The sequence below is a fragment of the Roseibium porphyridii genome, from assembly GCF_026191725.2.
Taxonomy (GTDB): domain Bacteria; phylum Pseudomonadota; class Alphaproteobacteria; order Rhizobiales; family Stappiaceae; genus Roseibium; species Roseibium porphyridii.
Genome location: NZ_CP120863.1, coordinates 744,427 through 801,423, shown reverse-complemented (window position 1 = coordinate 801,423; position 56,997 = coordinate 744,427). Strand labels below are relative to the sequence as shown.

Here is a 56,997-nt window from a genome sequence, read left to right as displayed (position 1 = left end):
ACCCAAGGCCCGATCCGCCCTGCAACTGACCGCAGCCGGCCTCGCTCTCATGATTGTGTCTGCCTGCATGGGTGAACGCCTGCAAACGCCACCATTTTACCAGAATCTGGCAAAGACCGACGGACAGGTCGACCCGGCAACGGCGGCGCAGATGATTTCTCAATACCGGATCAACAACGGCCTGCCGGCTGTGACACCGGATGCCCAGCTGACGGGCATTGCGCAAAGCCAGGCCGACGCAATGGCGGCAGCGGGATCAGTCAAGGCGTCGTTGGCTGCGAACCAGCAACTTGCCACGCGCATGAACAGCATTGGAGAGCCCAAAACCGCTGCGGCTGAAAACGTCAGCGCCGGCTACCGGACCTTTGCCGAAGCGTTTTCCGGCTGGCGGGAATCTCCCAATCACAATCAGGTACTCCTGACACGCGACGCAACGCGTCTCGGCATTGCGACCGCGTACTCAGCCAATGCCAAGCACAAGGTTTTCTGGTCCCTGGTCATGGCAGGTCCAAGGCCGGCCCAGTAATGGACCGCCCTACTATCTGACGCTTTCAAAAGACCTTAGTAACGGCGCGGCGGATAGTAAGGCCGGTATGGGCGCACGACGCCTGGAGGCCGACGATAAATCGGATAGTTTCGATTGTACCGAGGCACACCGACGTAAACACCTGCGTTCGGGATCGGCCGACCATAGTAGTTGCCTCCACCGCCATAATTCAGATAGCGCCCGGACACCCAGCCCTTGGTGTTTGCAAATGCTGCATCACACCAGCTGAAATTCGCCGTACACCCGAACACTGTAACCGCACCGCCGTAAGGCACAGTGGTAATGACCGGATAGTTGGTTCCAGGTCCGGCACGCATGTTCAGGTTCGCCGTTGTATAGGCAATCGCCGGTCCGCCGGATTGGGCGGCCGCAGGCCAGGCCATTGCGCACAGCGCCAGGATTGCAAGCGGCAATCGGATCAATGTCATTCTCGTCAGCTCCAACAGGTTCGCCACGGCACCTTATCGCTTTGCACCCTCAAAGTGGCGAAACTGTAGCGGCTAAATGACAGATCCGTAAGCTGCCATCGGCCCGCTTGACGGGGAAATTTCCGCCCGGCGCAGGTCCTAAACGCCCAGGCGCGATCGAGTTTACTTGCATAAAGTGCTCGCTTCGGCTTCATAATCGCCCTTTCCGGACAAGCGGGGAGGGGCTATGTGCGCGTTATCCAGAAAATTCAGATCCATCACATTAAGCGTGGCATTTCTGGCAGCAGCGTCTGCGGCAGGTCACGCATTTGACGGGCATGCAGGGTATTACTATCCCGAACCCCAAACGCGGGAAGTCTATATCTCAGAGATCAAAACAGCCGCCGACGCCAGCAAACGGTCGCGAGCCGCATTCGTGGTCGGTCTCGCAACCCTTCAGGAAAAACAGTCCTGGCACCCGGGCTATCACCTGTTTGCAAAAGGCGGGGACCTTGAGAAGCTGATCATTGTCGCATCCGGCAACGGACAATACGACACGCTGTTTCGCTTGAGAGCGCTGCTTGCTTCACTTACGTCGAAAGCCCGCTCAACGGAACTCTTTGCCCGGTCCGACCAGCCTCATGAATTGAATTTCTTCGATTTCTGCAAACTGATTGGCTTCAGTCAGGTGACCGTCAGCAACGGCAAGGACGTGGCGCATCAAGTCAAGATTCGCTAGCGCAGGACTGGCGTTTCCTGCCCAGAGCTTCGAAAATTCGAGCGTGCCGAGAACCGTTTAGCGCCGCAAGTCGCCCCGCAGCCAGGCGCGGTATTGCGATCTGGTCCCGAAGAATACGTTCCGGTCAACATCACCCTTGATTCCCTGGACACGACCTTCCGCCGTATATTGCCAAAAGTACCAGTCATTGCGTTGATCGTAGATGTTGTTCGGATAGTCGGCCACGGACCTCAACCAGAACTGCTCACCCTTGAGCGCTCCGACCAGACGATCGCGGTGAAAATCGACCGAGGAATAGATAACCGGCCGCTTGCCGTAGTGTCTTTCCATTTCGTCGAGGAAGATTTTCATGTCCCGCACGATCTGTTCACGAGGAGGACGAGTGGTACAGGTTTTGGAATGAGCATTCCATTCCATATCCAGAACGAGTGGAATTGCCTGCGGGTCGACGGGAACGATTTCTTTCACCCAGGAGATCTGCTCTTCGACCGGGCGGCAGAAATAATAGAAATGATAAGCTCCCCGCGGAACGCCTGCCTTGCGTGCCCCGATCCAGTTATCCACGAAGCGTGGGTCGACATGGTCCCCGCCCTCCGTGGCCTTGATCCAGGCAAAGGCCGCTCTTCCGGATTGTTTCACTGCCACCCAATCGATATCACCCTGCCAACGGGAGATGTCGATGCCGTGGACGGCATAGTCTTCAGGCGTTGGATCGGGGAAATCATAAGCTGCACAAGAGCTTAGAAAAATGAACCCAAAGACAGAACAAATGGACTTGATGAGCGCCAGCACAACATCCTCGGCAAAGTTAAGAAAGACTTTCCATCACCGCCCAAAATGCGCGGGATTTCCTAACGGAGTGTAGACGAATTCACGATTTCTGCGCACAAACACGTATCAACTTTCAACCCGAACAGCGATTAAGCGGAGATTGCGGCAGTTCAGAGTCCGAATTGACCCCTTCTCGCTTTTTCCGTGCACAGGCTCATTTGAGTGCCGGTTTTGTCAAAGAGTTGCGCTTCTCAAAGCTTCAACGAGTTAGTTTTGAATTTGATTCCCGCCTTGCCCCCAGTGCGATTGAGAGACAACAGACCCAATGACCAGTTCAGTCAGCCAGAAAATTCGCGCCCGCCTGATCCGATCATACGTCCAGCCGCAGCTTTCACTGGACGAGGAAAGACGCCAATGGGAAGACGCGGTTTGTGACGACGTTATTGCAGAAGGGTGCTCGGAAAAACCGGAGATGATCGCGGGCACCAGATGTCTTTGGCTGATGCCGGACAATCCTCAGCCTGACGACATTCTTCTTTATGCCCATGGTGGAGGACTGGTAACGGGAGCCATCGAAACGCATCGGGTTTTCTGTTCGCAAATCGCTGTTGCACTGAACCGAACCGTCCTGATGGTCGGCTACAGGCGATTGCCCGAACACCACACGTCAGCGCCGCGAGACGACTTTCTGGCCGTCTATTCTCATCTTATCGCCAAAGATGCCAAATCGGACCGGATTGCCTTTGCCGGAGACAGCAGCGGTGCAACCGTGATTCTTTCTGCGTTGCACCGGCTGCATGAGACAGGAACGGCACTGCCATATGCCGCCGTTTCTCTGTCAGGAGCCTTTGACACATCGCTTTCCGGCGAGAGCTTTCAAAGCAGAGCAGACGTAGACCCGGTCTTGTCGCCTGAAAGCCTGATCGACTGGCAAAAACACTTTATCGGCAGGATCGATCTGGCTGACCCGGTAATTTCTCCGCTCTTTGCAGAATTCCACTGTCTGCCGCCGGTTTTGCTTCTCGCCGGTGATCATGAGCTCTGGCTGAGTGATTCCGTTCGTCTGGCAGAGCGGCTCAAGGCGAAAGGCATCAATGCCTCGTTGTCGGTCTACCCGGACATGTGGCACGTCTGGCCAATGTGGCCAGAGCTCCCCGAGACAGTTGAAGCTTTTGTCGAAATTGACCGCTTTCTCACCAGAACGCGTCAGCTTGTGTAGCTGCCGGCTCTCCCCTTCCCCGACGCGAATCTGCGTCCTTCGGAACCTGAATTCGTTTGCACTTGCGCGCCGAATCCTTATGTCTTGACGGACCTCTAATCTTTGGCAGGAAATCCATGAGCGAACGGCTGAAACTCGTCACCTGGAACATCAATTCCGTCCGGCTTCGTATGCCGATCGTGGAACAGCTGATTGAGGAAGTTTCACCCGATGTGATTTGTCTGCAGGAAACCAAATGTCCGGACGCTAATTTTCCGGAAAATGCGTTCCGCAAGGCCGGTTACGAACACATGGCCATAAACGGACAGAAGGGTTACCACGGCGTGGCAACGGTCTCCAAGCGGCCGCTGAGCAACGTCGAGAAGCGCGATTTCTGCAATGTCGGCGACAGCCGCCATGTCGCCGTGGATGTCCCCTTTAATGGCTCTGCCATGCGTGTGCATAATTTTTATGTTCCGGCAGGTGGTGATGAACCGAACCGGGACATCAACCCGAAATTCGGCCACAAACTTGATTTCATGACTGAAATGCAGTCGTGGCTACAGGGCGGCGAGACAGCGCGTCCAGCGGTACTGGTTGGCGATCTGAACGTAGCTCCCTATGAACACGATGTCTGGTCGCACAAGCAGCTTCTGAAAGTTGTCTCCCACACGCCGGTCGAAACCGAACTTTTTGAAAAAGTGCGCGAAACCGGGGGATGGCTCGACGCCATGCGTCAATTCACGCCGCTCGAAGAAAAGCTCTACACGTGGTGGAGCTACCGCGCGAAAGACTGGTCAAAGGCGGACAAGGGGCGCCGGCTTGACCATGTGTGGGTCTCGGAACCGCTTGCCCCGCACATTAAAGGCACATCGGTCCTGCGCGACGCACGCGGCTGGGAGAAGCCGTCGGATCATGCGCCGGTGATCGCCGAATTCACATCGTGACAATCACCTTGCCGCGCACACGGCGCGCCGCGATTTCATCAAGTGCTGCGCCAATGTCCTCAAGCGGATAAGTGCCGTGAATATGCGGCTTCAACTTGCCCTCCTGCACCCAGGCGAGAAGCTGCTGCATGTTTTTTCGATGACCCTTCCGGTCCCGGTCGATTGCCGCTCCCCAAAAAACACCCATCACGTCGCAGCCCTTGAGCATGACGATGTTGAGCGGAATTCTTGGAATGTCCCCGGCTGCGAAGCCGATTACCAGAAAGCGTCCTTCCCATGCTGTTGCCCTGAGGGCCTGCTCTGAAAGGTCTCCGCCAACCGGATCATAGACAACGTCAACGCCCGTTCCTCCAGTCAGATCCTTGAGGCTTTCCTTGAGTGGTTGCTGGGAATAGTCGACGGTCAGATCCGCGCCTAGCGTTCTGGCAAAAGCCAACTTTTCCTCCGAAGACGCACAAGCGATGACTTTCGCCCCCATGACCGACGCAATTTCCACGGCAGCCTGACCAACACCCCCGGATGCACCCAGGACTGCAACGGTTTCGCCAGGCTTGAGATTGGCGCGATCACGATAGGCATGCAACGTTGTGCCATATGTCACGATCAGACCCGCAGCGGTTTCAAATGGAATCTCATCCGGCAAACTGACGAGATCCTCCGCTGGAACCGCTACAAGTTCCCGCGCCGCGCCCCACCGCATGTACCCCATAACGCGGTCACCGGGCGCGAAAGCGGTCACATTCTCGCCAACCTGCTCAACAACTCCAGAGAATTCGGCACTTGGCGAAAACGGCATCTCCGGCTTGTACTGGTACTTTCCCTGTATGATCAGCGTGTCGAAGAAATTCAGCGCGCATGCCTTAACTCTCACAACAACGTCGCCGGGCTCTGCATCTGGCGCGGCGATGTCCTCAACAACAAGACTGGACGGTGGACCAAACGACTTGCAAAGACAGGCTTTCACGACAACCTCAATCATCCGGGTTAGCGGCAGCGTGCGCAAGACGTCCCCTGCCTGACGTTCCGCTACCCTAGCAAGCGTCACGGTCAACAGATATTGGCATTCTGGATAAAGCTTACCTTCAAAGCCGGATGAATTTCCGCTATGAGGCTGCCAATTGAAATCAGCGGACAAACGGATGCGCGGATATTTTGCAGTCGGGGCAGAAGGCCTCTCGAAACGAATGAACCTCGGCACGCTGATGCGTTCCGCCCATGCGTTTGGTGCAAACTTCTTCTTCACAGTCGATGCTGACAAGAAACTTCGCAGCGCGCCTCCGTCTGATACGTCCAAGAGCCCTGGCCATCTGCCGGTATTCAATTGGGACAGCGTCGACACCATGGATCTGCCTCGTGGATGCCAACTGGTCGGGATCGAACTCACCGACGATTCCATCGATCTGCCCAGCTTCGGCCATCCCCTCCAGGCGGCTTATGTCCTTGGACCAGAACGCGGATCGCTGTCGCCGCATATGATCGAACGCTGTGACCATATTGTGAAGATACCGACCAAGTTCTGCATCAACGTTGCCATGGCTGGTGCAATAGTCATGTATGACCGTCATCGCGCGCTCGGCCGCTATGCGGACCGTTCGCTGACCGCCGGTGGCCCAAAGGTGGAGCGGCCCAAACATGTCAGTGGTGGCCCCGTCATGAGAACGGGACGCAAGGTTCCCGGCACCTGACGGATTGTCTGCCAGGACACTCTGATCTGTAGGTGAATCTCGCATCCGGATCGGCAGAGGCGACAACGGGTGGTCATCAGCTGTGAAGTCAGGATTATTGGCCCGACTGTCAGCTTATACGTGCCAACGGAATGTTCTTTCCGGTCAATTCACTTGTCGCCTAAGAGCGGCAGCAGCAGAATCCAGCTTAAACCTGCGTGCAATTTCCTTGTAACCCTCAAGCCCGGTGCTTTCACCGTGAAAAGCAAGGCTTGAATCCAGAGCCTTACCCGATCTGATGTCCTGAAGCGTCATGACATCAGGGCTCAACTCGGAGACGAGCATGATAATCGGGTCGCCATCTTCTTCGTCGAAACGGGCACCAAACTCCATCCGCATATCGACCAGCTGCACGCCAATTCCGAAAAAGACACCGGTCAGAAGATCGTTCAATCTCAGCGCTATATCGTTGATGACATTGATTTCTTCAGGCGCGATCAGATCAAACGCTGTCAGATGGCCTACCGAAACACGGGTGGGTTTCTTGCCGAGCCTGTCAGGACGAACAAAGAACTCCAGCAGCGGTTCGGGAAAACGATAATTGGGCTCCAAACCAAAATCCGATACCAGGTCGCCTGCCGCAAGGTTGCGAACAACAAGATCGAACGGAAGCTGTTCGGTCTCGTAAACCGCCTGTTCCTGTTTACCTGCACGTGACGCGTAGTGAGTATCAATGCCCTGATCTCGCACAAACTCATGCAGGTGAATCGAAATGGTATTTGCCAATGCCGCCTTGCCTGGAATGCTTTTCATTTCCAAGGCTGGATAGGTCAAGGCAATGTCGGAGACTTCAACGACCGGTCCGTCGGCCAAATTCTTGAAGATCCGGATATCCTCGTTAAGAATGTTGTCGTTCGGCAACTTCAGCCTCCAAATTCTTGAAGTATTTCATGCTTATCCGGGCGATCTGGCCTAGTATTCCGAGCTGCTTAGGACCGGGGACGAGCAGAACCCAAGTGTTGTCTTTGAAGCGGCAATCCATGTTCAGTGTCCTGACCCAAAGCACTCGGGAAAAGAAAGCGCCGCAGACCGCGCTTTCCACTCCCCTGATCTGCTGGTCCCAGTCCAGGGCAGCGTTTGAGAAAGTTGTTCGATCAAGGAGGTTGGAAAAATCGGACAAGCCTGATTGGTCCAGGATCAGAAAACTGGGTTCAAATTCAGCAGCGTCTTCCTGAAACACAAGATGCGACAACCCATTGGAAGAAATTACATATATATTCCAGATATTTGGGAAAAATTTAGAGGCTTTCCGGTATTCTCGGACGATGTGAAACTCCCGGCCACGATACAATTTCTCGAGCCACAAATCGCCACTCATTTGATCCCGTCCAAAAAGGACGCCGATGGTTCATGCCCCTGTTCCGCTGCCATATTGATCAGCACTTCCGCCCAGTCGAGATCTGTCTCGTTTTTCACCAAGTACATTGCCAGATTATAACCGGCATCCAGATCTCCGGCTTGGAACGCCTTAAGCAGCCAATAAGCGCAATCCTTTTTGTTCTCCGAAAAACTGTCACGACAATAAATATTACCGAGATTGAAAAACGCAGGAACAAATTCTGCAGCAGCACTTTCACTGTAATATTCTATTGCTTTTTCAGTACTTTGCTCGACTGTCCCACCTTCCTCATAGAACACACCGACATTGTATGATGCAACCGGACTGCCCTTGCGACTAGCGAACTCATAAAGATCAAAGGCAAATTCCAGGTCAGCGGCTGCCTCTGCCTTTTCCGCCAGTTGCAGAACGCCCGGTATGCCTTGTTCTTCAAACAGGCAGTTCATTTGCCGTGTTTCCTCCGTCTCCCTTTCACATGCGCCTGGAAACACCCGGCCATCCGTCCCGGAGGAGATTGCGGTCAGATAGGCAGACCAACCCGAAAGGGCCGCGAAGAAACACAGCACATGCGTGAATTTTCCAGGCCTCAGTCGGATAGTCTCAGCCCTCCATTTACAAATGCGCCTTTGTTGTTCGGTCCGACCCGGCTTCCGCTGCTGATTAAAGAATGAGAACCGGTAGAAAAATTGTATCGATATCCGGCAAATCCGCCGAGCGTGCTTGTCTTCTTCTTCTGACTGTAGTTCCAGCCGATATCCTTCGTGGCGGCAACGAGACCCTTGGAGTCGAGGCCTTGCGAATAAGTGACACGCACTCTGTTCGGTACGAGGCGAACGAGCCTCCCGCCCGTATTGCCCCAGAGTTTTCCGAGTTTGCTGGTCGCGTTTCTTCCCGAAAGGATATTGGCAAGATTGTTGTCGATATTCACCCGCACTTGCGCAGTGCCCGTTGCTGTAATTCGGGTCTCATAGGTGGCTTTATAGACCCCAAGCCTTGTTCCCCATCTGATAACTCTGCTGGGGATCTTTGATGCTGGCAGCGTACCACGATTGATAATCGCTCCCCCGTCAGCACTCAATCGCTTTGCGAAATTCGCCGACCATCGGCTCGTTCTCGTTTTTGTCGCAGATCTCGTGGCTTTTGCCCGATCACCCCGGAACCCACCGCGGCGGGGAGGACCGCTGGAGAGCCTGGTTTTGTTTTCCACAAGACTGGAATAGCGTGATCTTGGGGAACTTGCCTGGATATGCGCCCTGCCTACCGAGGAGCGCCGGTTGGAAGCTGTGGAGGGAGCTTTCGAGCTTCTGACAGCCTGTGCCCGGCTGCCTCGGTAGCCACCCCGCCGGGGTGGCCCTTGAGAAACCTGTGCCTGCCCCCCTGTGAGCTGGCTGTAACGCGACCGAGAGGAGCTTGCCGGAATATGCGCACGACCTTGAGAGGAGCGTGAGGCCGTCGTGTTCGTCCTCGCCATGGATCGGCCTGCCCGCATCTGTTGGGCCTTTAACCCTCGATAGCCGCCCCGCCGAGATGGCCCACGCGAGACGTTTGCCCCGGACTGGGACAATCGGCTCGATTGAGAGCGGGAAGAACTCGCCGGGATATGTGCTCGGCCAACCGAGGCGCTGGATCTGTTCCTCGTCGCTCCAGATCCCGAAGCTCTGACGGCCTGTGCCTGTTCTCCACGATATCCGCCACGTCTCGAAGGTCCGCCAGACATCACCGATGTCGCTCCGGTTTGCCGGCCTGATCGGGACCCAGAAGATGATGCACTGGTTTGAGTCCGCCCACGGGAACCGATCGTCTGGTTTCGGGTCACACCCGAATTTGAGGACCTTGTTGCCGCTGCCTGGGCACCCCGATAACCGCCCCGCTGGCTAGGCCCACGGGAAACCGTCGACGTGTTACGGGAAACCTGACTATACCGTGAGCGCGATGAACTGGCGCTGATATGGGCGCGGCCGCTCGAGCTGGCAGGCCTGCTGCTTGTTGTCGTTGAGCGGGAACTGCTCACGTTAGCCCGCGCGGCTTTGGCTCGGCTGCCTCGAAAACCGCCTCGGCTGGTGGGACCGCCAGAAGTTCTCGTCTGGCTAGTGGATATGCCGGGCGCACCGCTGCTCGTGCGCCGGCTTGAAGCGGTCTGTCTCGAAGATGAACTGGATCTGTTTGTGGAAGAACGGGACGAGCCGCCGCCACCCGATCCGCTACCGCCTCCGCCACCGCCGTAGGCGTTTAGGCCCGAGACCGGGTTTACGAGAGCCTCTTTACCCCCGACAGTCAACTCGGAAGGCCTTCGTCCGAGATTGTCGCAGATCACCGCAATCTCACGGGTCGAAAGAACGCCCTCAGGAACAATGATCTCGTTGTCTGTAACGTGAATAAGGGCTCGGCCTTGACCCGGAAGAAATGACATCCGCGATATCTCCTGAACAAGCCCCCGGAAAAATTACAAGAGGCATTTCGTAAACACAACACCTCAAGTTGCATGTTCTTGCATTTTTTTCTTGTAGACACCGCCAACCCGCACATAGTCCATCTTCTCGTAGAAACGCCCGATACGGTCGGCCTGATCCTGAGTGGAAACCGAAAAACAGATTTCGATGACGGACTTGGTTCGCGCCCAGGTCTCAAAGGCACGCATAAGTTTGATCGCAATCCGGGATTTGCGGTCCTCGGGATATATGTAGAACAACTCTTCGGCGGCCATCAGGTCGCGCGAAAAAATATAGTCGGTAACGTAGCCGAAGAGCGCGCCCTGAAGGCGCCCACGGGATTTGTGGACAAAGATCTTATGCGTTTCGGTCTCAGCCAGATACATTTCTGCAAATTCACGCGCCCGGAGCGGGTCGAAGGTGATTGAACGGTAGGCCGTTTCTGAAGCGATCGCTGCACCAAGGTTTATCAATGCATCAATATCGGAGGGCTCGGCAATCGAGACACCATCTTTGACAAGTTCACTTAACTCAAGCTCGCGGCCGCACCCCACCGTATGGCTGACCAACTTTCCCATACGCTCCTCCAGCAGGGCTTTCTGTTCTTCGTTGAGCTGATCCAGCGGCAAAACAAGGTCTCCCGGTGAAGCGGTGGCAACATACCGGTCCTGGCCATGAACGAGACCATTTTCGCCAAGAAGGTTGGCTTCTCTTGCACTCAGTGCAGCCCGCAAGGCACTCGCGTCATGCGTGGGCGACTGCCCTGTGATCAGATTTTTACGTATCCGCCGCATCAGTTTGGCTCTTTCAAACTCTCATCAAGGGCTTTGTGGAATGGATCGGTGAGATAGGAGAGGATTGATCGCTTGCCGATCTTGATTTCCGCGGTGGATGTGATGCCAGGCAGCAGTTCAAATCCGGAGGGCAGATTTCTCAGTTTGTTGTGGGTGATGGACACCCGCGCCTTGTAGTAGACCTGCGTCTGCCCGCTGGACTGGTCTTGAAGGGCATCCGGACTAATCGAAGTCAGCTCACCTTCCAATGTGCCGTGCCGTTGAAACGGAAAGGGATCCAGCTTGATGCGGACGGGCTGTCCGACATGCACCCATCCGATATCCTGCGGCGTCAAGTCGAGTTCCACATCCAGTCCCTGATCGGTTGGGACGAATGTGAACAGCACTTCAGCGGCTTCGACAACCGACCCAACTGATTTGTTGGTGACCTCCAGGATGATGCCGTCCGAGTCGGCCCTGAACTCATCAAACTCGCCCATCTTCACGATCTTCTGCAGATCGAAACGCAACTGTTCAAGCTCCGTCGTAATTGCCAACAGCCGCTCCTCGATACTGAGCGCGTAAGACGACAGAAAGAGTTCCCGCTCCACCTGCACCACATTTTTCTGGCGCGCATACCGGTCCTGCTCCCGTTCCTTTTCAACTTGTGCGGCTTCCAGGCGCTCAACTTCCGTAGATGCCTCCTGAAATCGGATGCGTGAACCCGCGTTCGATTTCAGGAGTTTTTCAGCGTTGTCGAGCTTGATCTTAGCCAGTTCCTTCTGCGCTCGAAATTGCGAAGCCTGTGCGCGTGCAACTTCGATCTGGGAATCAAGCGTCTGGACCTGAGCGTGAAATTTTTCCAGCGTTGCATCCTTCTCAAACTGACGCCGTTTGAAGAGTTCAAGCTGCAGATTGGAAAGATCGGACTTTTGCTCGGGCCTGAAAGCAAGGCCGGATTGCTCGGCCACGAGGCGCGCGCCTTCCAACTCAAGAAGGCGGATTTTTGCCTGAAGCTGACCCCTGTCGGCCTTGGTGAGCGTGGGATCCAGTGACGCTATCAAATTGCCTTCTTTGACGTAGTCCCCGGCCTTTGCATCCAGGCTCCGGATGACCGACGGTTGGTAGGGCTGCTTGACGACCGTTCTCGACTGACTGACCAGCTTGCCGCGTGCTGTGACGGTCCGGTCTATCTGAGCCCATGCGGCCCAACCGACTGCCGATACCATCAGAAACAGGATCGTGTAGAGGGAAACGCGTGCCAGATACGGCAAGCGCTTCAGCTCCACTTCGACGGAGTCCGGCTGAAAGGGAATCGCATGCCGCTCGACCTTGTCTGAGGTACCATCGGCAAGCTCGGATAGTTCAGTGGTTCTCCGGTAGCCAAACGGATCACGCATGATCTGCTCCAAGAGCATTTTTCACCTGAATGTCCCACATTCTTTGAAACGCCGGGGAAAACCGCGGGCTCCGTTCATCCAGCAACTCCCGGCGTGGCGCGAAGGCTTCGACACGCCCCTTGTCCAGAACCAGAATGCGATCCGCGTCGTGCAGGGTCGACAAACGGTGTGCGATAATCAGCATGGTTCTACCATCGGCTATCTTGCTCAGATTGCTTTGGATGATGGTCTCCGACTCAACATCGAGTGCGGACGTTGCCTCATCAAAAACAAGCAGCTTCGGATTGCGCAACAAGGCCCGCGCGATCGCCAGCCGTTGCCGCTGGCCACCCGACAGATTTGTGGCATTTTCTTCCAAAAACGTGTCGTAGCCCGAAGGAAGGTCTTCAATAAAACCCGCCGCTCCGGCAAGCTGAGCAGCCTTCCTGACGTCTTCCAACTGCGCGTGCGCCACCGTCAGGGCTATGTTTTCCCGAATGGTTCCGCGAAACAGGAAATTCTCCTGAAGCACGATTCCCACCGATCGCCGCAAATGCGCAAGATCGATTTCCCGGAGATCAATCCCATCGAATTTCACTCTGCCGTCGTTAACGGCATAAAGACCTTGCACCAATCGGGCCAGAGTGGATTTTCCCGACCCGCTTTCTCCAACGATGCCAATTGTTTCACCGGCCTCGATTGAAAACGAGACATTCTGAAGCGCGGGCTTGTCCGAACCGTCATAGGTGAATGTGACGTTCTCAAAGGTGATTTGGCCGGAGACATCCGGCGTAAGCGTTTGTGAGGAAGAATTGCCCTCCGTCCTGGTGTTCATGATGTTGCCGAGCATCCTGACGGCCAGACGCGCCTTTTGATACTCATGGATCATCTCGACAATCTTGATCAGGGGTTGGCTGACATTGCTGGACAGCATTTTGAAGGCAATCAGCTTGCCGACGGTCATGTCGCCTTTGAAGACCATATGAGCGCCCACAAACAAAATGACGACGGACATCAGCTGCTCTAGCGTTTGGACGATGCTCTCTGCCGTCGTTCCGATTTTATCGACTTTGAAGTTGGTTCGAACCGATTGCGCCGAGCTGTTGTCCCATATGCGGTTTCGCCGTGGCTCAAGAGCCATGCTTTTGATGGTCGAAATGCCGTGAATACTCTCCACAAGCAGGGACTGCCGCTCTCCTTCCGCCGAGTAGAGGCGCATGAGAGCGGAATAAAACGGACGGATCATTCCTGCGATGACCATGGCGATCAGAAGGGAGAAGCCCACCACGATCAGTCCAAGTTCCCAACTATAGAGAAAAAGAAGCGGAATAAACACAAACAGCGCGGTCGCATCGAGGGCTGTGGTCAGAACGTTTCCGGTCAGAAAATCCCGGATTTCATCCGTTTGTTGCATATGCTTTGTCAAAACGCCGGCAGTCGAACGCTGAAAGAACGAAAGGGGCAACCGGACCAGATGACCGAACGTCCGGGTGGCCGTTCTCATATCGATTTTCGACGTTGCGAATGCGAGAAGGTAGTTGCGCAGAAAGTTGAAAACGCCTTGGAACAGCAGAACAATCACGACAGCGACCGCGAGCACATTCAACGTCTGAAAGCTCTGATGGACAAGCACCTTGTCGACCGTGATCTGGAAAAAGAGCGGGACGGCCAACGCAGTAGCGTGGATCATCAGAGCAATGAGAATGATCTCCGTGAACAGCACTTTCTGTTTAAGAGCCTCTTTGAAGAACCAGCCCAGGCCGAACTCGCTGGCAACGGCCTCATCCGTGGTTCTTCTGAAGAGATATATCGTGCCTTTCCAGCCACGGCTTAAGTCTGTTGCTGCAATCGGTTCATGCTCGAATTGCTTTGTCTCCAGGCATCTTTGCGCTGAAAAAACATAGTCTCTGCCAGTTTCAGGATCTTCCGAGTAACCGGAAATTAGGAGGGTCTCGCCTGATTTGAGAACTAAAATGACCGGATAAGCCTGACCCAGCTTCCCAAATTGGCTCCAAGACAATCGCTTCGAAGAGACCTGCAAACCCAGATCCTGCGCAATTCGCAGAAGGCGCATCTCGGTAAGAGGTTCTTCACCTATGGAGTATTCAAATTCAATCTTGGCGCGATCTGCCGCCAACTCATGATGCTTAGCGATTTCGATAAGGTGATCAAGCGCTTGTGGATCGAGTTCGCCTTCATTCATGAGTGAAAATCTTCCATTGGCTTAAGTCTAAATAGTTGCTCACAGATCACAAATTCTATCAAAAGTTGTGTTTTTGCACGTAAGAATAGAGTGGAGCGATAAATGCAAGTTCAGCACCGTCAGGTGCCGGCGTTCCTTGTTATTCTTTTGTGAATTGACCTGAGCACAGCGACGGGCGTCCCACCGGGATTGCTTTGCTGCTGAGCGCAATCAAAGCGCGTTTGAGTGACCGGACAGGTATTGGTACTTGGAGCGAAAATCGCATTTTTTACAATCCATTGCGCCAAAAAGGCACCTGCGGAACGGGTGCGGACAGTGTCCAGCTAACAACAATATCAGCCGGGAGCCGTTTTTCGATCGCCCGCGATTTCCCAGTTAAGATCCCGATCAAGTTCGGCATCAATGTGGCGATGGCCGGCGCAATAGCCGTCCGGGATCGTCGTCCGATCAACGCATTCCACACCGGCCGCTCCGTCCTCGCCGGCAAGCTCAGTGCAAGCGGCGCGGCCTTCTACAAGAATTTCCTTGCCTTGACAGCCTCGCGACAGTTTTCATTCTATCGCTGTGGGAGGCTGCTGATGACTGGAATACGGAAAGCAATTGCGGGACTGATATTCTTTCTGGCCTTCGCCGGACCCGGTCCGGTCCTGGCTGCGGGCAAAGCCGCGCTCGTGATCGGCAACGGTGCCTATCAGGCGATGCCAGCGCTGCGTAATCCGGCGAACGATGCCAACCTGATTTCAGCAAAATTGGTGGAACTGGGCTTTGATGTGGTCCGGATCATAGACGGAAACCGCCAGGATTTCTGGGATGGGCTGAAGCAATTCGGCCGCAAGGCACAAGGTGCCGATGTGGCCCTGGTGTTTTATGCAGGCCACGGCGTTCAGGTAAACGGTCGTAATTGGCTACTGCCCGTCGACGCGGAAATCGAAGCCTCAACGGATCTGCCGGCACAAGCGCTCAAGGCGAACGATCTTCTGGAGATCATGGAAGCATCCGGTGCGAAGCTAAAACTTGTTTTTCTGGATGCGTGCCGAAACAACCCGCTGCCAAGATCCTTGTCTCGCGGCGCCGCCAATGGCCTTGCCCGGTTGGAGGCGAATGCTGCCGGCATGATGATCGCCTTTGCGACTTCGCCGGGGGATGTCGCATTGGACGGAAGTGGCAACAACAGCCCGTTCACAGAAGCCCTTGCCCGTTTGATCGACACACCGGATTTGGAAGTGCGCCATCTGATGGGGAAGGTGCGCGAAAGCGTTTATGTCTCGACCGGTGAGCGTCAACTCCCCTGGTTGAACGAAGCGTTGATCGGCGAGTTTTATTTCGGAGGACAGTCGTCAGAGGCCGCCGCACCTGCAACCCAATCCGACGCGACAGCGGCCAAAGTGGATAGCGGGTCGGCCGCACAAACGGCTCCTCTCGTGGCAAGCCGGGCCGAACCGACGCACTTGCCGACACCGCCATATCATCGCGATCTCTGCCAGTCGGTAAGAGACCTCGGCGGCACTGTAGAGTTTTGCGCCAGTTCAATTCTCGATCCGCAATTCGGCAACCGCTATGGACCGGGCAATCTGTTCGATCAAAATCCTTCGACAGCCTGGGTGGAAGGTGTCCGAGGCGACGGTGCCGGGCAGAAAATTCTGATAGCCTTCGACCGTCCGCGCCGCGTTGCGGGTTTTCAGATCACAAACGGCTATGCAAAGAACCGCGACATCTACCGAAAGAACGCACGCGTCAGAACCGCGATGATCACTTTGTCAGATGGCTCCACTCAAAGCGTGTCGCTGCCCGATGACATGCGCGCAAACCGGTTCACGTTCGGCGCGCCACAAGAAACGACATGGCTGGAGTTCGAAATCGGGTCCGTTTTTGCTGGCGCAAGATACAGTGATACAGCCGTATCTGAACTGGTACCGATCTTTGCCGACTAGGTCGTACACTTGGAACTCACGGCAGCGCTATCGGCCACCATCAACATATTCTCCGTCGAACCGGAACACTGCGTGACCGCTGTTGTTGTGCTGCGGTGGCACACCCACGTACATCTGCATGAAGAGTGCACCTTTCGCGTCTTTGTAAAAGGGTGCTCCGTTCCAAAGCTTGATCTTGAAGACCTCGGCATTTTCGGTTTTGAACGCCTTCACAAGCATTGCCGGAACATGGGTGACCAACTGATGATGGAACTGAGACGCCTGAGTAAAGGTGATCAGATCCGCGTCATTTTCCATGATACGCGGCCGCGAAAACCCACGCGTTATTCCACTGCTGCCAAGGGTGTAATCGACCACATTACCGGGAGCTTCGGGATCGGGCAGCGTAATACTGGCCCGGTCCTGTCGGAAGGTCATCTCAAAGAACCTGATGTCCTTGCCAAGCGTGGTTTGAAATTGCACGAACGCATCCGACATGCCTTTTAGCGACATATAGCTGTCGAAGGCGCGCAGGCTTTCCGGCAACGTCACTGAATGGATGCTTGCATCCGGGCGCACCCGCACCACAGCTTTTTCGCGGCCACCAGCAGCGCTCTGCAATTCGATGACCCACAACACGCCACGCTCGCTACCCGCTGGCGGTGGCCTGGTTGCCTCTACGCGATCGACATGGGTCCACCCCGCTGGTGCCTCGGCGCGCGCGGCGGCAACGATCTGCGGCAAACGGGCCAGTCCGCTGGCCGTAATGGCGAATGGCAGGCTCCGGCCTGTCAAAGTGTAGAATGACATCGGCTTGGCTACGGCACCCCGGCGAAAGCTACCGCCGTTCCATCGATAGGCCTGGACTTGCGCCGGATCGGTCGGCTCCACAGCATCGATTTCAACGCCGTGGGTCAGAACACTGATTTTAAAAACACTTTCCCCCGCACCAAAGATATCAGCGAAACGGCCCTGTGCATTTTCGAAAGGCCAGTCGGATTGGGTCCGCAAATTCATCGAGCGGCCCCGCTCGGTGTGGCTGATGTCGGCACCATCTAACCGCCCATCGGCCAGAACATAAACCTGACCGAATTCGCGGCCGCTTTTGATAGAAATGTTCCACTTAACGGCCCATTGCGTCTGTCCCAGGACTGGACCCAACGAGGCCACAGCCGACGTCACTTCGCCGGGCACTTTCGTCGGCAGGCCATCCGGAGCGCTACCGAGGATCTCCCACAATCTGGAAATCTGAACCTCTGCCTGACTGAAGCGCCCCGGCGGCACGATGAATTTCGGACCATCGGCCATGTGCATCGGCCCCTGAACACTATCCACGAAGCCCTGATCATTCTTGATACGCTGAACCGTCCAAAGATTGAATTCTTCTCCGTTTTGTCCAGTCGCAGCAATGACGGACAGACTGCCGGGCTGGAGCCGCAACCACAAAAGATCGCTGCCGCCGATTTGCTCGCCCAAGAGTGTCCAGGCAGTGTCAAAAGTTTTCTTGTCATTCAGATAGGTGTTTTGCGCCGATGCAGGTAATCCAAGCGAAACGATCAGAAGAAACGGCACGGCGCCGCTGAGCAGCCGTAGCAATTTGGCCATAGTACACCTCGAACTTTCTTGAATGGATCTATCTCGTCCTCAAAAAACAGCACGCTCAAAGGTCTCAAGTTGCGATGTGTTCCGGCTAATAAGGCCTGCGAGTGCCTCATCCTTGGCGGACAGGCGACGCGCCATGGTTATGTCTTGCACAACAACCGTTGCGGTCCGAAACTGCCCAGTAGGGTATCAATCTCGATTCCGCTTGAGCCGAAGCGCAGAACAGGCTTCACAACTATGAGCTACTAAAAAGTTCGCCTTCAATCATAGACGGCACGAAGCATACCGGATGTGATGCGGCTCACAATCGACCTCTTTTTCAATGTTCCATGGCTAATTGTGGCTTGAAATGGCCCGGAATGGCGTCAAAGCCCTTTGGAAATCAGCGTTTCTCGATCGCGAAACTGAAAGACCGGTTCGGAAAAGGCTCATCGCGCAGCGTGAAGTGCCACCATTCTCCTGCGTAGTTCCGAAAATTTCCAAGGCGCATAAGCTCGACAAGTTTCTTGCGCATTTGCTGCGCCTGCTTTCCCACAACCTTAGCATCGGTGCGGCTTGCCGGGTCGAAACAATCGAAGGGCGTACCGAAGTCCGCGGTGCCTCGGTCGCCTCGCGCGCAAACTGTCTGCTGTTTCCGGGGTTCGGCAACATCCAGAAACTCCAGGGAAACATCCACGGTTGACCCTCTGGCGTGACTGCTTTTGGCTCCGATATAACCCTGACGGATCAATTGTGACCGTGGAACAGACGGATAATACTCCCTGTCTGTCTCCTGTCCTGAGCCAACCCACGCGACCATGGCGTCAACGGCGGTCTGTGGGCGATAACAGTCAAACACAACGAGGGAATGCCCGGACTGGACTGCAGCATTTTGCACTTTTGCAAGAGCCTTAGCCGCAGCTTCCGTCAGAACGCATTCCTTTGCCCCGTACCCGGGCAACCGTTTGCGCATGAAATTCTGCCGGCCAGCATATCGAATGTCCTGCCGGATATCGGGTACATAGTCTTTCAGATATACGAAGCCGTCAGGCATGGCATCGGCACTAGCGGACGGGCCAAGGCCCAACATCAAAGTCGTCACAAGAAGCAGACGACTAGTCCACATCAACCGCCTCGTCGGCTTCGATCAGCTGCCGGAGACGTCCAAATGCGAGCCTGATCCTGGACTTGACTGTTCCAAGCGGCAATCCGGTTGATTCTGAAATTTCGCTGTGAGACTGGCCGGCAAAAAAGGCCAGTCGAACGACTTCCTTTTGTTCGTCCGGCAATTTCGTCAAGGCAGCCCGCACCCGTTCCTCGCGCAGCCGCGCATCCATTTCGTCTGCGACATCCGGCAGAGGGGTCGGCTGCAACGCGGGTTCTTCGGGATCGAGCTCAGCGGTTTTTTGCCGCCGAAGCCTGTCAATGCGCCGGTTGCGCGCGATCCTGTATAGCCATGTGCTTGCAGAAGACTTTTTGGGGTCGAACAGATCAGCCTTGCGCCAAAGTGTGACCATGACGTCCTGAGCGATCTCTTCAGCCAATGCGCCATCGGCGCCCTGGTTCATAAGGTAACCCTTCAGACGCGGGGCAAAGTGATCGAACAGCTCCACAAAAGCGGTTTTGTCCCGCTCTGTAGCGACCCTTACGATCAGTCCGGAAAAATACTGCGCTTGCGCCAAAGGCCACTCTACTCCCTGCAGGCCGTTCGGTTACGCATCAATCTTTAGCAGGTTCGGCGATTTTCGAAAGGGGGGACTATAGTCTGCCACACTGTTGCCTCGATTAACCTTGAGAGCCATGAAGCTATGGATCGACGGTACCGAAAAATGAAGCGTCCAAAAAACAAAAAACAATTGCCGTGCTTCAACTCTTTCGTAACCCGCTTTAATTTATCATTAAAGCAAGGTTTATAAGACTGTCGGCAATTGAATAGAATTGACTGAAACTCAAGTCCAAACGGTGTGGAGATGATGAAAGCAAAATCGCTGGTTCTGGCCATTGCAGGTCTTGCTGTTTCGAGTGCAGTGGCTTTCGCGCAAACCCCGACGCTCATTAAGCAACACAAGGATTGGGCAGCTTATGCTCTGACGGGTGGCAGCGGGAAGGTTTGCTATGCGCTGACCAAGCCGACAACATTGCTGCCCGGCGACCGCAATCACGGAGATGTTTTCTTTTTCGTGACGTCACGGCCAGCCGAAGGTGTGAGCTCCGAACCGAGCTTGTTGGTCGGCTATCCCTTCAAGGACAAGTCTTCCGTGTCCGTGGACGTTGACGGTAAGACCTTCACACTCTTCACCAACAATGATGGTGCATGGGTGGAAAATGCGGCAACAGAAGCCCAGCTGGTCTCAGCCATGAAGGCTGGCCGGGAAATGACGGTGGCCGGTGAATCCAGCCGAGGCACCCGTACGACCTACAAGTTCTCCTTGTCGGGTGTCACTGCCGCAATCGATACAGCAGGATCGGCCTGCCGCTAACGCGTCAGGTCCTTTTCACTTGCTGACAGCAAGCCGGGCGAGCAATTTCTGCTTTTCCGGGCGATTGCGTTTGCTGCGCACCCTTTGAGTGCGTGTAACACGCCCATTCAAGTCGCGAACCTTGATTTTCCGACCATTTTGTGGTTTTGGGAGCGCTTGAATTCTAACCTGTATGTCAGGTTGCCCGGCAGGCGCGTTTTCTTCTCAAAGAACAGCAATATCGTGCGCCGGATGAGATGATGGATCACGACATGGCGATTACGCTCGATATCGCGCAGGACAACGCGAATGCGCCGACAATTTCAGCTGACCCGGCAAGTCAGCAGACGGCTGAGGAAAAACCGACACTGATCGGCCTGTCGCGCGAAGAACTTGGCGAGTTGCTTGGCACCATTGGCATACCGCAAAAACAATGGCGGATGCGGTCTTCGCAGCTCTGGCATTGGCTCTACGTGCGCGGTGTTTCCGAATTTTCGCAGATGACCAACATCGCCAAGGACCTGCGCCAGAAGCTTGATGATCATTTCTCGATTGCCCGGCCCGACATCGTTTCCGAACAGATTTCTGTCGATGGCACACGCAAATGGCTGTTCCGGTTTCCCCCGCGCGGTGCCGGTCGCCCCGTTGAAGTGGAAACGGTCTATATTCCCGAAGAAGGGCGCGGCACGCTTTGCGTTTCTTCTCAGGTTGGCTGCACGCTCACCTGCACCTTCTGTCACACCGGAACACAGAAACTGGTTCGCAACCTAACGGCTGAAGAAATCCTTTCGCAAATCCTGTTGGCCCGCGACCGACTGGGTGATTTTCCGGACGCCGACACTCCTCAGGGAGCGATCGTTCCGTCCGAAGGCCGCCTCATTTCCAACATTGTCATGATGGGAATGGGCGAACCGCTCTACAATTTCGACAACGTCAAGAAAGCGCTTCTGATCGCCTCCGATGGCGACGGCCTGTCCCTTTCCAAGCGCCGCATCACGCTGTCCACGTCCGGTGTCGTTCCCGAGATTTTCCGTACCGGAGACGAAATCGGCTGCATGCTGGCTATTTCACTGCACGCCGTTCGCGACGACCTGCGCGATGTCCTGGTTCCGATCAACAAAAAATGGAATATTGACGCTCTGCTGGACGCCTGCAGAAACTATCCGGGTCTCTCCAACGCCAAACGCATTACCTTTGAATATGTCATGCTGAAAGGCGTTAACGACAGCAACCAGGAAGCCCTAGAGCTTGTCCGTCTGCTGAAAGGCATCCCCGCCAAGATCAATCTGATCCCGTTCAACCCTTGGCCCGGATCTGAATACGAGTGCTCAGATTGGGAACGGATCGAGGAGTTTGCCGATATCGTCAATCGCGCCGGTTACGCGTCCCCGATACGCACACCCCGCGGCAGAGACATCTTCGCTGCATGCGGCCAGTTGAAATCGGCATCGGAACGCATGCGCAAGAAGGACCGGGAAGCACTCGCAGCGTCCTGAATGCTCACCTCCTATGATCTGACCTACAGCGGCCAATTAGCGGCTGTTTTTGGTTTTTCTGGACGGCAATGCCGTTCAATATCGGACAATTCCGTGTGAACGTCATTTTTACCACCATGAATTACAGCAAAGGCTGCATTACCTATCCTTGAGGCACTCCAGTCTCGGCGACGGTCGGACGGTTTTTGAGGAGAAGGTCTATGCACATGAAGTCCGGCAGAACCATTTGTATTGCTTTTCTTATCGGTCACATCAGCACCGCAGCATTCGGTCAGAATGCAGGTATCGACAGTCACATTACCATTGAAAATCCGGCGGATTTGGCCGGCCCTGAAGCGTCGGCGATATATGACGACCTGAAAGATCGCCTCGCAACCAACTATGCGATGTCGCAGCTGAAGGAAATCGAAGACTACCAGTCATGGCCGCTCTTCAACACCGCACCTTACATCTCTGCTACGCACGGCCAGCGCTACGTCAACAACTATGCCAACGCTGTTGCATCGAACTACGCAGATCTCGAAGAGGGTGAGCTGCTTCCAACCGGTTCCATCCTGGTCAAGGACAGCATAACCGTGACCGACGATGGCGGTATTTTTCCAGGCGCATTGTTCGGCATGGAAAAACTTGCCTCCGGCGCAAGCCCGGAGACAGCAGATTGGCGCTATTTCATGGTCATCCCGGATGGCTCCATCTATGGCGATACAACGGGTGCCAACCCGGACCTCATGACGTATTGCCATGTGTGCCATAAAGCTGTTGCTGACCGGGACTATACGTTTTATGTGCCAGAAGATTTTCGGTTGACGCAATAGCGGTTTCTAGCGGGATCGGAAATCCGACAAAAAGGCCGCCCTGAGGCGGCCTTTTCGCAAGCTATTCAGGAAAAGCTTAAACCAGACCGTTCTTGGCCAGTGGCAGGCTGGTTACCCAGTTGCCTTTTGCCGCGGCGATCGCATTGGCGACAGCCGGACCGATTGGCGGTGTACCGGGTTCGCCGATACCTGTCGGAGCTTCATTCGAAGCAACAATATGCACTTCGATTTCCGGCATGTCGGACATGCGGATCGGCTCATAGGTGTCGAAATTGGTCTCTTCAACAACACCGTCAGCCAGCGTCACCTGATTGCGCAGGATCGCACCAAGGCCATATCCGATGCCGCCTTCAACCTGGGCCACAATATTGTCCGGGTTGATCGGCGTACCGCAGTCGACCGCAGCGACGACCTTTTCCACCTTCACCGTATCGTCATCCCGGAAAGAGATCTCGACAACTTCAGCAACATAGGAACCGAAGGACTTGTGCACGGCCACACCGCGGTGACGACCTTCAGCAGGTGGCGTATCCCAACCGGCCTTCTCTGCAGCAAGTTTCAACACAGCCACTTTCCGTGGATCGTCCTTGAGCATCTCCAGACGATAGGCGACCGGATCCTTCCCGGCTTCCTTCGCCAGGCGATCGATCATGGTTTCCATGACATAGGCCGTGTGCGTGTGACCGACAGACCGCCACCAGAGCACCGGAACCTGGGTTTCCTGGAAAGCCTGATCCATGTTCATCATCGGGAACGCATATGTGGTGTCATGCGCCCCTTCGGTCATGTTGTGGTCGACCCCGTCCTTCATGAGCATCTGCTCGAACGGTGTGCCCTTGATGATAGACTTGGCAGCAATGGTGTACTTGAACGCCGTGACATTGTTGTTCTCGTCGAGACCAACCTTGACCTTGTGCGCGGACATGGGGCGATAATACCCACCGGCCATATCGTCTTCACGGGTCCACACGATTTTCACGGGCGCAGCGTCCATACCGTCCGCCCGCATGGCCTGGGCAAGCGTTGTCGCCTCGACCACAGGATGCGCGTCCGCTTGCGCCCGGCGGCCGAAGGAACCACCGGCCCACAAGGTGTTGATCTTCACCTTCTCGAACGGAATCCCGAGCACGGTGGCAGCCACGTTGTGATCGATGGTCTGAATCTGGGAGCCAAGCCAGAGTTCGGCACTTTCACCATCAAAGGAAATCGCCACATCCAGCGGCTCCATCGCACCGTGGGCAAGAAACGGAAAATCGAAATCCTCCTCGATCACTCGAGCCGATGCTTCCAGAGCGGCATCGATGTCACCATCGTCGCGCACGTTCAAGCCCGGTTTGGTGGTCATTTCCTTCAGCTCTGCCATCATGACATCGCTGGAACGGGTTTCTGCAGCGCTGTCATCCCATTCAACTTCAAGCAGTTCACGCCCTTTGATCGCTGGCCACGTGGACGTTGCTATAACGGCGACACCATTCGGGATCTGCAGGACATTGACGACGCCGGGAACCTTCTTGGCTTCGGTCGCATCGAAGGATTTGACCTTGCCGCCAAAGCGGGGCGCGCGCGCAACCGTCGCAACCAGAAGACCATCCGGCTGAAAGTCCATTGTGTAGGTGTTTGGCGCACCGACTGTCTTGTTCTTGACGTCGACACGCGGGAATGACTTGCCGATATAGACCCACTGATCCGGTGTTTTCAGTGTGGGTTCGGCAGGCACATCTTCCGCGGCCGCCAGTCCGGCCAGCTCGCCAAGCGTCGCTGACTTTCCGGAAGCATGAGAGACGACACCGTTTGCAACTGAGATTTCGCCAGCCGGCACGCCCCAGTCCTTGGCTGCAGCAGCGACAATCATGGCTTTGGCAGCAGCGCCCGCCTGTCGGTATTGCATAAACGAGTTCGCCATGGCGGTGGAACCGCCTGTTCCCTGAACACCAAAGAGCGTGTTGGCGTAGACCTGGGGATTTGACGGTGCGAATTCAGCCGAAACCTGTTCACGCGCGGCGTCCAGCTCGTCGGCAACAAGTGTCGCCAGACCTGTCGCAGTGCCCTGCCCCTTGTCGAGGTGTTTGGACAAAACGACAACTGTATTGTCCGGACGGATATGGACGAACGGCTGGATCAACTCCCCGTCACCGGCAGCGGCCTGCGCTGCACGAGGCAGGTTCATCGCCAACACAAGCCCGCCGACTGCACCGGCGGAAATCTTCAGGAAGCTGCGGCGGCTTGGCTGAGCTGCTTCGAGCGGTTTTTGCAAGAGGTGCAACATCGGTTAGCCCTCCATCTTGTCAGAGGCAAGGTGAATGGCCTTGCGAATACGGGCATAAGTGGCGCAGCGGCAGACGTTTCCGTCCATGGCAGCGTCAATGTCTTCGTCTGTCGGCTTCGGCGTTTCGGCGAGCAGAGCCGTCGCGGCCATGATCTGCCCGGACTGACAATAGCCGCACTGCGGCACATCCAGTTCGTTCCAGGCCGTTTGCACTGCTTCGGCAGCTTTCGTGTTGATACCTTCGATGGTGGTGATTTCAGCACCATCCAGGTCTCCCACCAAAGTCTGGCAGGACCTAATGGCGACACCGTCCCAATGTACGGTGCAGGCGCCGCAGGCTGCGATACCACAACCGAATTTGGTTCCGGTCATTCCAAGTTCATCGCGCAATGCCCACAGCAGCGGGCTTTCAGGATCCGCATCAAGCGTGCGCGTTTCCCCGTTGATTTTTAGTGTAACAGACATGAGGAGGAGGCTCCTTTGGCTGGCCTTATCTGGCTAAAGGAAGTAAACTACACCGTGCAGTGTAATCTCAGATTTCGCATCTGTAAACGCCACAGTTTACATAGGGCGCATTTTTTGGGATGAAAGGGCCGGGGCACCACAAACAGATGAATAGGCAATCCGGGGCGAAACGAGCTGACAATGTCGGTATCTGACCAGAAAAAGAAGCAGATCATCGAAGCGGCAATCGCGGAATTTCAGGAAAGAGGCTTCGCGGGTGCGAGCATGGATCGCATTTCAGATCGTGCTCAAGTCTCCAAACGGACTGTCTACAATCACTTTGAAAGCAAGGAAGTTCTGTTCAAAGGTATCAACCAATGCCTGGCCGATCAGATTAACTCGGCGTTGGAAATGCCATATGATCCGGAACTTCCTATCCGCGAGGCGCTGATCCGCCTGGGGTGGGCTGAAGGGGAATTGATGATCAATCCCTGTTTCATGAGCCTTGCCCGCATGATCATGAGCGAAACTATCCGTGACCCCGAACTCGCTGCGGATATGAACAGCCGCATGACCAAACTATCCGTTTTTGCCGAGCATATCCAGGAAGCCATCAAAGAAGGCAAGCTGTCCGCTGACGATCCATCGGTTGCGGCCGAGCAGTTTCTGGGCCTTCTCAAGTCCAGAGCTTTTTACCCCAATATCTATGCCAGTCGTGTGCCTGAGCGACCCGAGATGGAAAAGATTATTGAGGAAAGCGTCGACATGTTTTTGGCACGATACGCAGCAAAGGCGGTCTGACAGCCCTGCCCTGTCAAAACTGGCAAACCTCATCCATCAGGCTTGCCTTTACGCTAACCTGCGTCGCCGACCGGCTTTTCCAGAAGTTTGCCCCAGCGGGTTCTTTCCGCCATCTGCTGCCGGGTTTCGTCCGAGATCAGTCCCTTGACATTTTCCGGCACCCAGCCGCCACCAAGACCCTTGTAGACAGCGATCAGATTGGTAAGCACATTCGCCTGTGCCGCGATAAGACGCGTCTCGGCCAGAAGCAGACTTCTTTGTGCATCAACCACCCGATTATATGACGCTGTACCGTCCTGATACTGCGCCTCGACTTCCCCCACCGAGCTACGGGCGGCCCTGACGCTGCGCCTGAGATAGACCGCTTCCTGCTTTGAGCGCAAAAATGCCGTGAGCGCATTTTCAACTTCTGCATAGGCGTTTAAAACCGTGTTCTTGTAGTTCAGAAGCGTTTCCTGAAACTCGGCATCCTGGACCCGAACGTTGTTCTGGATACGTCCATAGTTCAGGAAATTCCAGGAAAATCCGGGATTGATGAAACCTGCTGTCGAGCCGTTGTTGAAGAGGTTTGAAAAATCATCTGCCCTCACACCGATAGCACCGGAGATGGTAAAGGCCGGCAGTAGATCCGCCTTGGCGACCCCGATCTGTGCCGATTGCGCAGCTGCCACATATTCTGCCTGCCGGATATCAGGGCGTCGGCGAAGCATATCGGCCGGAACGCCGATCGCGACTTCCGCTGGAACCCTCGGATAGCGGTCACCGGAACGGAGCCGCGACTTCATGCCTCCTGGCGGCTCACTTAACAGCAGGCTCAAGGCATTGTATGCCTGTGACAGTTCAGCTTCATAGCCGGGAATGGACGCGAGCGTGTTGTTATAAAGCACGGTGGCTTCATCGACATCCAGCTTGGTTGCAGCTCCATTTTCAAGGCGCAACCGAGTGAGATCGAGAGACTTCTTTTGAAGCGCGGCATTCTTGCGCGCCGACGTGATCAGCTGCTGTATTTCGCGCGCAGTGACGTAAGTGGCTGCAATATCACCGGTCAGCGTCACCAGTGCATCATCATAAGAAGCGATGTTGGCCTTGAGGTTCGCATCGGCAGACTGAATGTCGCGCCTGATCTTGCCCCAGACATCAATTTCCCAGGCGGCGTCGAAGCCGGTCGACACACGCGTAATGTGATCATTGACCAGCCCGACTCGCTCCAGATCACGTATGAACGGGTCATTGGCACTGAAACGGATGCTTTTGGATCCGCCATTCAGTTCCTGAACTTGCGGAAACAGTTCACCGGTTGCAATACCGAGCTGCGCGCGGGCCTGGTAGACCCTGACACCGGCTGCCTGCAGTCCGACATTCTGCCGGTAAGCCTGCGCAATCAAGCTGTTGAGCGTTTCATCCTTGAAGACGTGCCACCACGGCACGGAATGGGCGCTGCGGCTGGTGAACCCGGTCCGGTTGTCGATGGTGAGATTGGCACCTTTGCTCCAGCTGTCGAGAACAGGAGCCTCGGGACGTTCGAAATCGGGTCCGACCATGCAGCCACCAGCGAAGAGCACGCCTGCGAGCACCCCCCAACGACCCAATTTCCGCAACCGCCCCATACGCTGAAACTCTCACTCACACATCAAAGGGAACAATGAAATTGACCCACGAATAAAGTCGCATATTCACACGTCTCAAAACCGCGACCCAGCCGCCGCCTCCACCGGTGTAAATGGCAGCTGCACCATGTGCACCCGCAGGATACCGTTTCAGTGCGGGGTCGTCGTCCAGATCGATCTCGACCGCAAATCGGCCTTGCGGGCTCATGAACATGAACTCAGGCACGCGGCCTCGCGGAATGATCTGGCCCTGTCCGGTACCATCCCAGATCGCTTTGACCTTACCCGTGAAAATCTGGCCCGGATAAATGTCGAGCGCCACTTCAACCGGCTGGCCTGGTTCCACGAATTTCAGATGTTCCTGATAAAAAGTCGCCAGAAAATAGGGATCGGCGTCAGCAACGAACGCCGCGATTGATGCAACCCTGAACCCGCCGACGACGAGACCAGGCCGTGCCTGCTGGGAAATGATGACGCCGTCTTCCGGGGCATAGATTGTTGTCTGATCAACATAATATTGCGCCTGCTCGACCTGTGCCTCGGCACCTGCAACCTGCGCATTGACGCCGTCTATTTTTGCCTCAGCGGCAAGTTGAGCCTTTTTCAGGTTGTCACGCGCTTCGTGTACCTGTGCTTGAGCTGCTGCGAGCTGCGACTCCCATTTGTCGAGTGTCTCCTGTTTGGCTCCACCCTTGGGAACAAGGTCTGAATACCGCTTCACCTGCTGTGCCGCATAAGTTTCGTTGGCCTGCGCAGCCTCAAGCGAATCCTGTGCGATGTGAATGTCTTCTTCCAGAATGAGCGCATTCTGGCGTGCATCAGCCAGATTTGCCACGGCCTCGGCCAGCTGAGCCGCATAAAGCGTCTTTTCGAACTGGTAAAGCTTGTCGCCTTTTTTCACCTTCTGGTTCTGAGCTATGAAGACCTCTTCCAAAACCGTTGGGTGTGGCAGGCGTGGCGCAATCTGGATTGTCTGCCGGATCACGTGCCCGTCAATCGTATACGGCGTGAAAAACCGGAGAAGCACGACCAGCAGGAAAAGGACGTGAAATCCAACCCAGAAGGTCACGACACCCCAGGCGATATTGAATTTCAGCCATCGAAACTTGTAAAAAACCAACCAGGCAAAGAGCGCATAAACACCCAGGATCAGAAGTGCGATCGTCATGTATGCGCACCATCTTCTGGTGATGAAGACTTGCCCGTTGGACTGTTTGTCGGCGGCTCAGCCGCATCAGCTTCAGGTGCGAGCTTTTCTCCGCCCTGCCGTGCAGTGCCGTCTTCGGGTTCCATATCTGTGTTTTTCGGCAGCTTGCGAACGTCGACGGTCATGGAGTCGTGATAGGCCCAGATCAGGGCATGTATCCAGGGAAAGACAGTAAACAGCCCGATCCAGCCGCCGAGTTTTACCGATTCTGCATGCGGATGATTGCGTTTTTCCGCAAGTTTTCCGGGCAATCCGCCCAGGGTCACCATCACGTAGAAAAACGCAATGACCACCAGAATCAGGATTACGAAGGTCAGATAGTCATAGTGGTCGAGTTCAAAATCGATCAGACTCATACCGCCTCCCAGTCTGGCCGCTTGGTTCGTTCACTTCCTGTTAACACCCTCTTCCGCCTTCGGGTCAATTGCAAGTTTCAAACCTCACTCGTGTTACCTGCAGTCTGTTTCCTGCCTGCAACAGATTGTCCTGCCCTTGCTGACGCCTAAGGGCTTGCACCGGGTAAAGAACCGGCTAAATTGCCGCAAATTTTCAACGGCGCGGACATACCGCCCCAAAAGCGAACTGGACCCTTCCTCTATGGCGCATGGTGACATCAAGAAAGTCGTGCTCGCCTATTCCGGCGGCCTCGACACATCCATCATCCTGAAATGGCTGCAAACGGAATTTGACTGCGAAGTCGTAACCTTCACAGCAGATCTCGGCCAGGGAGAGGAACTGGAACCGGCGCGCCGCAAAGCCGAGATGCTCGGCATCAAAGAAATCTATATTGATGACCTTCGAGAGGAATTCATTCGCGACTTCGTCTTTCCGATGTTCCGCGCCAACGCCGTCTATGAAGGGGTTTATCTGCTGGGCACATCAATTGCCCGGCCGCTAATCTCCAAACGCCTGATCGAAATTGCCGAAGAAACCGGCGCTGATGCGATTGCCCACGGTGCAACCGGCAAAGGGAATGACCAGGTTCGCTTCGAGCTCTCAGCCTATGCACTGAACCCGGACATCAAGGTAATCGCCCCATGGCGTGACTGGACGTTCAAATCCCGGACCGATCTGCTCGACTTTGCGGAAAAGCATCAGATCCCGGTGCCAAAAGACAAGCTTGGCGAGGCGCCTTTTTCTGTGGATGCCAACATGTTGCATTCATCTTCTGAAGGCAAAGTTCTGGAAGACCCTGCGGAAGAAGCACCCGGGTATGTTTACCAGCGCACAGTCGATCCTACCGAAGCGCCGGATGTCGTCACCGAAATCGAGATCGGTTTCGAAAAGGGCGATGCCGTTTCTCTCAACGGAGAAAAAATGTCACCGGCAACGCTCTTCGCCAAGTTGAATGACTATGGCCGTGACAATGGCATTGGCCGCCTGGATATGGTCGAAAACCGGTTTGTCGGCATGAAAAGCCGTGGCGTCTACGAGACACCGGGCGGCACCATCCTGCTTACGGCCCACCGCGCCATGGAATCCATCACGCTCGACCGCGGTGCAGCGCACCTCAAGGACGAGTTGATGCCGCGCTATTCCGAACTGATTTACAATGGCTTCTGGTTCTCGCCAGAGCGCGAAATGCTTCAGGCTTTGATCGACAAGAGCCAGGAGCATGTCACTGGCACCGTGAGTTTGAAGCTCTACAAGGGCAACGTCATTCTGGTTGGCCGGTCCTCGCCATATTCGCTTTATTCAGAAGAACTGGTGACGTTTGAAGACGATCAGGGTGCATATGACCAGAAAGATGCTGCGGGCTTCATCAAACTGAACGCCTTGCGCCTGCGCACCTTGGCCAAGCGTGACCGGCTCGGCTAACGAAGAATGATATGGAAAATCCGGCGGCAGATCTGACAGACAGTCTTGCAGCTGCTGGATTTTTCGTGCTGGGCGGGTTCTCGCCCGGCCCGGGCGACCCGGTTCCGGTTATGACAGGCGGCAGGCACCCCAAGTCTTTGCTTCTTGTCGGCAACACTGGGCCAACTCTCTGGCCGCGATTGACCTCAAGCCCGGAATTTTCTGACAACAGATCCGCCCCGCTCGACCGCTACACGAAAAGAACATTGAGTGCGATTGCCGGCGCGAATGATTTTGAAGCGCTGTTCCCGTTCGAAGGTCCTCCTTTTCATCCCTTTCAGCAATGGGCGCAGGCTTGTGGCGGATTTTCGCAAAGTCCGATGGGCGTCCTGGCCCATCACCACTATGGACCCTGGACAGGATTTCGGGCTGCGCTCCTCTCAGAGCAAACATTCGATCTGGCGACCAGGTCTGACGTTGTGGGCCCATGTGAGACCTGCAGCGGAAAACCTTGCATCGCTGCCTGCCCCGTAGGCGCGCTTTCCATCGAAAACGGGTATGACGTTCCCAAATGCCGCGACCATCTTGCCGGTACGGAAAACGCTACCTGCTGGAGCGGCTGTCTTGCCCGCAGAGCTTGCCCAATAGGTGAAGAGCACCACCAGGAACCTGCAAATGCAAGGTTCCATATGGGCAGTTTCATGCGTCTGTTATGAAGCTAATTTCTGGCAACTAATCCAGCTTCACCACACCCTCTTGATCCGGGCACGTCTCAAGAGCCTCGGCGGCTGTACGACCATCACCCAATGGGGCGTCTGGCCAGATTTCGGACAGTGGGATCAAGACGAACGCCCTGTCACCCATGCGCGGGTGCGGGATTTCCAGATCGGTCTCTTCGACTTTCTCAAGACCATAGATCAGAACGTCAATGTCGATCTTTCGCGGCCCCCAGCGGATGTCGCGCACACGACCGAGTTCGGCTTCAGTCTCCAGACACCGCTTCAGGAGGTCTTGTGGAGACAGTGTCGTATCCACCACGAGACATATGTTGACATAGTCATCCTGCGGGACCGGGCCCCAGGGAGGCGTGCGGTAGTCGGACGAACGCGTCACGACCGTGATGCCGTTGGTCCGGTCCAGCAGCTGGACGGCGTTTTCAAGATTTGCTTGCGGATCACCAAGATTGGATCCAAGCCCCAAGGCACAGCGTGTTGGAGCAAGAGGAGACTTTTTACTTATGGGCATTCAGATCGGGTTCCGTTCCAGCCAGGTTGCCTCCAGCATACGCACGCACTCGGCATGTGGACGCACGTCATGTGCACGAACTATGACTGCGCCTTTTGTCATCGCCGTAAGGTGCACGGCAAGCGAGCCGTATAACCGTTCTTCCATTTCAGCATTCAGGACGGTTCCAACCATCCGCTTGCGCGATGCTCCGGCCAAAAGAGGAAGGCCGTGCTTTTTTAAACTTTCGAAACGATTCAGGATGATGAAATTCTGGTCGATCGTCTTCCCGAATCCAAAACCCGGGTCGAGCAGCTGTTTTTCCTTAGGGATCCCCGCGCGGTCGGCCAATTCCATCGAAGCTTCAAATGCGCGGTCAATGTCGCTGAGAATATCCAGATCAGCGTCGGCACTTTCCCGATTGTGCATCATCACCACGTGCACATCGGCTTCCGCGACAACGTCCGCCATTTCCGGGTCTTTCCGAAGCCCCCAGACATCGTTGACGATGACAGCCCCTGCTTTGCACGCGCGCCTTGCGATTTCAGCCTTGTAAGTGTCGATAGAGACAGGCGTTCCAAGCGCGATGACACTTTCCAGAACCGGGTCGAGTCGTGACCATTCAACGTCAAGCGAGACAGGCTCCGAACCTGGCCTCGTGCTCTCGCCGCCGACATCCAGGATATCTGCGCCTTCCGCAATCATTGTTCTGGCGTGAACAAGTGCTGCACTTGCCGCATTGTGGTGTCCGCCGTCGGAAAAGGAATCCGGCGTGACATTCAAGATGCCCATGACATGCGGGCGGCAGTCAGGAAGACGATATTCGGCGGCTTTCACGGTACTTGTAATCCCTGTTCGCAGGCACCTGATGCCTCTTTCACGATAAAGGGTCAAGCCGTTGTCGACATGCTGTGCCGCAGACGACGGAATTGAGCTATTCTGCGGCTGCGGTTTGCGGTATCCGGCTTTTAAAAACCAGATATCCGACAATTCCGGCAATCGGCACCAACGGCAGAACCACACCGAAGCCGAGCAGTTGATCGCCCAGCAGGGCGATGACGACGCTCGCAACAATCGCGACACCACATTGCAAGAACCCGACCATGGACGATGCCGCACCGGCAATTCCCGGGAACGGCGCAAGGGACTCTGTGAAACTGGCTGGCAAAACCAGCGCCAATGCAAAGGTGAACAGGCCGACCGGAGCCATGACCGTGGCAATACTCGGCTGCTGTGTCAGCGTCAGGAAACTCATCAGAAGGGCTGCAACGACCCAGAGAGCCAAACCGAATGGCACGAGTTTTCTTGCTTCGACAAATCGCAACAAGCGGCCGGTGAGAACGGTTCCGACGATGAAGGAGCCGGATTGCAGAACCATGGTCAAGCCAAACTCCGAAGGCGACAGACCGACCTTGTGAATGAGAACGAACGGCAAGATCGTCGCAAACGTGTAAAGGCTGCCGAGGCCGCAGCCGATAAGAAGCGCAGGCGACATGAAACGCGGGTCGGTCAACAGGGTCATGTAGTTGGACGCCAGACGACGCGGTTTCAGATGATGTCTGCCCGGATCAGGATTGGTTTCGGCCTGAAAGAAGGCAACCGCGATCATGAGAGCAAGGCCATAGACAACCATGCACCAGAAGATTTCGCGCCAACCTGACAGCTCAAGAACGAAGCCTCCGATCGTCGGAGAGATGGCCGGACCAACCGCGAGCATCATGGCAATCGTATTCATGATCTTGGCCGAAGCTTCACCGGTAAACTGATCGCGCACAATCGCCCTGGAAACGGCAATGCCAACGGCAGCTCCTACACCTTGCAGTGCCCGCGCCACCAACATGAATTCGACGGTAGGGGCGAACGTCGCCAATATGCTTGACGTCAGGTAGAGCAGGAGAAACGCCATTGCGACCGGCTTGCGGCCGAAAGCGTCGGACAGCGGACCACAAACGAGCTGCGCCAACGCAAAGCCGACAAAATAGGAGGTTAAGGTCAGTTTGACAGCGCCGTCCGTCGTTCCGAAGGCTTCGACAAGCGTAGGCATGGCAGGTGTATATAGCGCCATTGAAATGGGACCGATGGCAACAAGTCCGGCCCCCAGAAGCGAAGTCCGTCTTGCGCTCATGATCGAGCTTGTTGACGTCATTTCTGTTTCCCTTTGGAAACCTCCTCAAGCAAACCGTCTTTCATGGTTTGCAGCAGCGCTTCCAGTACTTGCCTTTTGTCGGATGGGATGTTGTCCAGCGCCCTTGACCGCACGGCCTGAAGAGCTGTTCCGATATTTTCCAAAAGAGGCTGAGCCTTCGGGGTTAATTCAACCAGTTTGGCACGCCTGTCATTCGGGTCTGTACAGCGATTGATCAGTCCGGCTTTTTCCAGCGTATCGAGATACCCGACCAGGGTCATCGGCTCGACATACATGGCATCGGCCAGCACTGCCTGACGCTGGCCGGGCAAACGCCAGACATAGAACAGCGTTCGCGCCTCGCCTGCTGTCAGACCGGTATCGACTTTACTGAGTTCAGCTTCAAAATTCCGTCGCAACAACCGTGCAAGATCCACGACCAGCATGGTGACGCCGACATTCGGTTCCGGAAGACCCATTCCCGCCCCTTTTTAATAAGGTTACCTTACGAACTAGGGACTAATCTTCACCAAGTCAATGCAACGAATGGACATCGCATTGCACAATTCCCCCGCCGCACGTATAAAGGCGCCAAATTCGGCCGGGTGCCGATCCGAAATTACCTGAATTCCAGACAATGTGTGCGGGTCCGCAGGGGCCCGCTCTGTCTTTTGGAGCCCATATATGAACCTTCGTAATATTGCCATCATCGCGCACGTTGACCATGGCAAAACAACGCTCATCGACGTCCTTTTGAAACAATCGGGCGCCTTCCGGGACAATCAGCGCACTGAAGAGCGCATGATGGATTCCAACGATATTGAGCGCGAGCGCGGTATCACCATTCTGGCGAAAGTGACTTCGCTGGTCTGGAAAGACACGCGGATCAATATTGTCGACACCCCAGGCCACGCAGACTTCGGCGGCGAGGTTGAGCGCATCCTGCATATGGTTGACGGCGTTATCCTTCTGGTTGACGCGGCCGAAGGCCCCATGCCGCAGACGAAATTCGTGCTTGGCAAAGCGCTCAAGCTTGGCCTCAAGCCGATAGTCGCCATCAACAAGATCGACAAGCCGGAACAGCGCGCGGAAGAAGTCCTCGACGAGGTGTTCGATCTGTTTGCGGCCCTCGATGCCAACGAAGACCAGCTGGACTTTCCGGTTCTTTACGGATCGGCCAAGCAGGAATGGATGGCGCAGGAGCCGGAAGGTCCGCAGGACAATATGGATCCGCTCTTCGACATGGTGCTCGACAAGGTCGCCGCACCTGCCGCCGAACCGGGCGAATTCCGCATGCTGGCGACAACAATCGAATCCGATCCGTTCCTTGGCCGCATTCTAACCGGCCGCATTGCCTCCGGTACGGCTCTGCCGAACATGCCGCTCAAGGCATTGTCTCGCGACGGCGGCTCTGTCGAAACCGGGCGTGTTTCAAAAATTCTCGCATTCCGCGGACTTGAGCGCCAGCCAATCGAAAAGGGCGAAGCGGGCGACATCGTTGCCATTGCCGGCCTGACCAAGGCAACGGTTGCCGACACGCTTTGCGCACCGGGAGTTGACGAGCCACTTCAGGCGCAACCGATTGACCCGCCGACGCTGTCCATGACTTTCCGTGTCAATGACAGTCCCCTTGCGGGCACCGAAGGCTCGAAGGTTCAGTCACGTGTTATCCGCGAACGCCTGAAGAAGGAAGCTGAGGGCAACGTTGCCCTGAAGGTGGAAGACACGGACGAACCCGATGCCTTCATCGTGTCGGGTCGCGGCGAATTGCTTCTGGCAATCCTGATTGAAAACATGCGCCGCGAAGGTTTTGAGCTTGGCGTTGGCCGCCCGCGTGTCGTTTATCAGTATGACGATGCCAACAACCGGCTTGAGCCAATCGAAGAAGTTATCATCGATGTTGACGAAGAACATTCAGGCATCGTCGTCCAGAAACTTCAGGAACGCAAAGCGGATCTGCTTGAAATGAAACCGTCAGGTGGTGGCCGGACGCGACTGGTCTTCCATGCACCGACGCGAGGACTGATCGGTTACCAGGCAGAACTCTTGTCGGATACGCGCGGTACGGCAATCTTCAACCGCCTGTTCCACGGATATGAGCCTTACAAGGGACCGATCCAGGGCCGTCACACCGGTGTGCTTCTTTCCAACGGAACGGGCGAAGCTGTCGCTTATGCTCTGTTCAACCTGGAAGATCGGGGCCCGATGATGATCGAGCCTGGAACCAAAGTCTATCCAGGCATGATTGTCGGAGAGCACACGCGCGGCAACGATCTGGAAGTCAATGTTCTGAAAGGCAAGCAGCTCACCAACATCCGCTCTGCCGGCAAGGATGACGCGGTCAAGCTGACAACGCCAATGAAACTGACGTTGGAGGCCGCACTGTCCTATATTTCGGACGATGAGCTTGTGGAAGTCACACCAAGTTCCATCCGGCTGCGCAAGGCGATCCTCGACCCGCATGAGCGCAAACGCGCCGAGCGTGCGGCGAACAAAGAATCTGCCTGATACATACATCAGGAACAAAAGACAAAAGCCCGGGCAGGACCCGGGCTTTTTCATGCCTGTCATCCGACAGCGTTTCGAATGACGGTCAATCCGGCGGCAGCGGCGGCTATCCGCCGCTGCCGGCAGTCTTAGAAGTGCACCGATTTGGCATCCAGCGGCTTTTGAAGCGGCGGAGCGAACTTGGTCAGGTCGATACCCTCAACGGCCGTCTTGTACTCATCCACTGTCGGCGTTCTGCCGAGGATTGCTGAAAGGACAACGACAGGCGTTGAAGCAAGCAGGGACTCGCCTTTCTTGTCGCCCGAGTCCTCAACCACGCGTCCCTTGAAGAGGCGGGTTGATGTCGCCAGAACCGTGTCGCCCTTTGCAGCCTTTTCCTGGTTGCCCATGCACAGGTTACATCCGGGCCGTTCCAGATAGAGGATGTTCTCGTAGTCGGTTCGGGCAGTGTTTTTGGGCGCAGTGTCGTCAAACTCGAAGCCCGAGTACTTCTGCAGCACCTCCCAGTCACCCTCGTCCTTCAACTCATCGATAATGTTGTAGGTTGGCGCGGCAAGAACCAGCGGAGCCTTGAAGTCGACGCTGCCTTTTTCCTTTTCCAGATTGCGCAGCATCTGGGCGACGATTTTCACGTCGCCCTTGTGCACCATGCAAGACCCGACAAAACCGAGATCGACCTTCTTTTCCGCACCGTAGTAGGAAATCGGCCGGATCGTGTCGTGGGTATACCGCTTGGAAACATCCGCGTTGTTCACATCCGGGTCGGCAATCATCGGTTCATTGATCTCATCAAGATCAACGACGACTTCCGCGAAGTACTCGGCATTGGCATCCGGTGTCAGGGCCGGTTTTTCTCCGGACTTGATTTCCGCGATGCGCTTGTCGGCGATATCGACCAGGCCCTGAAGCATTTGGACTTCATTGTCCATACCCTTGTCGATCATGACCTGAATACGGCTCTTTGCGATCTGAAGCGATTCAATCAGCGTCGCATCTTCGGAAATGCAGATTGACGCCTTGGCCTTCATTTCTGCCGTCCAGTCGGTGAAGGTGAAAGCCTGGTCCGCAAGCAGCGTTCCAATGTGCACTTCGATGATCCGGCCCTGGAAAACGTTGTCGCCAAACTGCTTGAGCATCTGGGCCTGCGTCGCATGAACAACATCCCGGAAGTCCATGTGATCGGCCATTTGCCCCTTGAAAGTCACCTTGACCGATTCAGGGATCGGCATGGTTGCTTCCCCGGTCGCTAGGGCAAGAGCAACCGTTCCGGAATCTGCACCAAATGCGACGCCTTTGGACATTCTGGTGTGGGAATCGCCACCGATAATGATTGCCCAGTCATCCACGGTGATGTCATTCAAGACCTTGTGGATCACGTCCGTCATGGAGTGATAAACGCCTTTCGGGTCGCGTGCGGTGATAAGGCCGAACTTGTGCATGAACGCCATCAGCTTGGGCGTGTTTGCCTGGGCCTTCAGATCCCAGACCGATGCTGTATGGCAGCCTGACTGGTAGGCGCCGTCAACAGTTGGTGAAAGAACCGTGGCCGCCATGGCCTCAAGCTCTTGAGAGGTCATCAGGCCGGTGGTGTCCTGCGAGCCGACAATGTTCACCTTGACGCGAACGTCGGAGCCAGCGTGCAGAACCTTGCCCGGCGTAACGCCGACCGCATTCCTGTTGAAAATCTTTTCAACCGCTGTCAGGCCCTGGCCTTCATGAGAAACTTCCTTGGAAGGAGCGAAAGCGGATTTCAATTCGACACCGAGCGTCTCGCAGGCAAAGCTCTGCAGCTTCTTGCCGAATACGATCGCATAGGACCCGCCAGCCTTCATGAATTCGAGCTTTTGCGGATTGAAGGAGGCAGCGACATCAACAAGTTCTTCGTCGCCACCTTCGTTGTAGAGCTTCTTCTTCTTGGAGTTGATGGTCAGGACAGTGCCGGTTTCGACCGAATATTTCTGTTCCAGAACCGGATTGCCGTCGTTGTTGAGGATCGGGTTGCCGTCGGAATCCAGCTTCTTGACCCAGTTCTTAAGGTCGATGCCGATACCGCCTGTCACGCCTACGGTCGTCAGAAAGATGGGAGAGATGCCATTGGTGCCGGCCACGATAGGCGCGAAGTTTACGAACGGCACATAGGGGCTTGCCTGTTTGCCGGTCCAGAGCGCAACATTGTTGACGCCGGACATGCGCGATGAGCCCACACCCATGGTGCCCTTTTCCGCGATTAGCATCACCTGCTTGTCCGGGTGCTGAAGTTTCAGTGCCTGAATTTCCTCCTGCGCACGCTCGGAGATCATGCACTTGCCATGCAGTTCCCGGTCGGCACGGGAATGGGCCTGGTTGCCGGGAGACAGAAGGTCGGTGGAAATGTCGCCTTCGGCGGCAATATAGGTCACCACCTTGATTTCCTCATCGATCTCCGGGAGCCTCGTGAAGAATTCCGCTTTGGAGTAACTTTCGATAAGGTCTTTTGCAATCGCGTTGCCACTTGCAAAAGCCTCTTTCAGACGGTCCGTATCTGCCTCATAGAGGAATACCTGGGTCTTCAGCACATCGGCTGCATCTGACGCAATTGCCTGATCATCACCGAGGGCCAGATCGAGCAGAACCTCCACCGAGGGGCCACCCTTCATGTGCGAAAGCAGTTCAAAGGCAAAGGATGAGGAGATCTCGGCAACGTCAGCCTGGCCGAGAATGATCTCTTTCAGAAACTTGGCTTTGACACCGGCAGCGCTCGTAGTTCCGGGCAAGGTGTTATAGATGAAGAACTTGAGAGACGCTTCCCTATGCTCGTTCCCCTGATCCTTGATCTGGGCAACGATTTCCTCCAACAAGGCGCCGTCTTCTATGGGCTTTGGATGCAAGCCCTGTTCTTTGCGCGTGTCGATCTCTTTCAGGTAGTCTTGATACAAGCTCATGATGGTCCCGGCGTCCTGGTGTTGTTTGAAGCTTGACCACCGGATCGCAGTTTGTCTGGCGAGCCGGGAGAAGCTGGCTGAGCGCGGTTTTAATTCAGTATACAATGGTATGCAATATCTTTCCATTCGATAAATACGGGATTTTTCACGTTGCGGCATTTCAAGCGTCAACATGGTCAAAAAGCGCGTTACCACCTCTTCAAGCGATCGATCGGCAACCTTAAATAAGCGTCGCGCAGCCGAGCCCCGTCTGGTGAAAAACGCCAAAGATTGCTATAGGAACGCATTACAGAATTGCGGCGGCGAAAGAGGGAGAGGCTCTCTACCGCATCCCGCGAAAACGCGCTTGTTGAAGGACCTGTCCTGCTCCTGACCTGCGCTTTGAGAGAGTATGCAAGGCACCGGAAAAACGCAGCCGGACCTTTGCGCAATGAAGGAGATTGCACGTCGTGACCCAGTCCCTCGACAGCTTCAAGTGTAAGAAAACGCTGACCGCAGACGGCAAGACCTATACCTATTTCTCAATTCCCGAGGCGGAAAAAAACGGTCTTGAAGGCGTCTCCAGACTGCCGTTTTCGCTGAAAGTTGTCCTTGAGAACCTTCTTCGCTTCGAAGACGGGCGCTCGGTGACCAAAGATGACATCGTTGCTTGCGCGGAATGGCTCAAGACGAAAAAGTCCACTCATGAGATCTCCTATCGCCCGGCCCGTGTCCTGATGCAGGACTTCACCGGTGTGCCGGCCGTTGTGGACCTTGCCGCCATGCGCGATGCGGCCGTGAAGCTTGGTGGCGACCCGAAGAAGGTGAACCCGCAGGTTCCAGTCGATCTCGTCATCGACCATTCTGTCATGATCGACTTTTTCGGCACCAAGGACGCATTCAAGAAAAACGTGGATCTGGAATATGAGCGCAACCAGGAACGGTATGAGTTTCTGCGCTGGGGTCAGTCTGCCTTCGACAATTTCCGCGCAGTCCCTCCGGGAACCGGTATCTGCCACCAGGTGAACCTTGAGTATCTGGCCCAGACAGTGTGGACCAGGGAAGACGGCGGCGAGACGATCGCCTATCCGGACACGCTTGTCGGCACCGACAGCCACACAACTATGGTCAACGGCCTTGCCGTTCTCGGTTGGGGTGTCGGCGGCATCGAAGCGGAAGCCGCCATGCTCGGTCAGCCGATTTCCATGCTGATCCCTGAAGTCATCGGTTTCAAGCTGACAGGCAAGCTGAACGAAGGCATCACCGCCACAGACCTTGTGCTGCGCGTGGTTGAAATGCTGCGCCAGAAGGGTGTGGTCGGCAAATTCGTTGAGTTTTATGGCCCGGGCCTCGACAATCTCAGCCTCGAGGATGCAGCCACGATCGCCAACATGGCGCCTGAATACGGCGCAACATGCGGCTTTTTCCCGGTCGACAAGGAAACCTTGAAGTACCTGCAAGCAACCGGGCGCGACAAAGATCGCGTTGCGCTGGTCGAGGAATACTCCAAGGCTCAGGGCATGTTCCGCACCGGCGGCGAAGAGCCTGAGTTCACCGACACTCTGGAACTCGACATTTCCACCGTCGTGCCGGCCATTTCCGGTCCGAAGCGCCCGCAGGACCGCATCAATCTCTCCGACGCCGCGTCCGGCTTTGCCACAACCATGGCAGAGGAGTTCAAAAAGGCGGGCGAACTAGGCAAGCGCGTCAGCGTTGACGGCAAGGACCACGACCTTGGCAATGGCGACGTCGTCATCGCGGCGATCACGTCCTGCACCAATACGTCCAATCCCTCCGTTCTGATCGGCGCCGGACTAGTGGCGCGCAACGCCCTGGCAAAGGGCCTGGATGTCAAACCCTGGGTGAAAACCTCATTGGCGCCCGGCTCGCAGGTAGTGACCGACTATCTGGAGAAGGCAGGCCTGCAGGGTGACCTCGATGCTCTTGGCTTTGATCTCGCCGGTTATGGCTGCACCACTTGTATCGGCAATTCCGGTCCTCTGGATCCGGCAATTTCAAAGGCAATCAACGACAACGATCTGATTGCCTGTTCCGTATTGTCGGGCAACCGCAACTTCGAAGGCCGCGTCAACCCGGATGTCCGCGCAAACTATCTGGCCTCGCCGCCACTGGTTGTTGCCTATGCGATTGCCGGCAACCTCAATATCAACATCACCGAAGACCCACTTGGCAATGACAGAGACGGCAACCCCGTCTATCTGAAGGACATCTGGCCGACCACGGAACAGATCAGCGATCTGATCCGCTCCTCGATCAACGAAGACATGTTCCGCACGCGCTATTCCGACGTCTTCAAGGGCGATGCGCACTGGCAGGCGATCAAGGTGGAAGGCGGCCTGACCTACACGTGGCCGGTGTCGTCTACCTATGTGCAGAACCCGCCTTACTTCGAAGGCATGACCATGGAGCCGAAACCGCTTCAGGACATCAACGACGCAGCGGTCATGGGTCTTTTCCTAGACAGCATCACCACTGACCACATTTCACCGGCTGGTGCGATCAAACTCGACAGCCCGGCAGGAAAGTATCTTTCAGAGCATCAGGTCGCACAAAAGGACTTCAACTCCTACGGCTCCCGCCGTGGCAACCACGAAGTCATGATGCGCGGCACATTCGCCAATATCCGTATCAAGAACCAGATGGTTCCTGGCGTCGAGGGCGGCGTCACCATGAAGGATGGCGAGAAGGAATGGATCTACGACGCCTGCATGGAATACAAAGAAGCCGGTACGCCGCTGGTTGTTTTTGCGGGCAAGGAATATGGCACAGGCTCGTCCCGCGACTGGGCGGCCAAAGGCACCAATCTGCTTGGTGTGCGGGCTGTGATCGCCCAATCCTTCGAGCGCATTCACCGGTCCAACCTGGTCGGCATGGGTGTCATTCCGCTCACCTTCAAGGACGGTGAAAGCTGGCAATCGCACAACATCACCGGCAAGGAACGCGTCACCATCAAAGGCATCGCCGATATCCAGCCGCGCCAGATGATGAATATGGACGTCACTTATGAGGACGGCACCACCAAAACCATCGAGTGCCTGTGCCGTGTCGATACCGAGGATGAGCTGGAATACATCAAGGCCGGCGGCATCCTGCACTACGTGCTCCGGAACCTCGTGACTGGCTAAGGCGGGTTACACACGAACAACGATTTCAAGGCCGCTTTTTCAGCGGCCTTGATAGCTCTAAGCTTGGTAAACCCGGCGCTCTTTCCACGTCCATTGAAGGCAATTTCAGCTTCCGGAAAGAGTGCCTGAGGCCGACTGTATCACTTGATAAAAGATACTCTGCGTTGAGCCTGAATCCACAAAATCGCTGAAGATCTTGTAGTTGCAGTAATTTACAATCACAAACACGGAAATTGCGGCGGCCATATCCCGAAATCGCGGATTTTTTACAAAACCGGATACCCGTCCGTCGTCATCGCTCTTCTTGAGCGACATGAAGTCTGAGAATGTCATCAGCACGAAAAAGACAGTAGCAAGGGCCGGATATACCCGCGAGAGACTCTCGATGTCGTTGTAAAAGGGAAATGCATCGCCCCATATGAATACGGCTGTGAGAACGGATACCAGCGTCACCGTGTAGTGCCCGGCTAGAAGCATAAAGACCCTTCGGGGCTGGATGCTATCTATTTGGAATAGAATTCTCGCCATCGCCGTTACCAGTGAAAGCACAATGATGAGAAGCAATATGAAGCTGGTTTAAAATGCAACGGTCGTAAGCTTTTCTTGAATTCCCAGAAAAGGAGCACAATAGACGCTCAGCAATGCAAGCAGCGAGGCGACCGCAACAAGCTCCTGCCAGCCGATGTCTTTGGTCTCGAACACTGTGATGTAGTTTGTACGCCAGATCTGCACCAGCGTCTTGTCGTACTCTTCTGACATCTCTGCCATATCTTCAGTTTTCTTCAAAAAATTTGAGAGTAAAATTCACCGACGTTGGCGTCGAATTTAAAAATATATCATTGAAAGCCAAATAAAGGCCGACATGATCCGCTCTTAAAGTCCTATATATTCTCACACATACCTTACCGGGCCCACCATATCTTTGCATCACCACTTCCAGTATGTGGCTCAAGGTGTCGCCCGACAAGTTCATGTTGCCAGGGAACGCAAAGTTACTTCGTTTGGTAACATCACTAAACGTATCGGTGCCATCATCGAAGGTGAGGTGCCAACCCTTCTTTTTGTCGAACAAGTATCGAGCCCTTGAGACCAGTGACGATCCGGATGGCAAAGCACTGAGGTGGACCTCCTGGTAAACGTCCAAGTCGACGTCCGCGACAAGATTTGCATTGAACGGCGGGCGGGAAAATCTTTTGTCGAAATCAGCTCTAAGAGCCCTTTTGAGATTATCACCATACCCTACAAGAGCGCTCTTCCTGTATTCAATGGTCTCCGACAGCTTTCCGCTTTTGACGAGGTAGTAATTCTCACGCTTAGGCCCAGTCGTGTAATAGATCGCCTCGACCGGAACTTCGCTTTCAAATTCGGACACCAGAAGACTGTTCCCCCTGCGAATGCTCGCAGGGCGCCATTCGTCGTCCGAATGTCTCGATTTATACTTATAGTATACACCTTCACCGAAACCGGAGTTCTCGTGAAAGCTCACGAAATCGGCAGGACATGAAATATACTCAGTACTTATCGCTGCAGTAGACCAGGAAAACGCAGTAATAAAAGCGACGAGCGGCCTGATTAAGCTAGAGCCGAACATAGAATTTTCCCCAAAACCCCTAACCTGCTATTCTATCTTAAGGTGAGATTTTCCAAAAAGCCAACCTGCTTTGGGACACCTGATCACGACTGCTCCGGAACCTCTATCTCCGTTGGCAGCCTGATAATCGGACGCTTCGTAGCAGGGATAAACTTCGGCTCACAGTCTACTGTTAAGTTCCTGCGGCGTTCTCTGGGAGATTTCAATGTCAGATCCAAACTCATCCCAACTTTCCCTCATCGCGCCGGTTTTTCCGGTAAGCGATGTCGCCACCGCAGTCGCCTATTACCGGGACAAGCTGTTGTTCGAAGTGCGCTTCGAGTGGGCCGACAATGAAGCAGAGCCTACGCGTTATGCCATCCTCGGCCGTGACAAGATTGAGCTCCATCTGACGGGAGGCGACACGCCTCACCCGAGGACGGCTTATTGCTTCGTCGATGGCATCGACGGCTATTACGAATTGGCGAAAAAGGCCGGAGCCAACGTCACTGAGGACATCGGCGACCAGCCCTGGGAAATGCGTGAATTCGAAACGAAGGACCCGGATGGCAACGCGCTGATATTTGGTGAACACCTCAGCCGGATGACCGATTGAGCAAACCTCAAGCCTGACCAACGTTTCTGACTTCCTCACCGACCTGATCGAGAAGGATAAACGCTTTCCGTGCAGGGTTTTTTACGGGTCGGACGCGTAATGATTTCAATCTCGACTGCAACGGCTGTCCCGTGATTGTCATCACAACACACTTCTGAGCACTGACCTAAGGTAATCCTCATTGAACGCCTTCCGAACATTCGGATACCGGAGACGATAAATGTGGGTTTTTGATTTCGGACGCGCCATCGGCCTGATGGTGCAAACTTTGCCTTATCTGATTTTTAGAGTGATCGTTTATGGCGCCATGGCCGCCGCATATGTGCTCGTGACCGGCCTTGGTGCCGGGGTCGGCTATGGGCTTGGCTGGATCGGCGGGCCTGACAGTCAGGCCGGCTTTGCCTTCTGGGGCGGCTTGCTGGGCTTCGGCCTCACCGCCACAGCGATTTACCTGTTGCGTGAATACCTGCTTTACACCGTAAAGGCCGGTCACATCGCAGTTCTGGTGGAACTGATGGACGGCAAGGAGCTGCCGGACGGTCAGGGACAGGTTGCTTATGGCGGGAGCGTCGTAAAAGACCGCTTTGTCCAATCCAGCGCCCTGTTCGGGCTGGATCAATTGATCAAGGGCGTTGTCCGGTCTATCAGCAGATTTGCCGAAGGCATTGCATCGGTTCTGCCGATCCCGGGCCTGAACGGACTGGTGTCCCTTTTCCGGGCCTTCTTGAAAGTCGCGGTCGGCTTCGTCGATGAAGTTATTCTGGCGCATGCGATCCGGACCCGCTCGGACAATGCCTGGGGCTCGGCGCGTGAAGCACTGGTGCTTTATGGCCAGAATTACAAGCCCATGTTGAAGAATGCCGCCTTCATCGCGCTCTTCACTTACCTCCTCGCCTTTGTGGTGTTTCTGGTGATGCTCGCGCCGGCTGCGGCGATTGTTTACCTGATGCCAGGCTCGTGGAGTTTTGGCGCGCTGGTGTTTGCCATTGTCTTTGCCTGGGCGGTGAAGGCAGCCGTGCTTGAACCGCTTGCGGTCACGCTGATGATGCAGGTCTATTTCAAGGTGACTGACGGCCAGGTACCGAACCCCGAATGGGATGCGCGGCTGTCTGAAATGTCGGACAAGTTCCAGGAGATCAAGGAAAAGGCCTTCACGACCAGCACCGGTGCTACCGCACCGGCTGAATAAGACCGACGTCACCACGCAAGTTGGTGACGAACAAGATTGTCAGGCGACCTGAAACCGTGTTCCATGCCTGACAATCATCTACTGTTTCAGGTTTTGGTGGAGATTTTCATGAAGTCGATTGCGAGCGCTGCACTTGTTCTGGGACTGTCAGGACAAATTGCCCATGCTGATCCGTGTCAGGATCGCTTCACCGAGCTTTATCTTCAACTGGACCAGGGCGTTCCCACAAAGACGATCGCAATCAACGCTTTCAAGGGTGCTCCACCTTCAACAAATGAATTTTTGTATCTGAACGAGGATCACTATCTGACGGTTCCAACCGAGCCGGCAGGACCCTGGGTGCTTGGATATCAGAACGTTCTTTACCAGTCAGCAGATGACGGAAAAAGCTGGCAAAAGATCCGGGAAATGGACACTGGCGGCAATGCCGATCAGGCCCGGGCGGACAAGTTGACAAACGCTGAAACAATCCGGAACGCAGCCTGTTCAGAAGAGGAAATGAACGGTGAAACACTGGATGTTGTCGCCGCGGACATCACCGTCAGCCAGGGAATGGTCACTGAAAACCGCTATACCTACTGGGTGCGGCGGGCTGATAACTTTATCGTCAAGGCGGTCTATGACACCAAGGCGCCGAATTTCGAGATGGTGGTCACGCAGACAATCGAAAAAGCGCCGGGCCTGACCCTTCCGACACCTTGAGCGGGTTGACCACTGACAGACTGCTGATCCGGAAGGTTCACCCTCTGCCGCGATAGGACGGCACGCCCTGATCCGGTATCCAGACACCTTCCGGCGCGGGACCCGTCTGATAGAAAACATCAATGGGGATTCCGCCCCGCGGATACCAGTACCCGCCGATCCTCAGCCAGTCAGGCTGGAGCAAGTCAACGAGGCGCTTTGCGATGGAGACCGTGCAATCCTCATGAAAAGCACCGTGATTGCGAAATGAGCCCAGAAACAATTTCAGGGACTTGCTCTCCACCAGAAAATCCTTCGGGACGTAGTCGATCACCAGATGCGCGAAATCAGGCGCGCCGGTGATGGGGCAAAGCGATGTAAATTCCGGCGCAACGAACCGCACCATGTAGCCGGTCCCTGCCTGAGGGTTCGGCACCTTTTCCAGCACAGCCTTCTCCGGATTGTCCGGCAACTCAGAGGATGTTCCAAGCTGAGTGAGATTTTCATAAATGCTCTTGTCGCTCATGCGATTTTCCAAAACCCTCAGATGCTCTGAAATAGCCAACGGTAGTGTGAACGCGGCAGGACGGCCTTTTAACAGGTTCTCTTTGAAAGAGAAATTCATCGACGGACATGCTGCGAAACATCCCATTTTTGCGCGCGCAATCATGCTGTTGACATTTCTCTACAATCGTATAGAAATTAATTCCTATACAATCGAAGAGAAACTGAATTATGGCCCGACCCAAAGGTTATGATCCCGAAGAAATTGTGAAGCGTGCCACACACGCATTTTGGCAACACGGCTACCAGGCCCTGGGCGTTCGCGAACTGGAGCGCCTGACCGGGCTCAACCAGTTTGCCCTCCGAAGTGAGTTTGGCGGCAAGGAAGGCCTTTATCTTGCGGCGCTCAATTTTTATTCCGAACAGGCAATTTCAATCGCAATGGAGCCCATGAGAGACGGCGGCGGCGTCCCCGAAATTATTGCCTTCCTGCGGTCCTTGATCACCGATGGCTCAATGACGTCGAGCCCCCATGGATGCCTCGTTGTCAACACCGGCATCGAGAATGCACGGGTTGGCAGCGCGGACCTGGACAAAGCCGCCAGACACTATTGGAACGCACTGGAGAATTGCTTCGAGGCATGCCTTCAAAACGCGATTGATGCCGAAAAAATTTCATCATCGATAGACGCCAAGACTTATGCCAAAGGACTTGTATCGGCGGTGATGGGTGTTCACGCCCAGAACCGACTGGAGGGGAAAAACACCGGTGGCAGGCACCTCGTCGATCTATTGTGCAAACAGCTGACATCACTGGAGACGTCATGACCCGGCATGCACCAGCTCTTGTCCAAATTGAGGGCCATGAAAGCAGCTGGACCATCCAGCGCGGCAACCTCAGATGCAATGTCGTCGGGCTCAAGGACGGCGGCACATGTCTTTACAGTCCCGTTGAAAAGACAAGCAAAGTCGTCGGAGAAGCAGCCCCGATCCGCTTCCTGCTCGCCCCAAATCACTATCACAACAAGGCTGTTCTTGAGCACATTGAAGCGTTCCCGCAAGCAGAACCGGTTTGCTCCGACAAGGCCAGGCCGAGACTTGAAAAAATCACCGGAACGACATTCGGTTCTTTGACCGAACTGGCTAACGCTCTCCCCGATCATGTGACCATTCTTGAACCCGATGGTCTGAAGACAGGCGAAGTCTGGTTCCGTCTTCAGGGTGATGATGGCGTGACGTGGATCGTCACCGATGCGTTTTGCGGCGTCTCGGAAAAGAAAGCTCCTGAAACAACACTTGGTTTTCTGAAGACGTTCCCGAAATACGGCCTTGCCGACAAGAAAGTTTTTTCAGCTTGGGTTCAAAAGCAGTTGAAGGCTGAAACCCCAAACATGATCGTTCCCTGCCATGGCGGCATCGTGAGGGGGACCGATCTCAAGATAGATATTCTGGCGCTGCTCGAACAGCTTTAAACTCTCAGCCAACAGCCTCGAGACACGTCCAATTTGCATCACGCCCAGATCGCCATCCGCAAGCCCCGGTCATCCCGGCGATAGTCCTTCGGAAAGGGTTCGGCTTTCCCTTTCGAAATCCGCTCGGCAATCAGAGAATTGGCAGCCGCATCCAGAAGGTCATCTCTGCCACAACCGCGTGGTGGTTTCTGGTCCAGAAAGTCTTGCGGCAACCCGTGTGCCATGAGCAAATCCCGGCGTTGATCCAGTCCCTCCGGGTTGGCCCGGCTTTTGACCTTTTTCGGAAGGCTCATCGCCTGTTCGCCATTCAACCGCCAAAAAGCTAATTCGGGGTGCACCTCAAACACCCGTTCCTCCAGGTCCGGTGTCATGACTGCATCGATATCCCGCATTTTCGGAAAGAGATAAAAACATTGCTTGGAAACCTTCTTGGGAGGTTCCGATGTCCCCATCGCAGCCTCGCAGGCCAAACGATAGTCCTCTTCATAAACCGCGGGACGGGCCGGAACCTGAAAGACCGACGACTGGCGGTCACCAAGGTGCCGGCGCGCGGCTTTTTCCGGCCCGCGCCCTCCAGGTCCGATCGCGTCCGGCAAACCGATCGGCATATCGACGGCGATGATCGAAAGGGATGGCTGATGCCGAAGAATGTCCGCGAACGTTTCGAACACCTTCAGAGCAATATCTTCCGGGTCTGCCAGGTTGCGCAGTACTGCAATCCAGCCGGCCTTGCAGCCGTCGACACCAGCAACAAAATCCTGCCGGTCTTCAGACACGGGACTTTGCTTCCAGTATCCGCCTTGAAGTCACAAGCGCCATGGCGCGGACAACCGATTGCTGCTCTTCGGCAAACAGCAACTCATCAGCACCTTTCTTGACACTTCGCGCGACGAGCTCAAACACCGAGGCGGATGCCCGTTTCAGAGCTTCTTCGTCATCAAGGCCTTCAAGCAGGTTGCTCAAGAACAGTCCTGCAATCAGATCGCCTGTCCCGTGCGGCGGATTCGCAATAACCGCATGTTCGGCAGCAACCGCACCACGGGGCCCCGCCAGCAGATTGGCAACTGCATTTCGGCGCATTGCCGGTGATGACGTGACGAGAACCCGCTCGTTGCCAAGGACACGTGCAGCAGCCAATGCGTCGAGCTCGCTTTCGACAGCGCGATCTGTCAGCCAACCAAGCTCAAAGGTGTTGGGTGTTACGATATCGGCAAGTGGAACAAGCTTGTCGCGTATCGCATGTGCCGTCGCCTCGGGCACATAAAGACCACCTCCTGAGGCGGACGTGTGGTCGCCCATCACAGGATCACACAAATAAGGCGCTTCCGGCGACTTTTGTTTGACCGCTTTCACCAGATCGGCAACAGCCTCTGCTTGCGAAGCCTCACCAAGATACCCCGAAATCACCGCCCCGACTTCACCGAGCTTGTCTGCGCCTGCAAGATCCGCGGCAATGGATCCGAACTCGGCGCTTGGTGGAACGATCCGGGTTCCTTTGCCATGCCCGGGATGCCAGGGAAGCAGTATAGTGGGCAGAAACCAGACATCGTGTCCGATCCGTTCCAGCGCAAAACTCAAACCTCTGCCGCTTATCCCCCCGCGTACCACCTGTGACGTGATGATGAGGATCGGCTTTTTCTGTGGCTCGGGGTCACCATGCGTCATAATCTGCGTGTTCCCTGGAAGAGCGCTACTATCGACTGATGTCAGAAGGTCCGGATTCCTTAAGCGGCATCCGAGTTGGATTTAGGATCGGATCCATACCGTTTTTCAATATATTCCAATACCATTTGCTTGAACTCGTCAGCGATGCCCTCACCACGCAGCGTCGTGACTTTCTCGCCGTCGACAAATACCGGCGCTGATGGTGTCTCACCGGTTCCGGGCAGCGATATGCCAATGTCTGCATGTTTGGATTCGCCCGGGCCGTTGACGATACAGCCCATGACAGCAACGTTGAGATTTTCAACGCCTGGGTATTGTTCCCGCCAGGATGGCATGGAAGCACGAATATGATCTTGAATATCGCCTGCAAGTTCCTGGAACACGGTTGATGTCGTCCGCCCGCAGCCCGGACATGCAGCGACAATCGGCACGAATGCGCGAAAGCCCATGACCTGCAGAAGCTCCTGCGCGACCTGCACTTCCCTGGTGCGGTCACCTCCCGGTTCGGGCGTCAGCGAGACCCGAATGGTGTCGCCAATGCCCTGCTGCAACAGGATGCCCATCGACGCGGCGGAGGAGACAATCCCCTTGGTGCCCATGCCTGCCTCGGTCAGGCCAAGATGCAGGGCGTAATCGCACCGGCGTGCCAGATCGGCATAAACGGCAATCAGATCCTGAACCTGGCTGACCTTTGCCGAAAGAATGATCTTGTCCCGCCCCATTCCAAGAGCTTCGGCGCGCTCGGCTGACAGAAGCCCGGATTGGATAATCGCTTCGCGCATAACGGCTGAGGCCGACACGGGCGCTTCACTTTCCGCGTTTTCATCCATCAGCTTTGTCAAAAGCTCCTGGTCAAGCGATCCCCAGTTGACGCCGATCCGCACCGGCTTGTCATGTTTAAGTGCGATGTCGATGATTTGAGAAAACTGCGTGTCCCGCTTTGCCTTGAAACCGACATTGCCTGGGTTGATGCGGTATTTGTCCAGAGCTGCCGCGCAGTCCGGATAGTCATTGAGCAGCTTATGGCCAATATAGTGGAAGTCACCGACCAGCGGCACGTTTACACCAATTCGCTCGAGCCGCTCCTTGATCCGCGGGACCTGGGCGGCTGCCTCAGCCCGGTCTACGGTAATCCGCACGACTTCGGACCCGGCACGCGCCAGCGCTGCCACCTGGGCAACGGTTGAATCCGCGTCAGCGGTATCAGTGTTGGTCATCGATTGCACCACAATCGGCGCGCCGCCGCCAACCATGACGTTACCAACGCTCACGCCGACGGAATTGCGGCGGGGCAGCGGGTTTGCGAAATCATCAATCATGACAGAAACCAATCGGACCTTTCACGTTTGCCAACCATATGAGGCATCTTGGCGCGACTTTCCAGCGAAGGATTAATGGCTGCGGCGAAAAAGGGCAATTCGCACCGGCGTCGCCTGCGCGCTTGCCAGCGTTCGTTGCATTCGCCAATGTGAACAATTACAACGCCAGCAGACAGTTTTAGACCTTTTGTTCCAGCTCATTTCAGGGAAACCGCATGTTCAAACGGCTTCTGACCGACTCAATCGCTATTGTATTCGGCAATCTCGAAACGGTTTTCAAAACGTGCGGTGCCTGGTTTGCGCTTCAGTTCGTCTTGTCATTGGTCGTTCTGATGATTGGCGGCGATATCTCCGGTGAAGCTCAAATCGGCAATCTGTCCGGCACAGCAATACTTTTGATCCTGATCAGCGCCGTGGTTGCCCTGGCAGCGTCCGCTTCAATAGCCGTCGCCTGGCACAGGTTCGGTCTTTTAGGCGAACAACCGGCGACGTTTCACCTAAAACTTGGTCCCCTGGAGCTGCAGTTTGTCTGGAAACTGATCCAGCTTCTTTTCATCTCAATGCTTGTGCTCATACCGGTCATGATCGTGGTGTCGCTGCTCGGCGTGGCTTTGCCGCCAGTTGTCGGGGCCCTTCTGGCCGCAGGCCTTCTGCTCTTCTGGATCATGCCCCATCTGGTGCGACTAAACCTCGTCTTGCCGGCTGTCGCGATCGAACGGCCAATAGGTATCATGGATGCACACAGACTTGGAAACGGCCTGGGTTGGCGCATGCTCTGGTCGCTGATCGTCTTGTCCCTTCCCTTCCTGCTCGTGAGCATGGGACTTCAATATGTTCTGGCGCTTGCCGGAGCCAGCCTCCCGGTTGTTCTCATTCAGATCAAGGTTCTGATTTTGAACGTGTTGCTGCAGATCATCGTGACGGTGCTTGGCATCTCAGTAATTACGGCCGGGTATCGAATTGCGACAGAGCAGCCCGAAGTCAGCGACAACCCCGAAAGGACCTGACAAGGACACCCTATCTGGTGTTTATCGGCCAGAATCCCTACCTTGGGCGATGACAGCGGTCTATCCGGGAGCAGGATATGTTCATTACCGTGCTGGAACGGTCTTTTTCCTTGGCGCAGCACAATGTCGGCACGCTTCTCAAAACCGGCTGGGCCTATATTCTTCTTCTAATTGCACTCAATTTCGCAATTGGTGGCACCTTGATGCCAGAAAGTGGCTTCAAGACTGTTTCCTACATGACCGAACCGGTGGCCGAAGCCGACGAAGGAGCATTGCGTGCGCTCGCAGCGATCGCCAACCTGCTGGTCGGGTTTTCAATCGCGATTGCCTATGTCCGCCGCATACTGATTGAAGCCAACGATTTTCCGATCGTGTTCGGCAAACGCACCATTCGCGTCATTCTCAACCAGATTATCCTGGGGCTGATCGGCATGCTCTCGCTGATACCCCTTGTCATTGTTGCCTCCTTGCTGGCGGCCGTGACAGCCGGCTTCGGACTGTTGCTGCTTTTTCTGGCGCCCTTCATTGCGCTCATGGTGGTCCAGCGCTTGTCTGTGGTGTTACCCGCCGCAGCCGTCGACGATCCCCTCACCTTGAAAGAAAGCTGGCGGGCGACATCAGGACTTGGCTGGGCCATGGCATTTGCAGCCCTCGTCATGAGCCTTCTGGCTGGATTTCTGATCGCAATGTGGGGCTTGTTGCTCAGCATCAGCGACGGTTTGTTGCCAGCCAGTGAACTTTGGCCGCAAATCAGATCTGCCATATTCCCCATGGGGACCATGCTCATTTTTGTCTGGATCTTCGCCAGCCTCCACGCGACGTTTTATGGATTAATTCGTGAGCGCTTTGCTGAAAAACTCGGGTTGAAAACCGAGGACTACACAATGGCGGATGAAATAAAATCTGCCGCGCGAGCCAAAGCGCGCAAAGCACTGGCCGGAGCAAACCGGATGGATCGGCGTTAGTCGGCATTCGAAGCCGCACGCCGCAATGAACCGAGCTTTTGGGACGCCGCAATCACTTTTCATCATTCCGATGTTGCAGCGCGGCGTGAACTGGTCGAATGTTGGGCAACTGTTTTTCTCATCGGGAGATCTTGAATGCTTGCCAACAAAACCGCCGTCGTAACCGGCTCCACATCCGGTATTGGCCTTGGGTGCGCCAGAGCATTTGCGGCAAAGGGTGCCAGTGTGGTGATCAACGGCCTCGGTGATGCAGACGAGATCGAGAAGACCCGCGCGGCCGTTGAAGCCGATTTTGGTGTGCGCTGCACCTATTCCGGCGCGAACATGCTGAGCGGTGACGAAATCGCAGCCATGATTTCCGACGCGGAGAAAGAATTCGGATCCGTCGACATCCTTGTGAACAATGCGGGCATCCAGCATGTCTCTCCCGTCGACGAATTCCCGGTCGACAAGTGGGACGCAATCATCGCCATCAACCTGTCTTCTGCCTTTCATGCCGTTCGCGCGGCCCTGCCGGGCATGAAAGCGCGTGGTTGGGGCCGGGTTATCAACACTGCCTCTGCGCACGCATTGGTCGCCTCGCCATATAAATCCGCTTATGTCGCCGCAAAGCACGGAATTGCCGGGCTGACAAAAACCGTTGCCCTGGAAGTCGCCGAACAAGGCATTACGGTCAATGCGATCTGCCCGGGTTATGTTTGGACGCCATTGGTGGAAAGGCAAATCCCCGACACTATGAAAGCCCGTAATATGACCGAAGAAGAGGTCAAGAAAGACGTTCTTCTGAAGGCCCAGCCGACCAAACAATTCGTGACCATCGAGCAGGTTGCCGCTTATGCCACTTTCCTGTGCTCAGATGATGCTGCGTCGATTACAGGGTCGATCCTTCCGATCGACGGCGGCTGGACTGCACAATAACGCTCGTCAGGCCGATGACAGCTGATCACGGAGGGCCGCTGTGGCCTCGCCCAAGAAAATAAATCTCGCCCTTCAAGGTGGCGGCGCTCACGGCGCTTTCACCTGGGGTGTGCTCGACTGGTTCCTGGAAGACAGCCGCTTTGCAGTGGATGCCATCACAGGCACATCCGCCGGTGCCATGAATGCCGTTGTCATGGCCAGCGGTATGGAGGCAGGCGGAGAAGAAGGGGCCAGGGTCAGTCTCGAAGCCTTCTGGCGCGAGGTCAGCGCACGCGCTCAGTTCAGCCCTATACAGCGTTCACCACTCGACATTTTGCTGGGAGAATGGAGCCTCGATCATTCGCCGAGCTATCTTTATTTCGACGTCATGTCGCGCTTCGCCTCTCCCTATGAGTTCAATCCGCTGAACATGAATCCGCTCCGGGACGTTGTCGACGACATTGTCGACTTCGAGAAAGTGCACTGTTGTTCGGGACTCAAACTGTTCATAGCTGCAACCAACGTTTTTACGGGTAAGATCCGGATCTTCAGCGAAAAGGAGGTCACGATTGATGCGGTAATGGCCTCAGCCTGTCTTCCCCAACTCTTCCAGGCGGTCGAGATTGAAGGAGAGCCTTACTGGGACGGGGGCTTCATGGGCAATCCACCCCTTTATCCGCTGTTCTACAACACGGACACCCCGGACGTTGTTCTTATCCAGATCAATCCGCTCGAGCGCAAACAAGTACCCAAAACCGCGCGGGAAATCGTCAACCGATTGAATGAGATCACTTTCAATTCAACGTTGCTTCGGGAATTGCGCGCGATTGATTTCGTCACTCGGCTTATTGAGGACGGCAAACTGTCCGATGAGGAATACACCAAGGTTCATATGCATCGGATATTTGCCAGCGAACTGAAACCGCTTCAGGCATCGTCCAAACTCAACGCCGAATGGAGTTTCCTGACCGAATTACGGGACCTCGGGCGCGAAACTGCCAAACAGTGGCTGGACACGCATTACGACGACATCGGCACACGGTCGACCATCGACCTGCGGTCGGAATTCTCTTAACCCTTTGCTAACCGTATTTGCAGGCAGCCTTGCAAATTGCAATGCATGACTGGTGAAGCAATCCTAAATGAAATCAGTATCTAGTGCTGCGGGAGCGCCGCATGGCTATATCTTGATGCTTTTTTGACAAATTCAAACTGGCAAGGCTTTTGCGAATGAATTGGCACGCTGATTGTCAGGTTGTGCGTCGTCAGCGCTTTTGTGACGGAAGAAGCGGGCACCTGCGACCCCGCCCGCTTCTTCCCTCCGCGTCCTCCCGGTTGCTCATTTCCCCATAGCAAATCACTTCACACGTTGGACAAATCCGGCGCTTCTTGACGTCCATCACATTTCTTTTTCATATTTTTCCGGTCTTGTGGGGTGCAGCGGTCCTTAAACTGCCGTTTTGGAGACCTATTTTTAAAAGAAGCATTCAAAAAGGGATGAGCAATGGGCGACAAGGTATTCCAAATTCTGGCAGGCTGCCTCAGCGCCTTCGCGCTATTTGCGGTTTCAAACAGCGCGTTCGCCGAAAATGACCTGAAACGTATGGCGGAGATCAAGGAAAAGGGCGGATGCCCGAGCTGCGATCTGCGTCTGGCCGAACTCAGGTTCTTAAATGTCGAAAATGCAGACTTCAGCCGTGCCAACCTTCGCGAGGTCGATCTCAAAGAAGCGATCCTCCCGAATGCGAATTTCCAAAGAGCGGATTTCCGCAGAGCGGAGGCTGAGCGCGCGGATTTTTCCGGCAGTGACTTTACAGACGCAACCATGCGCTCCGTCGATCTGGAAAAAGCAAACTTGAGCAATGCCAAGTTTGAGGACACCGACCTTCGCGAAGCCGACCTCAACACGACCATCCTGACCGGCACCGTGTTCGATGGTTCGGATATCAGAAATGCCTCTTTCATCAGATCAGTTGCTGAAAATGCGTCCTTCAAAGGCGCAAAAATGGACGAGGTCAACCTGGAGCGCGTCGACCTGAGCAACGCCAATTTTGAAAATGCCCGACTTCGCCAGGCTAAGCTCGACCGCATCAAGGCACACAACACCAATTTTGCGGATGCAGATTTTAGCGGCGTCCGCCTTGTCAGTGCAGATTTGACAGGTGCGAATTTGACGGGCGTTGATTTCGATGGCGCGCTGCTCCGTAGAACACGCCTTGTCGGTGCGGATCTGACGGGAGCCACCAATCTAGATCCCAGCCGCATTCTTGGCGCTTGCGGAGATGAGAACACCAAGCTTCCGAGTGGCATCAAACTGATCAAGTGCTCTTACTAGAGTCAGTTTCCGTTCGAAATCTGTGCCAACAGCGA

At 55.2% G+C, this 56,997-nt stretch carries 54 protein-coding genes (1 of these 54 only partly in view); 25 read left to right on the top strand and 29 right to left on the bottom strand.

From position 1 onward, the window contains the following. On the top strand, positions 1–526 hold the 3' portion of the coding sequence (locus tag K1718_RS03840; RefSeq protein ID WP_335343017.1) for a CAP domain-containing protein. It extends 11 nt beyond the left edge of the window; the window shows 526 of its 537 coding nt (coding positions 12–537); its start codon lies off the left edge, out of view; it ends in the stop codon at positions 524–526. A gap of 35 nt (positions 527–561) precedes the next feature. On the opposite strand, the gene K1718_RS03835 is transcribed toward K1718_RS03840, so the two are convergent. Further along, positions 562–975, bottom strand: coding sequence for an SH3 domain-containing protein (locus tag K1718_RS03835; protein ID WP_265679680.1), 414 nt, complete (start codon positions 973–975; stop codon positions 562–564). A gap of 226 nt (positions 976–1,201) precedes the next feature. Between K1718_RS03835 and K1718_RS03830 the strand changes: the two genes are divergently transcribed. Beyond that, positions 1,202–1,693: a hypothetical protein gene (locus tag K1718_RS03830; protein WP_265679681.1), complete on the top strand. Its 492-nt coding sequence runs from the start codon at positions 1,202–1,204 to the stop codon at positions 1,691–1,693. A gap of 57 nt (positions 1,694–1,750) precedes the next feature. Here the strand turns inward: K1718_RS03830 and K1718_RS03825 are convergent, their stop codons facing one another. Further along, complete coding sequence (locus K1718_RS03825; protein ID WP_265679682.1) at positions 1,751–2,485, bottom strand: glycoside hydrolase family 25 protein; 735 nt, start codon at positions 2,483–2,485, stop codon at positions 1,751–1,753. 304 nt (positions 2,486–2,789) lie between these two features. Here K1718_RS03825 and K1718_RS03820 point away from each other — a divergent pair, with 304 nt between their 5' ends. Both K1718_RS03820 and xth read left to right on the top strand, forming a co-directional pair. Next, complete coding sequence (locus K1718_RS03820; protein WP_265679683.1) at positions 2,790–3,683, top strand: alpha/beta hydrolase; 894 nt, start codon at positions 2,790–2,792, stop codon at positions 3,681–3,683. Positions 3,684–3,799: 116 nt separating this feature from the next. Continuing rightward, positions 3,800–4,609 (top strand): exodeoxyribonuclease III, encoded by an 810-nt coding sequence (gene xth, locus K1718_RS03815; protein ID WP_265679684.1) that lies wholly within the window; start codon positions 3,800–3,802, stop codon positions 4,607–4,609. Here the strand turns inward: xth and K1718_RS03810 are convergent. Continuing rightward, positions 4,599–5,573: an NADPH:quinone oxidoreductase family protein gene (locus K1718_RS03810; RefSeq protein ID WP_265682410.1), complete on the bottom strand. Its 975-nt coding sequence runs from the start codon at positions 5,571–5,573 to the stop codon at positions 4,599–4,601. The two genes, xth and K1718_RS03810, sit on opposite strands and share 11 nt — an antisense overlap. A gap of 175 nt (positions 5,574–5,748) precedes the next feature. Between K1718_RS03810 and K1718_RS03805 the strand changes: the two genes are divergently transcribed. Further along, positions 5,749–6,294, top strand: coding sequence for an RNA methyltransferase (locus tag K1718_RS03805; protein WP_152499637.1), 546 nt, complete (start codon positions 5,749–5,751; stop codon positions 6,292–6,294). Between the two features lie 144 nt (positions 6,295–6,438). On the opposite strand, the gene K1718_RS03800 is transcribed toward K1718_RS03805, so the two are convergent. The 3 genes from K1718_RS03800 to K1718_RS03790 all read right to left on the bottom strand — a co-directional run bounded on the left by K1718_RS03800 (position 6,439) and on the right by K1718_RS03790 (position 9,143). Beyond that, positions 6,439–7,194, bottom strand: coding sequence for a phosphoribosylaminoimidazolesuccinocarboxamide synthase (locus K1718_RS03800; protein ID WP_265679685.1), 756 nt, complete (start codon positions 7,192–7,194; stop codon positions 6,439–6,441). 453 nt (positions 7,195–7,647) lie between these two features. After that, a complete protein-coding gene (locus K1718_RS03795; RefSeq protein WP_265679687.1) occupies positions 7,648–8,238 on the bottom strand; it encodes a tetratricopeptide repeat protein in 591 nt (196 codons plus the stop codon). Positions 8,239–8,258: 20 nt separating this feature from the next. Beyond that, positions 8,259–9,143, bottom strand: coding sequence for a hypothetical protein (locus K1718_RS03790; RefSeq protein WP_265679688.1), 885 nt, complete (start codon positions 9,141–9,143; stop codon positions 8,259–8,261). Between the two features lie 625 nt (positions 9,144–9,768). Here K1718_RS03790 and K1718_RS03785 point away from each other — a divergent pair. Then, positions 9,769–9,897 (top strand): hypothetical protein, encoded by a 129-nt coding sequence (locus tag K1718_RS03785; protein ID WP_265679689.1) that lies wholly within the window; start codon positions 9,769–9,771, stop codon positions 9,895–9,897. A gap of 248 nt (positions 9,898–10,145) precedes the next feature. Here the strand turns inward: K1718_RS03785 and K1718_RS03780 are convergent, their stop codons facing one another. From K1718_RS03780 to K1718_RS03770, 3 genes are read right to left on the bottom strand one after another with little or no spacing between them, the layout of a single operon-like run. Next, a complete protein-coding gene (locus K1718_RS03780) occupies positions 10,146–10,895 on the bottom strand; it encodes a GNAT family N-acetyltransferase (protein WP_265679690.1) in 750 nt (249 codons plus the stop codon). Further along, positions 10,895–12,274: an HlyD family type I secretion periplasmic adaptor subunit gene (locus tag K1718_RS03775; RefSeq protein WP_265679691.1), complete on the bottom strand. Its 1,380-nt coding sequence runs from the start codon at positions 12,272–12,274 to the stop codon at positions 10,895–10,897. The genes K1718_RS03780 and K1718_RS03775 overlap by 1 nt, the downstream gene beginning before the upstream one ends. After that, a complete protein-coding gene (locus K1718_RS03770) occupies positions 12,267–14,456 on the bottom strand; it encodes a peptidase domain-containing ABC transporter (protein ID WP_265679692.1) in 2,190 nt (729 codons plus the stop codon). The genes K1718_RS03775 and K1718_RS03770 overlap by 8 nt, the downstream gene beginning before the upstream one ends. A gap of 578 nt (positions 14,457–15,034) precedes the next feature. Here K1718_RS03770 and K1718_RS03765 point away from each other — a divergent pair. Further along, entirely contained in the window at positions 15,035–16,387 is a 1,353-nt protein-coding gene (locus K1718_RS03765; RefSeq protein ID WP_265679693.1) for an NADase-type glycan-binding domain-containing protein, read from the top strand. Positions 16,388–16,414: 27 nt separating this feature from the next. Here K1718_RS03765 and K1718_RS03760 read toward each other — a convergent pair whose 3' ends face one another. The 3 genes from K1718_RS03760 to K1718_RS03750 form a co-directional block, all read right to left on the bottom strand. Continuing rightward, on the bottom strand, positions 16,415–17,971 hold the full coding sequence (locus tag K1718_RS03760; RefSeq protein WP_265679694.1) for a hypothetical protein: 1,557 nt from the start codon (positions 17,969–17,971) through the stop codon (positions 16,415–16,417). Positions 17,972–18,350: 379 nt separating this feature from the next. Next, entirely contained in the window at positions 18,351–19,073 is a 723-nt protein-coding gene (locus K1718_RS03755; protein ID WP_265679695.1) for a M15 family metallopeptidase, read from the bottom strand. Then, positions 19,063–19,629, bottom strand: coding sequence for a sigma-70 family RNA polymerase sigma factor (locus K1718_RS03750; protein WP_265679696.1), 567 nt, complete (start codon positions 19,627–19,629; stop codon positions 19,063–19,065). Before K1718_RS03750 ends, K1718_RS03755 begins: the two co-directional genes overlap by 11 nt. Before the next feature lie 288 nt (positions 19,630–19,917). Between K1718_RS03750 and K1718_RS03745 the strand changes: the two genes are divergently transcribed. From K1718_RS03745 to K1718_RS03735, 3 genes are all read left to right on the top strand, one after another. Then, a complete protein-coding gene (locus K1718_RS03745; protein WP_152499626.1) occupies positions 19,918–20,427 on the top strand; it encodes an invasion associated locus B family protein in 510 nt (169 codons plus the stop codon). Positions 20,428–20,678: 251 nt separating this feature from the next. After that, positions 20,679–21,902: a dual-specificity RNA methyltransferase RlmN gene (gene rlmN, locus K1718_RS03740; RefSeq protein WP_265679697.1), complete on the top strand. Its 1,224-nt coding sequence runs from the start codon at positions 20,679–20,681 to the stop codon at positions 21,900–21,902. Positions 21,903–22,102: 200 nt separating this feature from the next. Next, on the top strand, positions 22,103–22,717 hold the full coding sequence (locus K1718_RS03735) for a cytochrome P460 family protein (protein ID WP_265679698.1): 615 nt from the start codon (positions 22,103–22,105) through the stop codon (positions 22,715–22,717). Between the two features lie 76 nt (positions 22,718–22,793). Here the strand turns inward: K1718_RS03735 and K1718_RS03730 are convergent, their stop codons facing one another. Both K1718_RS03730 and K1718_RS03725 read right to left on the bottom strand, forming a co-directional pair. Beyond that, entirely contained in the window at positions 22,794–24,983 is a 2,190-nt protein-coding gene (locus tag K1718_RS03730; RefSeq protein ID WP_152499623.1) for a xanthine dehydrogenase family protein molybdopterin-binding subunit, read from the bottom strand. A 3-nt stretch (positions 24,984–24,986) separates the two neighbouring features. Then, positions 24,987–25,448: a (2Fe-2S)-binding protein gene (locus K1718_RS03725; RefSeq protein WP_152499622.1), complete on the bottom strand. Its 462-nt coding sequence runs from the start codon at positions 25,446–25,448 to the stop codon at positions 24,987–24,989. Between the two features lie 180 nt (positions 25,449–25,628). On the opposite strand from K1718_RS03725, the gene K1718_RS03720 reads away from it, so the two are divergent. Further along, on the top strand, positions 25,629–26,228 hold the full coding sequence (locus tag K1718_RS03720; protein ID WP_265679699.1) for a TetR/AcrR family transcriptional regulator: 600 nt from the start codon (positions 25,629–25,631) through the stop codon (positions 26,226–26,228). Between the two features lie 53 nt (positions 26,229–26,281). Here the strand turns inward: K1718_RS03720 and K1718_RS03715 are convergent, their stop codons facing one another. From K1718_RS03715 to K1718_RS03705, 3 genes are read right to left on the bottom strand one after another with little or no spacing between them, the layout of a single operon-like run. Then, the gene (locus tag K1718_RS03715; RefSeq protein ID WP_265679700.1) at positions 26,282–27,835 is read right to left on the bottom strand and encodes an efflux transporter outer membrane subunit; all 1,554 of its coding nucleotides are present in this window, start codon (positions 27,833–27,835) and stop codon (positions 26,282–26,284) included. Positions 27,836–27,851: 16 nt separating this feature from the next. After that, positions 27,852–29,003 carry an HlyD family secretion protein gene (locus K1718_RS03710; RefSeq protein ID WP_265679701.1) on the bottom strand — a complete coding sequence of 384 codons (1,152 nt, stop codon included), beginning with the start codon at positions 29,001–29,003 and terminating at the stop codon, positions 27,852–27,854. Further along, the gene (locus K1718_RS03705; protein ID WP_152499618.1) at positions 29,000–29,398 is read right to left on the bottom strand and encodes a DUF3302 domain-containing protein; all 399 of its coding nucleotides are present in this window, start codon (positions 29,396–29,398) and stop codon (positions 29,000–29,002) included. The genes K1718_RS03710 and K1718_RS03705 overlap by 4 nt, the downstream gene beginning before the upstream one ends. Before the next feature lie 241 nt (positions 29,399–29,639). Here K1718_RS03705 and K1718_RS03700 point away from each other — a divergent pair, with 241 nt between their 5' ends. Beyond that, a complete protein-coding gene (locus tag K1718_RS03700) occupies positions 29,640–30,860 on the top strand; it encodes an argininosuccinate synthase (protein WP_152499617.1) in 1,221 nt (406 codons plus the stop codon). Between the two features lie 11 nt (positions 30,861–30,871). Continuing rightward, positions 30,872–31,555: a hypothetical protein gene (locus tag K1718_RS03695; RefSeq protein ID WP_265679702.1), complete on the top strand. Its 684-nt coding sequence runs from the start codon at positions 30,872–30,874 to the stop codon at positions 31,553–31,555. Positions 31,556–31,571: 16 nt separating this feature from the next. Here K1718_RS03695 and folK read toward each other — a convergent pair whose 3' ends face one another. The 4 genes from folK to K1718_RS03675 all read right to left on the bottom strand — a co-directional run bounded on the left by folK (position 31,572) and on the right by K1718_RS03675 (position 34,667). Beyond that, positions 31,572–32,084 carry a 2-amino-4-hydroxy-6-hydroxymethyldihydropteridine diphosphokinase gene (gene folK, locus K1718_RS03690; RefSeq protein WP_173005878.1) on the bottom strand — a complete coding sequence of 171 codons (513 nt, stop codon included), beginning with the start codon at positions 32,082–32,084 and terminating at the stop codon, positions 31,572–31,574. After that, positions 32,085–32,855, bottom strand: a complete 771-nt coding sequence (gene folP / locus K1718_RS03685; RefSeq protein WP_418068128.1) for a dihydropteroate synthase — start codon at positions 32,853–32,855, stop codon at positions 32,085–32,087. A gap of 142 nt (positions 32,856–32,997) precedes the next feature. Beyond that, the gene (locus K1718_RS03680) at positions 32,998–34,209 is read right to left on the bottom strand and encodes a multidrug effflux MFS transporter (protein ID WP_265679704.1); all 1,212 of its coding nucleotides are present in this window, start codon (positions 34,207–34,209) and stop codon (positions 32,998–33,000) included. Then, positions 34,206–34,667, bottom strand: a complete 462-nt coding sequence (locus K1718_RS03675) for a MarR family winged helix-turn-helix transcriptional regulator (RefSeq protein ID WP_152499613.1) — start codon at positions 34,665–34,667, stop codon at positions 34,206–34,208. The genes K1718_RS03680 and K1718_RS03675 overlap by 4 nt, the downstream gene beginning before the upstream one ends. Positions 34,668–34,872: 205 nt before the next feature. Here K1718_RS03675 and typA point away from each other — a divergent pair, with 205 nt between their 5' ends. Next, complete coding sequence (typA, locus tag K1718_RS03670; RefSeq protein WP_152499612.1) at positions 34,873–36,696, top strand: translational GTPase TypA; 1,824 nt, start codon at positions 34,873–34,875, stop codon at positions 36,694–36,696. Positions 36,697–36,824: 128 nt separating this feature from the next. On the opposite strand, the gene K1718_RS03665 is transcribed toward typA, so the two are convergent. After that, complete coding sequence (locus tag K1718_RS03665; protein WP_265679705.1) at positions 36,825–39,617, bottom strand: bifunctional aconitate hydratase 2/2-methylisocitrate dehydratase; 2,793 nt, start codon at positions 39,615–39,617, stop codon at positions 36,825–36,827. A 449-nt stretch (positions 39,618–40,066) separates the two neighbouring features. On the opposite strand from K1718_RS03665, the gene acnA reads away from it, so the two are divergent. Continuing rightward, on the top strand, positions 40,067–42,742 hold the full coding sequence (acnA, locus tag K1718_RS03660; protein ID WP_265679706.1) for an aconitate hydratase AcnA: 2,676 nt from the start codon (positions 40,067–40,069) through the stop codon (positions 42,740–42,742). A gap of 105 nt (positions 42,743–42,847) precedes the next feature. Here the strand turns inward: acnA and K1718_RS03655 are convergent, their stop codons facing one another. From K1718_RS03655 to K1718_RS03645, 3 genes are all read right to left on the bottom strand, one after another. Then, positions 42,848–43,219 carry a hypothetical protein gene (locus K1718_RS03655; RefSeq protein WP_265679707.1) on the bottom strand — a complete coding sequence of 124 codons (372 nt, stop codon included), beginning with the start codon at positions 43,217–43,219 and terminating at the stop codon, positions 42,848–42,850. A 99-nt stretch (positions 43,220–43,318) separates the two neighbouring features. After that, a complete protein-coding gene (locus K1718_RS03650) occupies positions 43,319–43,510 on the bottom strand; it encodes a hypothetical protein (protein WP_265679708.1) in 192 nt (63 codons plus the stop codon). Between the two features lie 4 nt (positions 43,511–43,514). Further along, on the bottom strand, positions 43,515–44,114 hold the full coding sequence (locus K1718_RS03645; protein WP_265679709.1) for a hypothetical protein: 600 nt from the start codon (positions 44,112–44,114) through the stop codon (positions 43,515–43,517). A 424-nt stretch (positions 44,115–44,538) separates the two neighbouring features. Here K1718_RS03645 and K1718_RS03640 point away from each other — a divergent pair, with 424 nt between their 5' ends. The 3 genes from K1718_RS03640 to K1718_RS03630 all read left to right on the top strand — a co-directional run bounded on the left by K1718_RS03640 (position 44,539) and on the right by K1718_RS03630 (position 46,819). Further along, on the top strand, positions 44,539–44,928 hold the full coding sequence (locus K1718_RS03640; protein ID WP_152499607.1) for a bleomycin resistance protein: 390 nt from the start codon (positions 44,539–44,541) through the stop codon (positions 44,926–44,928). Positions 44,929–45,148: 220 nt separating this feature from the next. Beyond that, the gene (locus tag K1718_RS03635; RefSeq protein ID WP_265679710.1) at positions 45,149–46,117 is read left to right on the top strand and encodes a hypothetical protein; all 969 of its coding nucleotides are present in this window, start codon (positions 45,149–45,151) and stop codon (positions 46,115–46,117) included. A 108-nt stretch (positions 46,118–46,225) separates the two neighbouring features. Beyond that, positions 46,226–46,819: a hypothetical protein gene (locus K1718_RS03630; RefSeq protein ID WP_265679711.1), complete on the top strand. Its 594-nt coding sequence runs from the start codon at positions 46,226–46,228 to the stop codon at positions 46,817–46,819. A gap of 37 nt (positions 46,820–46,856) precedes the next feature. Here the strand turns inward: K1718_RS03630 and queF are convergent, their stop codons facing one another. Next, positions 46,857–47,324 carry a preQ(1) synthase gene (gene queF / locus K1718_RS03625; protein ID WP_265679712.1) on the bottom strand — a complete coding sequence of 156 codons (468 nt, stop codon included), beginning with the start codon at positions 47,322–47,324 and terminating at the stop codon, positions 46,857–46,859. Positions 47,325–47,533: 209 nt separating this feature from the next. Between queF and K1718_RS03620 the strand changes: the two genes are divergently transcribed. Beyond that, positions 47,534–48,130, top strand: coding sequence for a TetR/AcrR family transcriptional regulator (locus K1718_RS03620; protein ID WP_265679713.1), 597 nt, complete (start codon positions 47,534–47,536; stop codon positions 48,128–48,130). Then, positions 48,127–48,774: a hypothetical protein gene (locus K1718_RS03615; RefSeq protein WP_265679714.1), complete on the top strand. Its 648-nt coding sequence runs from the start codon at positions 48,127–48,129 to the stop codon at positions 48,772–48,774. The genes K1718_RS03620 and K1718_RS03615 overlap by 4 nt, the downstream gene beginning before the upstream one ends. Before the next feature lie 38 nt (positions 48,775–48,812). On the opposite strand, the gene K1718_RS03610 is transcribed toward K1718_RS03615, so the two are convergent. Genes K1718_RS03610 through ispG form a run of 3 tightly spaced genes read right to left on the bottom strand, consistent with a single transcriptional unit; the run spans position 48,813 to position 51,758 of the window. Beyond that, the gene (locus K1718_RS03610; protein WP_265679715.1) at positions 48,813–49,550 is read right to left on the bottom strand and encodes a DUF429 domain-containing protein; all 738 of its coding nucleotides are present in this window, start codon (positions 49,548–49,550) and stop codon (positions 48,813–48,815) included. Further along, positions 49,543–50,439, bottom strand: coding sequence for a pyridoxal kinase (pdxY, locus tag K1718_RS03605; RefSeq protein ID WP_265679716.1), 897 nt, complete (start codon positions 50,437–50,439; stop codon positions 49,543–49,545). Before pdxY ends, K1718_RS03610 begins: the two co-directional genes overlap by 8 nt. A gap of 59 nt (positions 50,440–50,498) precedes the next feature. Then, the gene (gene ispG / locus K1718_RS03600; protein WP_265679717.1) at positions 50,499–51,758 is read right to left on the bottom strand and encodes a flavodoxin-dependent (E)-4-hydroxy-3-methylbut-2-enyl-diphosphate synthase; all 1,260 of its coding nucleotides are present in this window, start codon (positions 51,756–51,758) and stop codon (positions 50,499–50,501) included. A 215-nt stretch (positions 51,759–51,973) separates the two neighbouring features. On the opposite strand from ispG, the gene K1718_RS03595 reads away from it, so the two are divergent. From K1718_RS03595 to K1718_RS03575, 5 genes are all read left to right on the top strand, one after another. Continuing rightward, a complete protein-coding gene (locus tag K1718_RS03595; protein WP_265679718.1) occupies positions 51,974–52,765 on the top strand; it encodes a hypothetical protein in 792 nt (263 codons plus the stop codon). A 77-nt stretch (positions 52,766–52,842) separates the two neighbouring features. After that, a complete protein-coding gene (locus K1718_RS03590) occupies positions 52,843–53,730 on the top strand; it encodes a 4-hydroxy-3-methylbut-2-en-1-yl diphosphate synthase (RefSeq protein WP_152499597.1) in 888 nt (295 codons plus the stop codon). Positions 53,731–53,865: 135 nt separating this feature from the next. Next, positions 53,866–54,648, top strand: a complete 783-nt coding sequence (locus K1718_RS03585; protein ID WP_265679719.1) for a 3-hydroxybutyrate dehydrogenase — start codon at positions 53,866–53,868, stop codon at positions 54,646–54,648. Positions 54,649–54,688: 40 nt separating this feature from the next. Beyond that, positions 54,689–55,702, top strand: coding sequence for a patatin-like phospholipase family protein (locus K1718_RS03580; protein WP_265679720.1), 1,014 nt, complete (start codon positions 54,689–54,691; stop codon positions 55,700–55,702). A gap of 429 nt (positions 55,703–56,131) precedes the next feature. Next, the gene (locus K1718_RS03575; protein ID WP_265679721.1) at positions 56,132–56,962 is read left to right on the top strand and encodes a pentapeptide repeat-containing protein; all 831 of its coding nucleotides are present in this window, start codon (positions 56,132–56,134) and stop codon (positions 56,960–56,962) included. Positions 56,963–56,997 lie beyond the last annotated feature (35 nt).

Bases quoted from the DNA above. Each gene is read 5' to 3' on its own strand.
- ispG (WP_265679717.1), bottom strand. From the start codon at position 51,758: ATGATTGATGATTTCGCAAACCCGCTGCCCCGCCGCAATTCCGTCGGC.
- pdxY (WP_265679716.1), bottom strand. From the start codon at position 50,439: ATGACGCATGGTGACCCCGAGCCACAGAAAAAGCCGATCCTCATCATC.
- K1718_RS03655 (WP_265679707.1), bottom strand. From the start codon at position 43,219: ATGCTTCTAGCCGGGCACTACACGGTGACGCTGGTATCCGTTCTCACA.
- K1718_RS03595 (WP_265679718.1), top strand. From the start codon at position 51,974: ATGTTCAAACGGCTTCTGACCGACTCAATCGCTATTGTATTCGGCAAT.
- K1718_RS03620 (WP_265679713.1), top strand. From the start codon at position 47,534: ATGGCCCGACCCAAAGGTTATGATCCCGAAGAAATTGTGAAGCGTGCC.
- K1718_RS03790 (WP_265679688.1), bottom strand. From the start codon at position 9,143: ATGGCGAGGACGAACACGACGGCCTCACGCTCCTCTCAAGGTCGTGCG.
- K1718_RS03705 (WP_152499618.1), bottom strand. From the start codon at position 29,398: ATGAGTCTGATCGATTTTGAACTCGACCACTATGACTATCTGACCTTC.
- K1718_RS03585 (WP_265679719.1), top strand. From the start codon at position 53,866: ATGCTTGCCAACAAAACCGCCGTCGTAACCGGCTCCACATCCGGTATT.
- K1718_RS03675 (WP_152499613.1), bottom strand. From the start codon at position 34,667: ATGGGTCTTCCGGAACCGAATGTCGGCGTCACCATGCTGGTCGTGGAT.
- K1718_RS03575 (WP_265679721.1), top strand. From the start codon at position 56,132: ATGGGCGACAAGGTATTCCAAATTCTGGCAGGCTGCCTCAGCGCCTTC.
- K1718_RS03730 (WP_152499623.1), bottom strand. From the start codon at position 24,983: ATGTTGCACCTCTTGCAAAAACCGCTCGAAGCAGCTCAGCCAAGCCGC.
- K1718_RS03640 (WP_152499607.1), top strand. From the start codon at position 44,539: ATGTCAGATCCAAACTCATCCCAACTTTCCCTCATCGCGCCGGTTTTT.
- K1718_RS03765 (WP_265679693.1), top strand. From the start codon at position 15,035: ATGACTGGAATACGGAAAGCAATTGCGGGACTGATATTCTTTCTGGCC.
- K1718_RS03755 (WP_265679695.1), bottom strand. From the start codon at position 19,073: ATGTGGACTAGTCGTCTGCTTCTTGTGACGACTTTGATGTTGGGCCTT.
- typA (WP_152499612.1), top strand. From the start codon at position 34,873: ATGAACCTTCGTAATATTGCCATCATCGCGCACGTTGACCATGGCAAA.
- K1718_RS03835 (WP_265679680.1), bottom strand. From the start codon at position 975: ATGACATTGATCCGATTGCCGCTTGCAATCCTGGCGCTGTGCGCAATG.
- rlmN (WP_265679697.1), top strand. From the start codon at position 20,679: ATGGCGATTACGCTCGATATCGCGCAGGACAACGCGAATGCGCCGACA.
- K1718_RS03720 (WP_265679699.1), top strand. From the start codon at position 25,629: ATGTCGGTATCTGACCAGAAAAAGAAGCAGATCATCGAAGCGGCAATC.
- xth (WP_265679684.1), top strand. From the start codon at position 3,800: ATGAGCGAACGGCTGAAACTCGTCACCTGGAACATCAATTCCGTCCGG.
- K1718_RS03630 (WP_265679711.1), top strand. From the start codon at position 46,226: ATGAAGTCGATTGCGAGCGCTGCACTTGTTCTGGGACTGTCAGGACAA.
- K1718_RS03830 (WP_265679681.1), top strand. From the start codon at position 1,202: ATGTGCGCGTTATCCAGAAAATTCAGATCCATCACATTAAGCGTGGCA.
- K1718_RS03820 (WP_265679683.1), top strand. From the start codon at position 2,790: ATGACCAGTTCAGTCAGCCAGAAAATTCGCGCCCGCCTGATCCGATCA.
- K1718_RS03735 (WP_265679698.1), top strand. From the start codon at position 22,103: ATGCACATGAAGTCCGGCAGAACCATTTGTATTGCTTTTCTTATCGGT.
- K1718_RS03760 (WP_265679694.1), bottom strand. From the start codon at position 17,971: ATGGCCAAATTGCTACGGCTGCTCAGCGGCGCCGTGCCGTTTCTTCTG.
- K1718_RS03700 (WP_152499617.1), top strand. From the start codon at position 29,640: ATGGCGCATGGTGACATCAAGAAAGTCGTGCTCGCCTATTCCGGCGGC.
- K1718_RS03635 (WP_265679710.1), top strand. From the start codon at position 45,149: ATGTGGGTTTTTGATTTCGGACGCGCCATCGGCCTGATGGTGCAAACT.
- folK (WP_173005878.1), bottom strand. From the start codon at position 32,084: ATGCCCATAAGTAAAAAGTCTCCTCTTGCTCCAACACGCTGTGCCTTG.
- K1718_RS03745 (WP_152499626.1), top strand. From the start codon at position 19,918: ATGATGAAAGCAAAATCGCTGGTTCTGGCCATTGCAGGTCTTGCTGTT.
- K1718_RS03680 (WP_265679704.1), bottom strand. From the start codon at position 34,209: ATGACGTCAACAAGCTCGATCATGAGCGCAAGACGGACTTCGCTTCTG.
- K1718_RS03710 (WP_265679701.1), bottom strand. From the start codon at position 29,003: ATGACGATCGCACTTCTGATCCTGGGTGTTTATGCGCTCTTTGCCTGG.
- K1718_RS03695 (WP_265679702.1), top strand. From the start codon at position 30,872: ATGGAAAATCCGGCGGCAGATCTGACAGACAGTCTTGCAGCTGCTGGA.
- K1718_RS03785 (WP_265679689.1), top strand. From the start codon at position 9,769: ATGCCGGGCGCACCGCTGCTCGTGCGCCGGCTTGAAGCGGTCTGTCTC.
- K1718_RS03665 (WP_265679705.1), bottom strand. From the start codon at position 39,617: ATGAGCTTGTATCAAGACTACCTGAAAGAGATCGACACGCGCAAAGAA.
- K1718_RS03615 (WP_265679714.1), top strand. From the start codon at position 48,127: ATGACCCGGCATGCACCAGCTCTTGTCCAAATTGAGGGCCATGAAAGC.
- K1718_RS03650 (WP_265679708.1), bottom strand. From the start codon at position 43,510: ATGGCAGAGATGTCAGAAGAGTACGACAAGACGCTGGTGCAGATCTGG.
- K1718_RS03725 (WP_152499622.1), bottom strand. From the start codon at position 25,448: ATGTCTGTTACACTAAAAATCAACGGGGAAACGCGCACGCTTGATGCG.
- K1718_RS03780 (WP_265679690.1), bottom strand. From the start codon at position 10,895: ATGCGGCGGATACGTAAAAATCTGATCACAGGGCAGTCGCCCACGCAT.
- folP (WP_418068128.1), bottom strand. From the start codon at position 32,855: ATGGGCATCTTGAATGTCACGCCGGATTCCTTTTCCGACGGCGGACAC.
- K1718_RS03775 (WP_265679691.1), bottom strand. From the start codon at position 12,274: ATGCGTGATCCGTTTGGCTACCGGAGAACCACTGAACTATCCGAGCTT.
- K1718_RS03805 (WP_152499637.1), top strand. From the start codon at position 5,749: ATGCGCGGATATTTTGCAGTCGGGGCAGAAGGCCTCTCGAAACGAATG.
- K1718_RS03770 (WP_265679692.1), bottom strand. From the start codon at position 14,456: ATGAATGAAGGCGAACTCGATCCACAAGCGCTTGATCACCTTATCGAA.
- queF (WP_265679712.1), bottom strand. From the start codon at position 47,324: ATGAGCGACAAGAGCATTTATGAAAATCTCACTCAGCTTGGAACATCC.
- K1718_RS03715 (WP_265679700.1), bottom strand. From the start codon at position 27,835: ATGGGGCGGTTGCGGAAATTGGGTCGTTGGGGGGTGCTCGCAGGCGTG.
- K1718_RS03590 (WP_152499597.1), top strand. From the start codon at position 52,843: ATGTTCATTACCGTGCTGGAACGGTCTTTTTCCTTGGCGCAGCACAAT.